Below are 55,537 nucleotides of genomic sequence, written 5' to 3' on the forward strand. Positions count from 1 at the left end.
CGCAGGCACCGGCGATCTTGTCCTGGAAGCGGAGGTTCGCGACGGTCAGATGCAGGGCTATATCAAGCCGCTGGTGCGCGGTGCGGACATCTTTGACGTGCAGCAAGATTTGCGCAACCCGGAAAAGAGCCTGGTTCGCGGGCTGTGGGAAGCCGTTGTCGGGGGCGGACAGCAACTGTTGCAGAACCAGCAGGCCGATCAATTTGCCACCCGTGTAGACCTGGAGGGCTCCGTCCGCTCCCCTGATGTCAGCGCCTGGCAGGCGTTTTTCAATATTTTGCGAAATGCCTTTGTTGAGGCGTTTACCAGCCGCTTCGAACGAGTCGACGCGGACCAGTAACAGCGCCTGAATCTATCTCGCAGTGACTGATAACCCGGCATCAGCCGGGCTTTGGTTCCCGTAGCCCGCGTTTACAGTGCAAACAGGCACAGGCTATAGTTTTCGATCTTTTTTCTGGTTTAACACGGCTCCGGCCCAAGGAATATCCGATGAAGTTCGAAGGTACTCAGTCCTACGTCGCTACCGACGACCTGAAACTGGCGGTTAACGCCGCTATCACACTGGAACGCCCGCTGCTGATCAAGGGTGAGCCGGGCACCGGTAAAACCATGCTGGCTGAACAACTGGCCGAGTCCATGGGCGCCAAACTGATTACCTGGCACATCAAGTCCACCACCAAGGCGCACCAGGGCCTGTACGAGTACGACGCCGTCAGCCGCCTGCGTGACTCGCAGCTCGGTGTCGACAAGGTTCACGACGTCGCCAACTACATCAAGAAAGGCAAGCTGTGGGAGGCTTTCGAGTCGGAAGAACGCGCCATTCTGCTGATTGACGAGATCGACAAGGCCGACATCGAGTTTCCGAACGACCTGCTGCAAGAGCTCGACAAGATGGAGTTCTATGTCTACGAGACCAATCAGACCATCAAGGCCAAGCAGCGTCCGATCATCATCATTACCTCCAACAACGAGAAAGAGCTGCCAGACGCCTTCCTGCGCCGCTGCTTCTTCCACTACATCGCTTTCCCCGATCGCGACACCATGAAGAAGATTGTGGAAGTGCACTTCCCTAAGATCGAGAGTGCGCTGCTGTCCGAAGCCATGGATATCTTTTTCGATGTACGCAAGGTGCCGGGTATCAAGAAGAAGCCGTCTACCTCCGAGCTGGTTGACTGGCTGAAGCTGCTGATGGCTGACCAGATTCCCGAAGCGGTGCTGCGTGATCGCGACCCGACCAAGGCGATTCCGCCACTCTACGGCGCGCTGGTCAAGAATGAGCAGGATGTCCAGCTGCTGGAACGTCTGGCCTTCATGACCCGTCGCCAGAACCGCTAGCAGGCGGTTGAAAATCGACCTGCGGAGCGAGCGCGACCATCCAATAGCAGCCTGGTAACTGAACCCGGCGCTGGCCGCATCGCCCGCGTTTTTCAACAACCTGCCAAGGGGGTGCCCGATGTTACTGGGCCTGTTCAATGAAATGCGTGCAGCCAAGGTACCGGTGTCGGTTCGCGAGCTGCTCGATCTGATCAATGCGCTGAAGCACCATGTGGTGTTCGCCGATATGAACGAGTTTTACTATCTGGCGCGCACGGTCATGGTCAAGGATGAACGCCATTTCGACAAGTTCGACCGTGCCTTTGGTGCCTATTTCAAGGGGCTGGAAAACCTCGATCAGCTGATTGAGGCGATGATTCCCGATGATTGGCTGCGCAAGGAGTTCGAGCGCATGCTGACTGAGGAAGAGAAGGCCAAGATCCAGACCCTTGGTGGTCTGGACAAGCTGATCGAAGAATTTAAGAAACGCCTCGAAGAGCAGAAAGAGCGCCACGAAGGCGGCAACAAATGGGTCGGCACCGGTGGTACCAGCCCGTTTGGTTCCGGTGGTTTCAACCCTGAGGGTATTCGAGTCGGAGACGCCGGCAAACGCCAGGGCAAGGCAGTCAAGGTCTGGGATCAGCGCGAATACAAGAACCTGGATGATCAGGTGGAGCTGGGTACGCGCAACATTAAGGTGGCGCTGCGGCGTCTGCGCAAATTCGCCCGTCAGGGCGCTGCAGACGAGCTGGATATCGATGGCACCATTGACCACACCGCCAAGGATGCGGGCCTGCTGAATATCCAGATGCGGCCGGAGCGGCGCAACGCGGTCAAGCTGCTGCTGCTATTTGATATCGGCGGGTCAATGGATGCACACATCAAGGTGTGCGAAGAACTGTTTTCCGCCTGCCGTACCGAGTTCAAGCATCTGGAGTACTACTACTTCCACAACTGCATTTACGAGTCAGTCTGGAAGAACAACATGCGCCGTACCAGCGAGCGTACCTCGACGCTGGACCTGCTGCACAAGTACGGGCCGGACTACAAGGTGGTGTTTGTCGGTGACGCGGCCATGGCGCCTTACGAGATTACCCAGCCGGGTGGCAGCGTGGAGCATTGGAACGAGGAGGCGGGCTACGTCTGGATTCAGCGCTTCATGGAAAAATACAAGAAGCTCATCTGGATCAATCCGTATCCCAAGGATGCCTGGGAGTACACCTCGTCGACCAAGCTGATTCGCGAGTTGATTGAAGACAAGATGTACCCGTTGACCTTGCAGGGTCTGGAAGACGGCATGAAGCACCTCAGCAAGTAGTTTGCCTGTGCTCTCGACCTCAGGCTTGCCTGAGGTCGAAGGCTACCGGCGCCCACGCTTTGCACAGCAGGCCCCACCTGCTGGACTGGCGCGCTGCCTTCTGGGCGCTGGTCTCTTCACGTGATGTTTCTACCTAATCGGTGTTGCCCGGTTGCTAACCACTACGGGTGATGGGCGCAGGCGTCAGCCTGTGGTCAAGTGGCGAGAAACAACCAAGGCAGGTTTCTTGTGCACCCCCACACCATTCCCCATAGCGTTGACGGTCGCTGGCTGCTGGCGCTGTATCTGATCATTCCTCTGTCACTGCTTGTGGTGCTGGCCGACCTGCTGCTTTTGGGTCGTCACTGGCAGCAGCAATGGCTTCCGGATGACCCCAACGATTGGGCTGTGTGGGCGCTACTGTTCGGGCTGCCGCACATTGTGGCCAGCGCGCTAACTGTTGCTAAACCGGCCTACATCGGCCACTTCTGGCGGCGCCTGTTACCTGCATTGCTGGTGTTCTGCGCTATCAGCCTGCTGGGGCTACTGGGGCCGCAGCCGCTGAGTTATCAGGTGCTTTTCGTCTTCTTCGCTGCTTTCACGGTGTATCACGTGCTGTCGCAGCAGTTAGGGATCGGGCTGGTACTGGCCGGGCTACGCCCGGATGCGCTGTTTTTGCGCTGGAAGTGGACGGCCATCGTCAGCGGTTTGGCCATTTACCTCAACGTGTACGGCCAGCAATTTCTTGGGCGGGTGCAGATTGCAGGGGTAGACCTCTACCAGCTGCTGGGTGTGGCTGGCGCTCTGCTATGCGCGGCGCTGATGTTGCTGACCTGGCAATTGGCGCGGCTGACTGAGGGGCGACTGGGGCGCGCCTACCTGTGGGCCAACGCGCTGCTGTTGCTCTCGGCACTGTTGATCGATCGGCTCGGCTACACGCTGTTCGTGATTTTGATGCCGCGCCTGATCCATGACCTGACCGCGTACAGCGTGTACATCACCCATGATCGCAACCGCAACCAGGGGGGTGAGCCTGGCTGGTTATACCGTTGGTTGCCGCGCGGGCGCTGGGTGCCGCTGCTCTGGTTGCCGTTGTGTTCGGTTGCCATCGCCTGGCCGCTGAACAATCTGCAGCACTACTGGCCGGTGGCGGCGGTCGTGCTTGTGGTGTCGTTCATGCATTACTACTACGAGGGCTTTGTCTGGCGCGGGGACAGTCCGCTGCGCAGACATGTGCGATTCAGTCGCTAGTGCTGTGCCGCGGCCTCAGGCCTTTTTGACAAACTCGGACTTGAGCTTCATCGGGCCGATGCCGTCGATGCGGCAGTCGATGTCGTGATCGCCGTCTACCAGGCGAATGTTCTTCACTTTGGTGCCCACCTTGACGACCAGAGAAGAACCTTTGACTTTCAGGTCCTTGATCACGGTGACGCTGTCCCCGTCGCTCAGCGGGTTGCCGTTGGCATCAGTGATGGTTTTGCTGTCATTGCTTTGCTCATCTTCCGACCACTCGTGCGCGCATTCCGGGCAGACATACAGCAGGCCATCCTGGTAGGTATAGGTTGATTGGCAGGCAGGGCAGTGGGGCAGATCGCTCATCATGAACACCTTTTACTGGCGATGACCCTGCGTGGTGCAGGGTCTTTGGCGCGGCATGATGCACCAAGCGTGCGGCGCTGTCCAATTGGCCAGGTCGCACGCCCGGACTTATTCCTGCGGTTTGGCGACGATACGCCGGTCATCGCTGCTGATCAGCAGCAGATTGCCTTGTTCGTCCAGATCAAAGCGGTGCAGGTGTTGCAGCAGGTCAAACATCTGCTGGTCCTGTTGCATCAGCGGGTCCATACAGGCCCGCAGGGTGGCCGCGACCGCTTTGGTACTGAGGCTTTCGCCATCAAGCTGATAGCTGCTGGTGAACTGGTTGCAGGCGCCCTGGCCACCAAACAGGCCGTCGGCGTTGAATTGCAGGGTAGCCGGATGTTCCGGATCAACCGCAGCGCCGTTGATGCTGACGACTTGCCAGGGTTGGGCCGTGAGCAGGCTCTGTGGTGAACCTCCGCAGCCTGTCAGCGGAGTCTCGCCGCTGTGCACCGTTACCTGATAGGGGTGTGGCATGCCGGTCATGCTGTCACGGCATAGCTGCGGGGTCACGTCGACTCGCAGCTGGTTGTTTTGATTGCTGGCATCAAACTGGTAGCTCTCACCGGCCATGGTGGCGGTAGGGGTGGGCGTCAGCTGTGTCGCAGTCTGTCCCTGGCGGTTGAGGGCGATGCGCTGGGCGTCCATCTCCAGCGTCCAGCCGGGCTCGTTGCCTCCGGCCCGCAGCGGCAGCAGTGCGCTGACGTCTACAATCTGCGCGTCGTCCGCAACGCGCCCATTCACCTGGATCATGGTCAGCAGCCCCATATTGTTGACCTGCTGAGTGACGTCAATAGGGTTGCTGGTATCGGTGGTCCACAGCAGTTGTCCTGCAGCATCGCGGATCTGCGCCGAGACGCTGTAGCGCAGGCGAGCATCGAACATTCGGGGCTCAACGTCCAGTTCGAAGGGCACTGGTACCTGCGTGCCGATCAGGGTGATGGTCTGCTCGGCCAGCACTGCGGCGGGCGCATCTGCGCGTGAAACATCAGACAGTTTTACCTGAGCGACGCTGCCCGGAGGCAGGGCGATGCGTTCACGGTAGCCGATTGAGCCGGTGACCAGGCTGGTACGAGGTGTCACCTGTTCTTCGAGGGTGTCGGGCTGTTCACCGGCGCCGTCTGCCTGGTTGCTGTTGTTGGCGCAGGCGCCGAGCGCTGCGCCAAGGGCAATCGGCAGCAGGTAGCGGATTGAGGGGTTGGGCATGGGATTCCCTCCAGCAGGGTCGCCGAGGCGACAAGGTCCATAGGTCAGCTTTGAGTGTAAACCAATTCGCCCGGCGTGCCGGGCGCTTTGGTTTTGCCGTGATTACAGGTTTTGGTAACGGTTGATATCGAATAGACCCGCTTGGGTCGGATCAGTTTCTTCTACGTACTGACGGAAGTCAGACAAGATCTCCCAAAACTGCGGGTGTGTGCGGCGCACGCCCCAGCGGTCAGCGATGCTGTGCAGTTGCTCAGCAGTCCGGGCTGCTTGCAGAGCAGCGACAAAGTCCGGTAGTGCTTCCAGCTCCACGTCAAAACTGAAGTTGGGGTAGCTGCCGAGGGTGCCCTCCATGATGGTCAGATCATCGCGCTCGGGTTGCAGGCGATCCTTCTCGCCGAACATGAACGCGACGTTGGTGTGCGCGCGGTTGTGCACCAGGCTGTACACCCAGCGTTGCTCTGCGCTGGTGATGCGCAGAAAGCTGACTTCCGGCAGCTGTTGGATCACCGGCAGGGTGGCACCGGTGCCTTGAGCCAGTGGCTGCAGCAAGCGCTGGATTTTCTGCTGCTCGGGCCCGAGGTCGGGGCGTTGGCAGTTATTCTGCGGGCAGCGGTTCAGGGTGTCCGGTGTGCCGGAAACGGCTCCGGCACGCTCGGCCAGCAGCACAGCAAAGCGCCGCATCACGGCTGCGTTGTTGCCCTGGGTGTCGCCGTAGTCCAGGGCGGTGGGTGTATTGCGATCCAGGTCGGTGTAGGCAATCGCGTCCTTGAGCTGCGCATGCCCCTGATACCACTGGTCATACAGAGCCCGACGTTGTGCGGCAGGGACGAAGCGTAGGAAATTCTGCTCCGAACCGTTGCGGATCAGGTCAAAGTAGAGGCGGGTCTGGGCCTGATGCGAGAGGCTGCCGAATACGTTGAAGTTGACCACCAGCTCGTAATAGGTGCGCTCGAGCAGCGGGTAATCCATGACCCAGATCGTATCGGGCACCTTGCCCCACAGCCCCTTGCGTACCGAGGCACTGTCGTGATGGCGGAAAATGGTTAGCAACGCGTCCTGGTTGTAGCCGTCACCATCCCACAGCTCATCCAGGGTCGCACCGCCGGTTTTGCGCTGTCCGTAGTGCTGGTGACGCAGTTGCAGATACTGGTTGCGCTTGCTGCTGTACTTCAGCCAGGCGCTGCCCAGGTCCAACAGGTCGCTGTCCTGGCCCGGCAGGCCCAGTAGCGGTGTGGTCTGACTGCGATACAGCGGATTGTTGACGTAGGCTTCCTGAGCCGGGTCCTCGAAAATGGCCCAGAAGTGATCACGAATCACGTCAGTCGCCACTTGTCCGCGGCACACCGGGCCGCGAATGAAGGTGCGAACAAAGTACTCTGCGGTATCCAGCATGAACTCGTAACGTGCCTTGGCCGGAATGGAGATGAAGGTAGCGAAGGGATTGGCGCGTTCGCTGTAACCGTAGCCGGGCAGCACCGCCAGGTCCCAGTCGTCGCCCAGAAATAGCTGTTGCCAGCGCTGCATGCGCTGATCGTCCAGGCCGTAGGTGATGTGGGTTTTCTCTACCAGAGTTTCGCGCAGGGGCCGTAGCCGATAGTAAAAAGCCTGCTCCGGAGCGTCATTGGGCCGCACAGTGCGCAGCGGCACCACCGGCTCGCCCGGCGGCGTGCTGGAGCGCACCAGCTCGTAGAAGCTGCTGCCATTGATGGTCGGGAAGTGGATGTGTGCCACAAACAGGTGCTCGAACAGATAGCGGGCGACCAGGTGCTCGCGTCGGCCTGTCTGGTTGAAGAAGTTTTCCCAGCGCTCAATGCTGGCGGTCTCGGCGGCTGAGGGCTGCCAGGGCATGGGTTCGGTGACGGCGCCTTCGGCAATCCACTGGCTCAGGCGGGCAAACTCGTCGGCGCTCAAACCGGTGGTGGCGTACGGCATCCCGCCGTGCGGGTTGGCTTGGGCGTAGTCAGCAAAGGTATCCAGGGTGGGGCAGCTGAAGCTATGGGCAGTGCCGATCTTGATCTCGTCCGGCAGGCGGCTGTTGGCGGGCAGCGGGTTACGTTGGCCGAGCTCAAGCATGCGGAACAGTAAAGAGCCGTTGAGCCCCGCGGCGGCCCCCTGATCGGCATCGTGCAGTACCGAGAAGAAACCCTGCTCACGCCACTGGGCCTCGCTTTGTGCGTCGGTACCCAGGCGGGTTGGCGGCATGTCCTCCAGGCGCATGGCATTGTAGACCTGCTGCTGTGAGGCGCCCCGCTTGACGCCGTCGGCGCTGGTCAGCTTGAGCTGACAGGGTGCGTCGTAGCAGCCGTGGCAAGCCATGCAGCGATTTTCCAGAAGGGGTTTGATGTCGCGCTGATAGGCAAAGCTCTGTTGCGGCGATACCGCAGGCTCGCTGTGGGGGTATTGGGGTATCTCGCTGCAGGCGATGATCAAGGCGGTGAGCGTTAACAAACCCAAGCCGATCAACCCGCGAAACGGGCGTGAGGATAACTTCATGGCGGTAATCCTTTGGGCGTAATCAGCGGTCCGGGTATGGTGCATGAAGCAGGCCCGCCAACGCCAGTGCCAACGGAGTTAGCGGCTGGCTGGTTTGGGACCCGCGATCACCAGTGCGATACCGCCCAGAATTGCTAGCGACGCCAGTGCCAGCGTCACGCTTGGTGTTTCACCAAGCAGCAGCAGGCCGCCAACGGCGGTGATCACCGGCACGCTGAGCTGGACGCTGGCTGCGGCACTGGCGCGCAAACCGGGGAGCGCGGCGTACCAGATGGCGTAGCCCAGCCCGGAGGTAAAGGCGCCTGATGCCAGCGCGAGGAGCACTCCGTTGGTGTCGAGCGTCAGCCTTGGCAGCGTGAGCAGCGTCAGCAGCAGAGTCACCGGGACCGCGCGGGCAAAGTTGCCGGCCGTGGCCGCCAGCGGGTCGGTGGCACCGCGTCCACGCAGTGAATACAGCCCCCAAGCGACACCCGCGCTCAGCATGCTCAACGCGGGCATTGCCGGCGGCGCGCTGGCGCCGGGCAGCAGCAGGACAGCCAAGCCAGCCAGCGCCAGCAAGAAACCGCCGGTCTGCAGTACACCGAGCCGTTCGCCGCGCAGTAGGCCAATGCCGAGCATGCTCACCTGTACCGCAGCAAACAGCAGCAAGGCGCCGCTGGCGGCATCGAGCTGGATGTAGGCCCAGGAAAAGGCGGCGGCGTAGACGAACAGTGCGATGGCCGAACCCCAGTTGCCGCTAGCCACCACGGGTTGACTGCGGCAGCGCAATAGCAGCCAGAGTACGGCTGCGCCGGAGACTAGACGCAGGCTGGTGAAGCTCGCCGGGTCGATCGCGGTATCGCGCAATGCCATGCGACAGAGTACCGAGTTGCCGGCAAACGCCAACATCGCGAGGGTTGTCAGTAGAGACAGGCGGGCAAGTGACATGGTGCGCTCCAACGAGACCAGCCCCCATCTGGCCTGTTTTGCCCGTGCATAGCAATGCTACTTTGGGGTGGCGGCGGTCACGCCCAGGCGCTGCATGCGATACAGCAGGGTGCGGCGCGGCAGACCCAAGGCCTGGGCGGTCAGGGTCTGGTTGCCGCCATACAGTTGCAACCCTTCGATCAGCAGGTTGCGCTCCACCACGTCAAGCTGCTCGCGCAGTCCAAGACGGTGCGCGTGCTGCGGGGTACCCGGCAGCTGCAGATGCTCAGGCAGCAGCAGATTGCCGTCGCACAGCAATAGCGCGCGGGCGATCAGCCCCTTGAGTTCGCGCACGTTGCCGGGGAAGCGGTGGCTGGCCAGGTAGGCGAGTGCACTGTCACTCCAGTGGCAGGGGCTGCGTTGCAGGAAGGTGCAGGTGTCTGCAGCAAAGTGCAGGGCCAGCTGACGGATATCGGCGCCGCGCTCGCGCAGCGGCGGCAGCTCGATCGGGAAGTGGCCCAGCCGGTAGTACAGGTCTTCGCGAAACAGGCCTCGTTGCACCTGCTCGTGCAGGCGCTGATGGGTGGCAGCGATGATGCGTACGTCCACCCGGTGGCTGCGGGTGCTTCCCAGTGGGCGGATCTCGCCTTCCTGCAGCACGCGCAGCAACTTCGCTTGCAGTGCCAGCGGCATGTCGCCTATTTCATCGAGAAACAGGGTGCCGCCGTCGGCGGCATCGAACAGGCCGGCGCGATCCTGCATTGCACCGGTGAAGGCGCCCTTGCGGTAGCCGAACAACTCGCTTTCAAGCAACTGCTCGGGTAGGGCGCTGCAGTTCTGGGCAATAAACGCCTGACTACGGCGAAAGCCGTAGTCGTGAATCGCCCGGGCAACGAGTTCCTTGCCGGTGCCGGTTTCGCCGCCGATCAATACTGTCACCGGGTTGTGCAGTACCTTGCTGATCAGGCGGTACACCTGCTGCATCGCCGGGCTTTGGCCAATCAGCCCGAAGCTACCGTGCGCTGGCTGGGTGCTGGGCAGAGCGGGGGAGTCGTCGCGAGCGTGCTGCAGGTCCCGTTGCTGCTGCAGCAGCCGCAGCCGACCCAACCCGATACTGCCCAGATGGCTCAGCGGCTCGCTCAGTGCGTCGGCGATGTCGCCCTGGTGCCGCGCCAGCACCAGTAAACCGGCCAGTTGCTGGTTGGCGTCATGCAGAGGCAGGCATAGCAGGCTACGCCAGGGTTGCACGGTTTCAGGCAGGAAGGGCGTTGCGTACAGGCTGCGGTCGAGCGCGCGCAGGTTCAGGCTGCGGTTCTGGGACAGGCAGTATTGCAGCAGTTGCTGATCAAACCAGTTGACTGGGTCTTCCTCCGGTTCGATCTGCAACGGCGCACCATCGAGCCACTGGCTGTTCAGGTGCAGCCCGGTGTGGGTCTTGTCCAGCAGGTAGAGTTGCGCCAGTGCGCACTGGCTGAAATTGCTGGCGCAGGCCAGCAATTGATGCTGCAGCTGTCGCGGGTCGCTGGCGAGCTCGGCCAGGCAGGCCAGTACAGGTGCGGCGCAGGTCAATGGGTGCAGGGTCTCCGGTAGCCCAAGTGATTCAAGCGAAGTCACAGCAAATGCCTCCCTGTTCGGCAACAGACAAGTGGAGGGTTCGGGGGCTGGGGGCGTCGGCCAGCAGCTGATTGGCAATGGGTGTCTGGATATGACGCTCTATCCAACGCTCGATCAGACGCGCGCCGCCTTCGGTATGGCATTGCTTGGCGATATGAGCCGCTAGCGGGGCCTCGTAGGTCACGCTCAGTTGGCGGGCGCTGAGGCGGTCAGCAAGTCGCTGCAGGCGTTGTCTTGCCACCGCCGCCAGCGCATCGGTACCCATGGGGTAGTAGGGCAGTACGCGCATGCGTGCCAGCAGCGCTGGTTTGAAGTGCGCACGCAGGCTGGGCTCAATGTGTTTCAGCAGGCTGGCAACTTGTGGTCGCTGGGCTTGGCAAAGGTGGTTGATCTGTTCGCTGGCCAAGTTAGAGGTGAGCAGGATCAGGGTATTGCGAAAGTCGATCTCGCGACCCTCGCCGTCGTTGGCAGTGCCCTTGTCGAAGACCTGGTAGAACAGATTCAGTAGTTGGGGGTGTGCCTTTTCGACTTCGTCCAGCAGTACCACCGAGTAGGGGCGCCGCCGCACTGCTTCGGTCAACTGGCCACCTTCGCCGTAGCCCACATATCCGGGAGGGGCGCCAATGAGTCGGGCCAGACTGTGTGGCTCCTGATACTCGCCCATGTTGACGATGGTGAGAAAGTCGGGCCCGCCGTACAGCAACTCGGCAATGGCCTCTGCCGTCGCGGTCTTGCCGACGCCACTGGGGCCGACCAGTAAAAACACACCGCTGGGGCGATCCGGACGGCTCAGGCCCAGAGCGGCGGCGCGCAAGCCCTGATCCAGCTCGACGATAGCCTCCTGCTGGCCATACAGTCGTTGGGCCAGCTGGTCGGCAAAGCGAGCAATCTGCTCACTGCGGCTACCCTGCAGGCGCGTCAGCGGAATGCCGGTCCAGCCGCTGACGACCTCGGCGACGGCGCGGCGGTCTACTTCAGCGCTGACCAGCGGCAGGTCTTGCTGCAGGGCGACCAGGTCGGCGCGCACGCTGCCCTGCTGCTGATCGTCCTGATGCAGTTGCTCAGCCAGGGCGCGTTGCCTGGCCCAATGCTCGTGCAATGCCTGAGCTTGTTCCAACGCGGCGGGCTGGGCGCTCTGCAGGTGGTCCAGCTCGGCGAGGTCAACGGTTAGGCCGCGTCGGTGATCGTGCTCCAAGGCGGCGCCATGCTGCTGCAGCTGTTGTGCCTGCGCCTGCAGGTGTTCCACCTCCAGCGGAGCGCAGGCCAGGTTGACGCGTGTCCGGGCGCAGGCGGTATCCAGCAGGTCTATGGCCTTGTCTGGCAGTTGCCGATCAGGCAGGTAGCGCGCAGCCAGCTCGACAGCGGCGACGATCGCTTCGTCTGTGATGTGCAAGCCGTGGTCTGCCGCGTAGCGGGGGGCCAGGCCACGCAGAACAGCTGTTGCCTGAGCTACATCGGGCGCATGCAGTATGACTGGCTGAAAGCGCCGGGCCAGCGCTGGGTCCTTGTCGATGTGCCTGCGGTACTCGCTCCAGGTGGTGGCTGCAATGGCCTTGAGGTTGCCTCTGGCCAGCGCTGGCTTGAGCAGGTTGGCTGTATCGGCAGTACCGGCGTCACCGCCATGGCCGATCAGGGTGTGCGCCTCATCAATGAACAGAATGATGCGTGCACCAGGCTGGCTTGCCGCGCGAAGGACGCCCTGCAGGCGGCGCTCCAGCTCGCCGCGCATGCCCGCGCCGGCCTGCAGCAGGCCTAGATCCAGTGCCAGCACCCGGTAGTCGCGCAGTACGCCCGGCACCGTGCCGGCGATGATGCGTTGTGCCAGGCCCTCGACCAGCGCACTCTTGCCCACGCCTGCCTCGCCGAGGATCGCCGGGTTGCTTTTGCGGCGCCGGCACAGGATATCTATCAACTGTCGCAGCTCGCTTTCGCGCCCCAGGACCGGGTCCAGCTCCCCCTCTTTGGCTTGCCGGGTAAGGTCCTGGGTAAATTCCTCCAATAGCTGGTCCGGTGGCTCAGACTCGGCGCCGTGCCCCTGGTTATCCTGCTCAAGCACCTGCTCGGCGTTGAGCGTCGCCAGTAGCTCGGGGTTGGCTGGCGGGCTGCGCAGCCAGGCAAGCAATAGGGCTCGCTGGTCGATAAGGCGCTGTTGCAGCTCGGTGCTGGCGAGCAGCAGTGCCTGTTGCAGCCAGGCAATCAATGCGCTCGACAGCACCGGATTGCGCTGCGCCTCGGCGGGTGAGCCTGCTAGCTGCAGGGCAGATGCAATAACGTCGGGCTCCTGGCCGCTGGCAAGTAGCGCGCGCTTCAGCAGGCTGTCTGGTCGTTGCAGCAGGCACAGCAGCAGGTCTTCCGGTTGCACGCTGTGGCCACCACGCTGCAGGCAGTGCGCTGCGGCAGCTTCAAGGTCGCGGCGCAGGTCCTGGCTGAGCAGGCGTATGAGTTGGTGCAGGTCGATATTCAGCATGGGGCGGTGTCTCTTCGGTTGGGTGCCAGCCTGATCAGCGCATCGCTGTCAGGCTCTCCGAGCCAGCTGGTCCAACCCAGGTGACATGGGTTGCGTTGGCCGATGCGCAGTTCACGCAGTTCGTCTCGGCGCAGATGCAGCTGCAGGTCGTACTGCAGGGGAGTGCGCAGTACGAATGCGAGCAGAGCGCAGAGGGGGGCGTGGTCCTGCCCGGGGGGTAAAAAGCGGTGAAAGTCGTTCCAGTCCAGGTGACGCAGGTGAACCCGAAAGCGGCCGCTGCCATCGACAACGGCGCGACCAATGACACAGTCGCGGGACAGCGTGCTGCTGCTTTGGCCGAGCTGGCATCGCTGCTCTGGCGGGATCTCGATGTGCTGGGCCAGGCACTGCTCCAGGTCGATATGCGGGTAGCGGAAGTAGTAGCGCAACACGGCGCAGACCAGCTCGGCCGACTGGCTGCGCATGCCGATGAGCCCCAGATAGGGCAACAGTCGGCGCGGCTCCAGGCCGGCATCGGTGTTGCCGCAGTCCAGCCCGGCTGTGGCCAGCAGGCGCAGCGATAGCTGATCGCTCGCGCCACCCTGAAATCGGCTGTAGTAACGGTACTTCTGCCATATAGGCAGCAGCAGGCGTTGCAGACGGTCGTGGAACAGGTCCAGCAGGTCGCGGATGCTGCGGCTGCCAGCATCTTCACCAAGGGCCTGCTCGACGTAGCTTGCCGGCAGCGGCGAGGCGGCACCGCTGAGGGCGATCAGGTTGAGCTGCAGATGGCAGTGAAGACCGTCGGCGCGCTGTTCGAATGTCAACTTCTCGATATCGCGTGTGGCGAAGCCCAGGCTCGGGTTGGCGCTGAAGCTGATGTGGCGGTACAGCGCTTGCGGGCTCAGTGTGGGGTGTTGCAGTTGCAACTGGTCCAGCAGTCGCAGCAGGGCCTGGTAAAGACTGTAGTGCTGAATGTCCCGCTGCAGACGGGTCAGAACAGGGGCTGGTGGCCCAAGCGCGGCACCCATTGATAGGCATCCCCCTGTAGTGTGCTGACAGACAGTTCGTGGTAGGTGTTCAGGCAGGCGTGATGGGCCAGAAACTCGTTTAGCACCGAGCAGAACAGGTACAGGTCGCCTGCGCCGTTATAGTGTTCCGCGTCGAGCTGCAGTTCGGTGCGAATGCCGCGCAACGGCAGGCCCTGTTGAAGCCGGGCAACCTGCCGGTGGCTGACCCGGGTCAGGCCATCCAGGCGCTGTTGACTGACGCGCGCGGCCTGCTGGTCGTAGTGACGCGGCAGGTCGTAGGAGCCGAGCACTCGGCGTAAGGCGCCAATGTCTTCCAGGCTCTGGTAGTTCAGGGCCATGTTGCTGATCAGCCGCCATAGGCCGTCTTCATGCAGTGGTGGCGCGTAACTGGGCGTTACCCGCCCGATATTGCGAAACTGGATGAACTCGGGCGTGCCCTCGCAGGGCAGACAAATGTCACCTTGCGCGAGACGGGTGGGCAGGTGGTGATTGGTACAGGTCAGCTCGACCGAGAGGGTTTCCTGCTGGTCCTGTGTCTGCGGAGCAAAACACAGGTAGCTGTCGGGGTTGTCGCCAAGCAGCGAGGGATATTGTCGCAGACTGTAGCAAGGCACGGGCTCGCTGCTGCCCAGTTGCCGGTCATGTTCGAAGGACTCGAACGGCGCGTAGCGCCGGTAGCCCATGCCGCCCGGTTTCCAGCCTGTGACGCGGTCAACCGAGAAAATGCCGCAGTGCTCGCCCGCCAGCTCCGATGGACGCAGCAGGTACCGGTCTTGTCGGCCATCCAGTCGAATGGGGGTGGCGTCGTGGGCGAACAGGTTGACGACCGGCGCGCAGTGCAATCGCAGGTGCTCGCGGCCCGGACTGATCTGCCGACAGCCTGGATGACGTAGCTCGAACTGCAGGGTCAGGGCACGCGCGGCCTTGAGGTTGTCGCCGGCCTGATGCTGCCACTGCTCCAGACCCTTGAGTTCGACGAACAGAAATTTTTCCGCAAAGGCGAAATATTCCTGCAGGTGTCGGTAACCGCTAAAGGTGTTGTCAGGGTAGGGCAGCAATGCCTGCTCAGCCTCGAAGCCGGCGGCCTGCAGGTGTTCCGATGGCAGCGTGAGAGCGCTGTGCGCTGTGTTCAACGGCAGACCATCGGCATCCAGTGCCTGTACCTTGATGCTTTGCAGGTGCTGGGTCAGAAACAGGTAGAGATTGCGGCTGACGTGTTCGTCACCGCTGAGGTGCAGGCGCAGGCTGTCGAGTTTGACGCTGTGCAGGCTGCCTTCGCTGGTCAGTTGCAGGCGCAGGTCCAGCCGCGCGCCCAGACTATGGCTTTGGTAGTCAATGTGCTGAATGTCCAGTGGCAGCAAACGCGTTGGGCCTGCGGTGCGAAACCGGCAGCGCACGCCATCTACCGGTTGGGACTCCACCGGTGTCTCTGCCGGGATCAACAGCTCCGGCTGCGGGCGCTTGAGAGGGTCAAACTGCAGCATGGCGAACGACGGCAGGGGACGCATGCAGTTGGGCCACAACAGGTGCATCAGCGAGTGAGTCAGCTCGGGCAGTTCGTCGTCCAGCTTCTGGCGCAGTCGTCCTGTCAGAAAGGCAACCCCTTCGAGCAGGCGTTCAACATCCGGGTCGCTGCTGCTGCTCGCCAGATAGGGTGCTAGCGCTGGATTGCGGCGGGCAAACTCACGGCCCTGCTCGCGCAGTGCGCTGAGTTCGCTTTGATAATAGTGATTGAACGACATTCTCAGTGCGACCCGCTATGCATGACCCGAGTCTGACCCTGGCCGTCCAGCTCGACGCAAAAGCTGACGGGTTGTTGCAGGTCGGCAAGATTCAACTTTGCTTGGATATCGAATGTCAGGTGCAGGGGATCAGTGCCGCTGCCTTTGCTGATCACGCGCACTTGTTGCAGACGGGGTTCGTAGCTGCTGATGAAGCGCTCTATAGCCAGGCGGGCCTGTTGGCGGGTGTCGTGCAGCGACAGGCGCATGTCGTTGAGCTCTGGCAGGCCATAGTCCGGTAGCATCTGGACGCTGCCGGCCCGCGCACTGAGCATGCGCGCCAGGTGGCTGGCGATAGAGGCGCTGACACTGAGCTCACGTGGCTGTTGTCCGCGCGCCTCGGCGCTTGCGCCCAGACGCTCGAACAGGGTGCCGTAGTACGGAGCCGCCATCAGTCTCGATCCAGTTTGCCGACCAGCGACAGGGTAAAGTCAGCGCCCATGTACTTGAAATGCGGGCGCACGCTGAGGCTGACTCGGTACCAGCCCGGTTGTCCGGCCACGTCCTGCACCTGCACTTCGGCGGCGCGCAAGGGGCGGCGTCCGCGCACCTCCGCGCTGGGGTTATCCTGGTCGGCCACGTACTGGCGAATCCACTTGTTCAGCTCCAGCTCCAGATCGGTGCGCTCCTTCCATGCGCCGATCTGTTCGCGTTGCAGCACTTTCAGGTAGTGGGCCAGGCGGTTGACGATAAACAGGTAGGGCAGTTGAGTACCCAGGCGAAAATTCAGTTCGGCGTTCTTGCCTTCTTCGCTGTTGCCGAAAAAACGAGCCTTCTGAGTGGAGTTGGCGGAGAAGAACGCCGCGTTGTCGCTGCCCTTGCGCATGGTCAGGGCGATAAATCCGGCGTCTGCCAGTTCGTATTCGCGCCGATCGGATACCAGCACCTCGGTGGGGATCTTGGTTTCGATTTCGCCCATGCTGGCAAAGTGGTGCAGCGGCAGGTCGTCGACTGCGCCGCCACTCTGCGGGCCGATGATATTGGGGCACCAGCGGTAGCGCGCAAAGCTGTCGGTCAGGCGGGTAGCGAAGGTAAAGGCGGTGTTGCCCCAGAGGTAGTGCTCATGGCTGTCGCTGACCGACTCGCGGTAGGCGAAACTGCGGACTGGGTTGTCTTCGGGGTCGTAGGGCGTGCGCAGTAGAAAGCGCGGCAGGGTCAGGCCGACATAGCGTGCATCCTCACTGTCGCGAAAGCCCTGCCACTTTGCGAATTGCGGACCGTCGAAGTGATCCTTGAGGTCCTTCAGGTCGGGCAGGCCGGTGTAGCTGTCCAGCCCAAAAAAGCTGGCGCCAGCGGCAGCGATAAAGGGAGCGTGGGCCATGCTGGCTACCCCGGCCACTTGCTGCAGCAGGCGGATGTCCTGGGTACCGGGGCCGAACTCGTAATTGGCGATCATGGCACCCACCGGCTGCCCGCCAAACTGGCCGTACTCGGCGGTATACACATGTTTGTACAGGCCGGATTGAACCAGCTCCGGGCTGTCTTCAAAGTCATCTAGCAGGTCTTGCTTGGAGGCGTTGATCAGCTCCAGGCGAATGTTCTCGCGGAAATCGGTGCGTTCGACCAGCAATTTCAGGCCCCGCCAGGCGGACTCCAGCTGCTGAAAATCGGGATGGTGCAGAATGCTGTCCATCTGCCGGCTGAGTTTGCTGTCGATTTCGGCGATCATGCGATCTGCCAGCGCTTTTTTTACCGGCTCGCGTTGGTTGTGAGGTTTCAGCAGCTCGCTGATGAAGGCCGAGACGCCCCGTCGAGCGATGGCATAGGACTCGTCCTCGGGGTGCAGGTGGGTTTCGGCGATGACGCGATCCAGCAGGCTGTCGCTGGTGTGGCTGGCGCTGCGTTGTGCGGCGGCGTGTGTACTCATGGCGGTCTCCGGTCAGGCGTTGTCGGCCAGCCCCAGCTCAGCCAACACCTGGCTGCGGGCTTGTTCATCGTTGAGCAGGGCTTCGATGGCGCGGCGAAAGGCGGGGGTGTTGCCCAGCGGCCCCTTGAGGGCGACCAGGGCTTCGCGCAACTCCATCAGTTGCCGCAGCTCGGGAACCTGCTGCACGAGACTGGCGGGGTTGAAGTCACGCAGGGAGCGAATGTCCAGCTGCACCGGCAAATCGTTTTCGCTGTCGGCCTCCTCCTGCAGGCGATTGGGGACGGTGAATGCCAGCGACAATTCCTGCTTGGCCAGCACGTCGTCAAAGTTGCTGGCGTCTACCGTGATCGGTTTGCGCTGCTCGATGCTGCGCTCGTCCTGGCGTTGGGTGAAGTCGCCGAGTACCACCAGCTTGAGCGGCAGCTCGACATCCTGCTGCACGTCGCCGGTATTGGGCGTGAAGGTGACGTTGACCCGTTCACGCGGGGCGACACTGTTGTCTTTGGCCATCAGGGCTCTCCTTGCAGGGCAGGCCGGGCGGCCTGATCGAGGGTGTGTTCGATATCCAGCCAGGCCAACTGCTGTTGCAGCGCCTGCTGGCTGGTTTTGTCACGGGGCTGGCTGGCACTGCTTTGCTGCAACAGGCGCAGGGTGTCGATCAGCAGCGTGGGCTCCCACAGCGTCAGAGCCTGGTTGGCTTGCAGCTGCTGGCGGAGGCATTCGAGCAGAGCGCGCGCCTGATCGGCCTGGCCGCTGTGCAGTTGCAGGCGCGCCAACTCAAGCCGAGCAATCACCCGTGAACGCTCGCCCGGTTGGCTTTTTATCTGGCGTTGCAGCTCGGCTGCGGCCGCCGCAAAGCCATCACGTTGCAGCACTTCAAGCGGGCCGGCACTGACGCTTGGTGCAGTGGCCTCGGGTACAGCTGAGGGCGTGTTGGCGATCCATTGGCGTGTGCTCTGACTAGCGAAGGGAGTGCCGTCGCTGAACCGCAGGTGCTCCAGCCCGGGCAGATCGCACAGCAGTTGCTGCAGGTGCAGTCGTATCTGCTCGGCGGCGACGCTGGCGCCGATGGCCTGGCAGCACTGCCAGGCCAGATGGTGTCCGTCCAGCCAGAAGGGCGCGCGGCGCAGGCTGTTTTCGATGTCCTGCAAGAGCTGGCGCGAGTCGCCGCTGTGCAGCGCCTCGGTATAGCGCTTTACTCGCTCCAACGGCGGGGGGCGCAGTTGGGTGATGAGCTCCGCATCATGGTTGGGCAGCGCGGACAGGCTGGCGCGTATCAAGGTGTGGGCCAGATTGATGGCGTGGTGCTCGCGGGCCCCGTCGCCCAGCCACCATTGTACTAGCGGTGCGGCGCTATCCTGCAGCTGCTTCAGGTGCTGTAGCGCCTCGCGCTCGCTGGTGACGGCGCTGCGGTCGACGGCTGATGCCGATTTAGCGGTCGGCGCTGTTTCACTGGTCGGCGCTGGCGCTGGCGCAGGCTCTTGCTGCGCTGTTGCGGCGCTTTCCAGCTGTTGGGCCAATTGCTGCCAGCCCGCATGCTGCTCGCTGTCGATTGCCTGCAGGGCGTTGGCCAATTGCTCAAAACTGCTGCGCAGCTGACTGCGACTGGGCTCTTCGCTGGATGCGAGCAGGGGGTGGCCGACAAGCCGGCCGTGCAGCCAGCTGAGGGCGGCCAGTCGCCCGCGCAGACGCGGTGGTTGGCTGGTTGCCCAGTGATGGGTGACTAGCCTCACAAGCGATTGCAGTGCCGCCGCCAACCCGGCGCAACCCTGCAGGTGCAGGCAGCTGAGGCTATGCCAGCAACTGACGTGCAGGTCGTGACCCAAGAGCAGCAACTGCTCAGTGAGCTGCTGCACCTGCTGCCAGTCGGGCGTCTGGTCAGCATGAACGGATGCCAGTTTGCCGATCTCGCTTTCCAGCAGCAGAAACTCCTCGCTGGCGCGCAGATCGCTGTTGGCTGGTTGCTCGAGGCTGGGTGATGGCAGCATGTTGACGTTCCTGTCTCCTGGTTGGCGATACGTCCTGTTCGCCCTTCATGCATGACGTTGTCTGTCGAGCGGCGCATGCTAGGTAGCCCGGCATGCCGCTGGCAAACGTCGGGCATGTGAGCTGGTTAGCGCTCTGGGAGTAAATTAATCGAGTCCTGCTGGTTGTTTTTCTGCTTTTTATTTATTTAAAACAAAGTGTTATGTTGGTTTTATGAAGCGCTTGATCGCGTTTGTAGCTGTCTGTAGAGGGCTGCGGATTCTGTGCACCAGTCATCATTTATTGGGTGTAGTACTCCGCTGTTACCCCTTTGGGAGGGTGCGGGCGCATGATTGGGTTCTATCCAAACGCATGGAGGATGCGACGTGTCGACCAAGAAAATTCTGCTGCTCGCTGGTGACTTTGCTGAAGACTACGAGACGATGGTGCCGTTTCAGGCGCTGACCATGCTCGGTTATCAGGTTGATGCGGTGTGCCCGGACAAGGCGGCGGGGGATACCGTGAAAACCGCCATTCACGATTTTGAGGGTGATCAGACCTACACTGAAAAGCCTGGCCACCTGTTCGCCCTGACCGCTGATTTCGCCAGCGTGAAGGTGGAGGACTATGTGGGGCTGGTGGTACCGGGTGGCCGCGCTCCGGAGTATCTGCGCCTCAATGAGCGCGTGCTTGAGATCGTGCAGGGCTTTGCCGCTGCGGACAAACCTATCGCCGCGGTGTGCCATGGTGCTCAACTGCTCGCTGCTGCTGGTATCCTGAAAGGCCGGGAATGCAGCGCTTATCCGGCATGTGGCCCGGATGTCCGTATGGCGGGCGGTACCTATATCGATATTCCCGCCGATCAGGTTCATGTACAGGGCAACCTGGTGACAGCGCCTGCCTGGCCGTCGCATCCGCGCTGGCTGGCGGCGTTCGTCAACGTGCTGGGCGCGCGCATCGAGCTGTAGGTGCACTGAGCCAACCGAATTTGCCGGGCTGTTAACCCCTGCAGGAGAGCAGTATGTGTGAACTCTACGTCAAGGCCGATCCGATTCTCTACGAGTCGCGCTCACGCTCGTTGCGTATCCGCGGTGTGGTCACAACGCTGCGCCTGGAGAATCAGTTCTGGGACATCCTGCAGGAGATCGCCGAGGTCGATGGCATGACTACCAATCAGCTGATCACCAAGTTGTACGATGAGGTGATGGAGCTGCGCGGGGAGGTGGTCAACTTTGCTTCGTTTCTGCGCGTCAGCTGTACCCGATACCTGGCCCAGCGTGAAGCGCGTGTGGTGCCCCTGGCACTGGTCGGGCGCAGTACAGCGCAAGGCTGAATTGCTGCCCAGCTGTACGGTTGGCCCAAGACGGCATCCTGTTAGGATGCCGTTTTCATTTCTGGCAGAACCTGTCATGTCACTTGATACTTGGCTGGCTTTTTTCGTCGCGTGCTGGATCATCAGCCTGTCTCCGGGCGCTGGCGCCATCGCCTCCATGTCCAGTGGGCTTAATTACGGTTTCGCCCGAGGCTACTGGACTGCGCTGGGCCTGCAGCTGGGGTTGGTATTGCAGGTGACGGTGGTGGCAGCAGGTGTTGGTGCACTGCTGGCTGCCTCGGCGCTGGCATTCACCCTGATCAAATGGTTTGGCGTGCTCTATCTGCTTTATCTTGCACTGCGCCAGTGGCGGGCGCCGGTGCAGGCGCCTGACAGCGCGGCGCTGAGCGGTGCAGCTGGCGTCAGCCCTTGGAGCCTGCTGCTGCGCGGCCTGCTGGTCAATGCCGGCAACCCCAAGGCAGTGGTATTCATGCTGGCAGTACTGCCGCAGTTTCTCGCTGTACAGCAGCCATTGCTGCCGCAGTACTTGGTGATGGGGGCGACCATGATCGCGGTAGATCTGATTGTCATGGCAGGTTACACCGGCCTGGCGGCGAAGCTGCTGCGACTATTGCGCTCACCGCGTCAGCAGCGGGTACTGAATCGCACCTTTGCCAGTCTGTTTGCCGGCGCCGCTGGCGCTCTGACGCTGGTACGTCGCGGCGTCAGCTGATGCTGCGGCGGTAGTCTGAAGGGCTGATGCCCATGGCCTGGCGGAAGCGGTTACTGAAGTGGCTGGCTGAACTGAAGCCACAGCGCAAGGCGACTTCCTGCAGACTGATGTGGCGGTTGCCGAGTAACTGCCGGGCCAGTGCCAGGCGGCGCTGGCTCACGTACTGGTGAGGCGCGAGGCCGATGCTGCGTTTGAACATGCGAGCAAAGTGGTAGTCGCTGAGCTGGCACTGGGTGGCCAGTTCACTCAGCGGCAGGGGCTGGTCCAGGTGCGCCTCGATGTAGTCACAAATGTGCTGGCGCTGTCGCGGCGCAAGGCCTCCGGTGATGCCGGGCAGTTGCCAGCTGACCTGGGTGTAGTGACGCAGCACGTGGCTGAGGAGCAGGGTGCTGGCGCTGCTGAGGGTGAGTTGGTCGCTGGTGTCGTGCCAGTTGGCCCGCAGCAGAAAGTGGCGGTAAAGCAGGGCGATCTGCGGGTCATCGGCGAACAGTCGCTCATCGACGCTGAGGTCGAAGGGGCTGCGATCCCAGGTTTGCTCGGCCAGTTGGCGCAGATGTTGATCGGTGAAGTACAGATGGACAAACGACAGTGGCCCGCGAATGTTCCAGGTGGAGGTGTACTGTCGAGGTAGCAGACACAGGCGATCTGGCCCGCCGCCGTTGTGCCAGCCATCGGCTGCCTTGAAGTAGGACTGGTAACCGTCAGCGGTGTACAGGCTGAGGGTGTGGTGGTCAGCATTCTCCAGGGCAATCAGGTCCCGCTCGTTATACCAGGCTGCCAGGCCGGTGCCGTTCGCCAGGTACGCGTTGTCGAGCAAGCGGGTGTTGTGTTGGCGCAGGCTATCGAAAACCGCAAACCTGTCGTCTGTCATTGCCTCACCCGCCATGCTGTTGCCCAGCATGCATGGTATGCCTGTCAGCCTCAGGCGCCAAGAGATCGCCCGTACGTCGAGCAAAAAAACGCAGCAATCTGCAAGTCGGCGCAAGCCCGTGCAAGCGTCCGCGATCAGCTCGGGGAATACTGCATCTTTGCATGTGCTGATCTGTTTGAGGATGGGAAATGAACGCTACGCTGTATGCGGCCACTGTACTGATTTGGGGGACTACCTGGATTGCCATCGCGATGCAGTCCGGTCCTGTGCCCTCGGCGGTGTCGGTCTTTTATCGATTTGCCCTGGCGAGCCTGCTATTGCTGGCGGTCCTGTTGCTCAGCCGCCGCCTGCGTCGCATCGGGCCGCGTGATCATCTGTTTTGCCTGCTGCAGGGCCTGTGCGTCTTCAGCTTCAATTTCTACTGCTTTTACAGTGCCAACGCCTATATCAACAGCGGTCTGGAGGCGGTGTTGTTTTCGATGGCAACGCTGTTCAATGCCATCAACGGGGTGATCTTCTTTGGCCAGCGTCTGGAGAGCCGGCTGATACGTGCCAACGTGCTCGGGCTGATCGGAATAGTCTGCCTGTTCTGGCATGACCTGAGCGCTGCCGACCTGAGCCGCGAAACGCTGATGGGGATCGGTTTGAGTCTGCTGGGGACCTATGGCTTCTCCCTTGGCAACATGATCACTGTCCGGCACCAGGCTCGGCAGCTGGATTTGCTGTCGACCAACGCTTACGCGATGGGCTACGGCGCCTTGGCCATGCTGCTGCTGGCAGGGTTGCGCGGCGATGCCTTCGCACTGCTGTGGACTCCCGCCTACCTGGGCTCGCTGGTGTATCTGGCGGTGGTCGGGTCGGTTGTCGGGTTTGCCGTTTACTTCGCCCTGGTAGGACGTATCGGCGCCGGGCCGGCGGCCTATGCGACGGTGCTGTTTCCGCTGATTGCGCTGGGCATGTCAACGCTGTTTGAGGGCTATCGCTGGAGCGGCATGGCCGTGGTCGGTCTGCTCTTGATCATCGGCGGCAACCTGCTGCTGTTCCATCGCCCGCGACCCTCTGCCACGCCGCCGGTGCAGGTTGAGCGGGTATAGTCTGCGGAGCAGAGGAGGGGCTATGGACTATTTCATCATCGCCGCGGTGAGCTTAAGCGGCTTGTATTTTCACTGGTGGTTGTATCGTCGCATTCGGCGCTGGACGGATCGCGACCTGGCATTGTCGATGGCCGGGGGAGACGCCGGCAAACGCGATTACATGCTCGCGTGCCTGCAACAGGCGCAGCAGCAAAAGGTGCCGCGCAAGGCACTGGAGGCGTGGCTGCAAGATGCCGCTGAGCGCTATGACCGCGAACCGCGATAAATAAATGTGGAACTCAGGCGGGGCGGTTGCACTCTGTTTTGATACGACACCTTTTTCAACTGTCGAGCAAGGAGAGTCACGATGGAGCTGCACAACAAAGACCTGAGCACCCTGTTTGAGCAACTGGGCCTGCCGGCAGACCAGGCCAGTATGGACGCCTTTTTCGCCAGCCATTCGCTGGCCCACGACACCAAATTGATCGATGCGCCGTTCTGGAATGAATCCCAGGCCGCCTTCTTGCGTGAAGAGATGCGCGAGGACGCTGAATGGGCCCCTCTGGTCGATGAGCTGAACGCGCGCCTGCACGAGCAGTAATAATGTCGAACCTGTGACAAGTAACCTCTTTTTTCAATAGAGCGAGGATCTGTCATGACCAGTACAACTGACAAGCTGAAAGGCAAGTACGACGAAACCGCCGGCAAGGCCAAGCGTGAAACCGGCCGTGCGCTTGATGACGAAGAGCTGCAGGGCGAAGGCGAGCTGCAGAACCTCAAGGGCAAGGCCGAATCGCTGAAAGGCAAGACCAAAGAAAAACTGAAGGATGTGATCGACCGCAGCTGATTTTTCTCCCTCGACCAGCGCCCGGGCTCGACCCGGGCGTTGTTGTTTGTGGCGGACCGGGACACAAGCGCCGGTTTCTGGCATCATGTTGGTATTTCGCCTGCTAAGCTTATTGTGCACCCGATCAGAACCCCTTTCTGTCGAGCGTGTATCGTCTTGCGTTGCGTCCGACTGGACCTTCGTGCAGCAACCGCGCCGCATGAGCCTCATACGCTCCGCTCGCCGCGGCTGCAGTTATTACGGAACTCTGCCTAATGCCCCTCTACATTCTGCTCATTCTGGGCGGTCTCAGCGCCTTTGGTCCTCTGTCCATCGACATGTATCTGCCTGCGTTTCCAGCCATCGGCTCGGCGCTGGGTGCCAGCAGCGAGCAGGTACAGCTCAGCCTGTCGGTTTACTTCATTGGCCTGGCCAGCGGGCAGCTGGTGTACGGCCCGCTGGCTGACCGGTTTGGCCGCCGCAAGCCGCTGTTGTTTGGCATCGGACTGTTTTGTCTGGCCTCGGTTGCCTGTGCCTTGGCGCCGTCGCTGGAGTGGCTGCTGGTCGCGCGTTTTGCTCAGGCGCTGGGCGGTTGCGCGGGCATGGTGGTCAACCGCGCGGTGGTGCGGGATCTGTGTGAGCCGATTGATGCGGCCAAGGCGTTTTCCCAGTTGATGCTGGTCATGGGCGTGGCCCCGATACTGGCGCCGCTGGCCGGTACGGCCTTGTTGGGCCTGGCTGGCTGGGCGAGCATCTTCTGGTTTCTGGCGGTATTTGCTGCCCTGTTTGCACTGGCGGTCTACTTCTTCCTGCCTGAGACGCTGCCGGTACACATGGCAGTGCCGCCTCTGCGCAGTGCCTTTGGCCGGTACACGCAGTTGCTGCGCGAGCCGCTGTTTATGTTTCATGCGCTGACGGGCGGGGTGGCGATGGCGGGCATGTTTGCCTATATCTCAGGCTCCCCCTACGTTTTCCTGGAGCTGTATCAGGTACCGGTAGAGCGTTATGCCTGGCTGTTCGGCGGTATTGCCGCCTGCTTTATCCTGTCCGCCCAGCTCAACTCCCGCCTGCTGCGGCGCTGGAGTCAGCTGGCACTGATTCGAGGGGCCACGCTGGTCTACATGCTCTCGACGGGCTCGTTGCTGCTGGTTGCCTGGCTGCAGGTGGAGAGTCTGTGGCTGTTCCTTCCTCCGCTCGTACTGAGCGTAGCGATCATTTCGCAGGTGTTGCCTAACGCCTCTGCCTGCGCGTTGGCTGGCCACGGTCACCAGGCGGGGATTGCATCTGCGCTGATGGGCACGATGCAGTTTGCCATTGCGGGGGTCACCTCAGCGGCGGTCGGCGTGTTACACGACGATACCGCAGTGCCTATGGCAGGGGTGATGGCCAGCTGTGGCCTGTTGACTGTCCTCATGGCGGCACTGGCTCGGCGAGCGGATGTCCGGCTAGCGGGGTAGGTGTTAGATAGGTGTTAGACAAGTCGGTTATCGACGCCACGAACGACAAGGCCGCAGCATATGCTGCGGCCTTGTCGGTATTGCGGGTTAGCTCAGATCAGGCTGCCCAGCGCTTGAGGATCAGGGTGGCGTTGGTACCACCGAAACCGAAGCTGTTGGACATGATCAGATCAACCGCCTGGTCGAGACGTTCACGCAGAATCGGCAGATCACCGGCGTTTTCGTCCAGCTCGTCGATATTGGCCGAGGCGGTCAGGAAGTTGTCACGCAGCATCAGCATGCAGTAGATGGCTTCCTGTACACCGGCCGCGCCCAGCGAGTGACCAGAGAGGCTCTTGGTGGAGCTGATCTTCGGTGCCTTGTCGCCAAATACCTCGCGGATCGCCTTCAGCTCGGCAACGTCGCCAACCGGCGTCGAGGTGCCATGGGTGTTCAGGTACTCGATGGTGCCCTCAACGGTCGCCAGCGCCTGCTGCATGCAGCGTACCGCGCCTTCACCGCTCGGCGCGACCATGTCGTAGCCGTCCGAGGTGGCACCGTAGCCAACTACTTCAGCGTAGATCTTGGCGCCGCGAGCCAACGCGTGTTCCAGCTCTTCGACAACGACCATGCCGCCACCACCCGCGATGACGAAACCGTCACGGTTCGCATCGTAGGCGCGGGAGGCTTTGGTCGGGTTCTCGTTGTTCTGAGTCGACAAGGCGCCCATCGCATCGAACAGCATGGTCTGGGACCAGTGCTCTTCCTCGCCACCGCCAGCAAAGACGATGTCCTGCTTGCCCAGCTGGATCAGTTCGGCAGCGTGGCCGATGCAGTGTGCGCTGGTGGCACAGGCAGAGGAGATGGAATAGTTGACGCCCTTGATCTTGAACGGCGTTGCCAGGCAGGCAGATACGGTGCTGCCCATGGTGCGCGGTACGCGGTACGGCCCGATCTTCTTGACGCCTTTCTCGCGCAGAATATCGATGGCTTCCATCTGGTTCAGCGTGGAAGCGCCACCGCTGCCAGCGACCAGACCGGTGCGCACGTTGCTGACCTGGTCTTCGCCCAGGCCTGCATCGGCGATGGCCTGCTGCATGGACAGATAGGCATAGGCCGCCGCATCACCCATGAAGCGCTTGACCTTGCGATCAATGGCGGCTTCGAGGTCGATGTCTACGGAGCCGGAAACGTGGCTACGCAGACCCATTTCGGCGTACGAGGGATTGAAACGGATGCCGGATTTGCCTTCTTTCAGGCTGGCAGAAACGGAGTCCAGGTCCTGGCCCAGGCAGGAAACAATGCCCATGCCGGTAATCACGACGCGACGCATAGTGAAGATCCTCAGAAGCTATCGGTAGAAGTGAACAGACCTACGCGCAGGCCTTCGGCGCTGTAGATCTCGCGACCATCGACGGCCACGCTGCCGTCGGCAATACCGAGGGTCAGTGCGCGATTCATGGTGCGTTTGATGTGGATGGTGTAGGTGACTTTCTTGGCGGTCGGCAGGACCTGGCCGAAGAACTTGACCTCACCGGAACCCAGCGCGCGGCCACGGCCTTGATAGCCGAGCCAGCCGAGGTGGAAACCAACCAGCTGCCACATGGCATCCAGACCCAGGCAGCCGGGCATGACCGGATCGCCTTCAAAGTGGCAGGCGAAGAACCAGAGGTCTGGATTGATGTCCAGCTCGGCGACGATTTCGCCCTTGCCGTACTTGCCACCGGTGTCGCTGATGTGGGTGATGCGGTCGATCATCAGCATGTTGGGGGCTGGAAGTTGTGCGTTTCCGGGGCCAAACATCTCGCCACGGCTGCATTTGAGCAGCTCTTCCCGGGTGTACGCATTCTGTTGTGTCATTAGTGGCTCCTGCTCATCCCCGTTTAGGGGGCTGTTGATTCGGCTTGTTCTGTGTCAGCAAGTATCCGAAAGGGCGCATGGCTGTCCATGATAGTCGAGCCTGCCCTGATTGACTGCTGCACCGGGCTGACCTGGGTCAAGTCAGATGCATGCGCCTCAGGTTGTACCGCACTTTCGGTTACCAACTGACGGTAACCAAATGGTCTGGCAACGTGGACCTATGCTCTGACTTCGCGTTTTTCGAGAAAGTCACAACATCGGATCCGAGGCGTTGAGGATACGCGCGAAGGCCGCCGAGGACAAAGGTTCTTCGCCTCGGCGCCGCGCGTGGGAGAGAAGGGGGGAGGCTGGTTATCAAGCCTGGTTTCAGGCGAGTACGCCGAACTCGGTCTGGAACTGATCACGCAGCTCGCGCTTGAGGACCTTGCCGATGGCGCTGCGTGGCAGCTCATCGGTAATGATCACGCGGTTCAGGCGCTGGATCTTGCCGACGCGCTCATTGAACCAGACCAGCACTTGCTCGGCATCCACACCGCGGCCTGCAAAGGGCACAACATAGGCCACCGGGGTTTCTCCCCAGCTGGTAGAGGCGACACCGACCACGGTGACGTCCTGCAAGTCCGGATGCTTGCGCAGTTCCGCTTCCAGGTCGCTTGGGTAGACGTTGAAGCCGCCGCTGATGATCATATCCTTGCGGCGATCCATCAGGGTCAGAAAGCCCTCTTCGTCGAAGCGGCCGACGTCGCCGGTGCGGATGAAACGCTTGCCTGTGCTGTCAAACCACTCGGCTTCAGCTGTTTTCTCCGGTTTGTTCAGATAGCCGGCCATCATCGCCGGTGAATGACCGACGACTTCGCCGATCTCGCCACGCGGCAGCTCCACGCCATTTTCATCGATCACCCGCATGTCATGGTTTTCCATCGGCAGACCAACGGTGTGCAGCTTGTCCGGGTAGGTGTGTGCTGCCAGCGCGCAGGAGCCGCCGCCCTCGGTCATGCCGTAGAACTCGACCAGCCCGCCCGGCCAGCGCTTGATGACGTCGGCTTTAAGCTCGGCGTGGAAGGGTGCGCTGGTGCTGAACTTCATCATGTAGCTACTCAGATCGTAGCTGTCGAAGTCAGGGCGAGCCATGATGCGCTGGTACTGCACGGGCACCAGCATGGTGTGGGTAATGCGGTGCTCTTCCGCCAGCTTCAGGTAACGCTCGGCGTCAAACTTGGCCATGATCACTACGGTTCCGCCCAGCCCGATGGTGGGCAGAAAGGACACCAGCGTGGTGTTGGAATAAAGCGGCGTCGACATGAGGGTGCGGCAGTCCGGACCATAACCCATGGTCAGGCCGCGCTGGATGTGCGACCAGCGCATGCCGTGGGACTGCACGATGCCCTTGGGCTCGCCAGTGGTGCCGGATGAGTAGATGACGTTGAACGTCATCTCCGGAGTGATCTCTACCGCAACAGGCTGCGCACCCTCTTCCGCCAGCCAGTCATTGAAGTGACGCTCGCTGCCGCTGTTGTCCAGTGTCAGCAGCGGCATGCTCAGGCGGTCACGGACACCGGCGATGGCCTTGTTGACGCTGGCGTCGACGAAGAACAGTTTGGAGGCGGAGTCGGCGAGCATGCCGAGCAGACTTTCCGGGCTGGAAGAGGGGGCCAGCGGAGCGACGGTCAGGCCGGCGCGCAGTGCACCGACGAAGAGCACGGCATAGTTGATCGAGTTGCTGCCACAGATGGCGATGGCGTCGCCGGCTTTCAGGCCGTCACGCTGCAGGGCGGCGGCAACACGGTTTGCTTCGGCATCCAGCTGTCGGTAGGTCATACGCTGATCGCCCTCGATCAGAGCCGGGTGCTCTGCGCGGTCAATCGCGTGCTGGGCGATCAGTACAGGAAGAGTAGAAAAGGGCGATTCTAGCGTGATGGTCGACATGGTCTGGATGCTCAAAATTATTGGGGTTGTGGGAGCAGGCTGTCTGCGCCGAGCTGATACAGCCTTTTTTAAGCGACCTAGTGTCTCGGTTTGAGGACACTGAATCCAGCGTCGCAGGGCCTTAATTTGTTGGGGAAATGTTAAGGAATTACTGATCGACTCCGCATGAGGTCTGCGAGCGCTCAAGTGTGCAGATGCTTTCTGCCATGACTCATGGTTTTGTTGGCGGGCAGCGCGACACAGCCAGCTGTCCGCCTGATCTGTACGGACGTTAGGCTGTGACGCCGGCGTGCTCTGACCGGTCAGCTGGGCTGTGCTACTGCGCGGCCGTCCAGGGGGTGAGCGCCTGCAGCAGCGCCTGGCGGTTGACCGGCTTGCTGAGAAAGTCCTGCATGCCTGCTGCTTCGCAATCGCGCCGATCGACGTCAAAGGCGCTGGCCGTCAGGGCGATGCAGGGGAGCGGTTTGAGCTGGTTCTCGGTGCAGTGCTCGTTGTAGCGGCGCCAGACCTCGAGGCCGTCAATGTCGGGCAGCTGGATGTCCATCAGCACGGCGGCATAGGCCGCCGACCGGTCGGCAAGATGGCGTAGCGCATCCTCGCCGCTGGCAACCGCGACCACGCGAATGTCCGCCGTATTGAGCATGCCTTCAATCACCATCTGATTGACCGGGTTATCCTCGACCAGCAGCACCGGGCGGTCACTGCCCTGATGCGCGTGAGCCGGTGTTTCGCTGGGCTTGCCCAACGGCTTCTCGCGCAACGCCAGCGGTATCTCGAAGGTAAATACTGAGCCCCGGCTTTCGTGGCTTTCCGCGACCAGCTTGCCGCCCATCTTCTCGGCAAAGGTACGGGCGATGGACAGGCCCAGCCCGGTACCGCCAAAGCGCCTGGATGTGCTGCTGTCGGCTTGCTGGAAGGCATCGAACATGCGTTCAAGGCGCTCCGGTGCGATGCCGATACCGGTATCGGCTACTGCGCAGCGTAACCACAGGGCGTCGGTGCCAGTCAGCTGCCAGCTCGCGTGCACGGCGATGGACCCCTGTTCGGTGAACTTCATCGCGTTGCCGACCAGGTTCACCAGTATTTGCCGGATCCGGGTCGGGTCGCCCACCACCTCGGCGTGGCTGTCGTTGCCTTCCAGTTTGGTGATCAGTTGCAGTTTCTTTTGGCGCGCGGTGTGTTCGAACACATTGACCGACGATTGGATCAGCTGCGGCAGGTTGAAAGGGATGTGCTCTAGCTCCAGCGCGCCGCGCTCAATACGCGAGAAGTCGAGGATGTCGTTGATGACCTTCAGCAGGTGGTCGGTAGACTCGCCCGCGATGTGCACGTATTCGCTCTGCTCGCTGTTGAGATCGGTGGTTTCGAGCAGCTGCAGCATGCCGAGCACGCCGTTCATGGGCGTGCGCAGTTCGTGGCTCATCATGGCCAGGAACTCCGATTTTGCACGGTTGGCGGACTCGGCTTCTTCACGGGCGCTGATCAGCTCCTGCATAGCGCGTTGCTGCTGCGTTTCTGCGCGCTCCAGGGTCTCGGCCAGGCTGTTGATGTTGTGCATCAAATGGCCGATTTCATGCTCGTCGTTGACCTCCAGGCGGGTATCCAGCTCCCCTTGCTGCAGGCGCGCAACGGCGTGTCCCATGCGTTCCATCGGATCAGCCAGGGCCTTGGCCAGACGGATGGCAAGAAATAACGTTGCCACCAGCACCAGTGCTGCCAGCGCGAGCGTCTTCAGCAGGATGCTCTGCTGGCGCTCGATGAAGGCGGTGCTGCTCAAGCCCACATGCACCTGACCCAGATAGCGTTGCTGGTCGCTGTCTCCGGCGCTGGGTGCGTCCAGGAGGAACAGATCGTTCTGCAGCGGAATACGTTCGCGCAGGATGTCGGCAACGAACACCTGCATGCCCTGGCGCTCAACCTGATCCGCTTGTCCCAGGTGCAGCAGCGCTCGCCCAGTGCGGTCGTAGACCTCGACATAGCGGACGTGCGGCACGTTGAGGGCGCCCTTGACCAGGCTTTCCAGGGTGCGCAGGTTGCCGCTGATGACGCCGTACTCGGCGGCTGGCGCAAGCTGGTCGGCAATCAGTTGACCGGTGACCTGCAGCTCTCGATTCACATCGTCCAGACGGGCGGTGGTGAAAAAGGTGAAACCCACGACGCCCATCAACAGGGCCGGCAGTGTGGCAATTAGAATCAGGCGGCTGTAAATGGTGCCGCGTTGCAGAAAATTCATGGCTCTTGCTCCAGCTCGGCCAGGCGGCGGGCGAGGGTGGCGTCGTCTGGCAGCGGGATACCCAGGGAGCGGGCGACCTGGGCGTTGCTCAGCACGGAAAAATAGCGGGGGTAGGATGTGGTTTGGGGAGGCAGCCCCTGTTCAAGCAGGTAGGCGACGCTGCGCGCCATGTCCTGGGGACTGCTGTAGGTGGTACTTAGGCTGCCAGCGTCGATAAAGGGTGCACTGGGGCCGATCAGTACCTTGTTGCGCGAATAACTGGTCAGCAGGATGGTTTTCAGGTTGTCGGCGTTGTAGATGCTGCTGTCGTCGGTGCCGAGCAGGATGTCGCTTCGACCAAGCAGGCCCAACAGCTGTCGAGACAGGTCATCCGGGCCGTCCACTTCGGCGATGGTGAGCGTGATGCCTTGCTGGTCGGCCGCCGCTTGCCAGCGCGCTCGTTGCCAGCGACTGTCCCGGCTGAGCAGTATGCCTGCGCGGTCGAGACGAGGCGCCAATAGGCGGCTGAGCTGTAGCTGTCGTGCGGGTTCTGGGTCAGCGTAGAGCGCAGATAGCCAGGGAGGAGCCGTCTGACTGCGGGGATGCCAGTATTCCGATGTAATATAGGTCGCCAGGGTGCGGCTTTGCGCACGCTGGCGAAGGCGCCAGTCCAATGCGTCCTGACCCATGGTGATGATGTACTGGTAGCGCGCCTCGGGTGGCAGAGTTGCGGTGGCAGTGGTTATCACCTCCACGGGGGTGCCCAGCGCGGCCTGCAGCTCGCTGACAAAGGCGGTTGTGAGGCTGCTTTGTGTCGGTAGCACGACCAGTGCCTGGTCGGCCCGAGCTGGCTGGATGGTCAGCACCAGGATCAGGCAGGCAAACAATAGACGCAGGGCTTTCATTAAAGCCAATGCCTACTTTGGGTCATGGGTAGGTCAGACATTCCTTGTCCATTCGCTGCTAGGTGGTAAGCGCATCGGGCTCAGAACGAGAGTTCTGCGCTCAGATAGTATTGGCTCTGGCTGTCATAGAGGTTCTCATCCCAGGTTAGGGCTTCATCATCCAGCCTTTGTTGCCAGGTCAGGGCAAGACTCAATGCCGAGTTGGCCGACAACTCGAAGCGTTTTTCCAGCCGCAGGTCGGCACGCTCAAACCGGCGTTCGTTCAGCTCATCAGCTCCGTAGTAGAAAAGGCTGCTGGTAAAGCCTGCTGGCCACTCGTGAATCCAGCCGGCACTTCCGGAGTGCCTGGGTGTCAGGCGCTGGTCCAGATTGTTGCTGGCATCAAAGACAATATGAGCATAGGTCAGTCTCAGTCGGTCGGCGTAACCGAGCCGCCAGTCTATTTCCGCTTCTGCGCCGCGAAACTCTACCCGAGAGTCATTGTTGGGGTAAAAGTCGGTGATCTTAAGCGGCTCGCTATTCATGTTGTCGATGCGCTCGTGGAACAGACGCAAGTCTAGCGCCAGGCCCTGGCGATGAAAGTTTCCGTGGTAGCCCAACTCAACTGCACGCATGCGCTCTTGTTCAAGATCGCCTGGGCCGATGCCTGTTGCGTAATAGACCGGATTCGGGGGTACCGGGCCGCTGGCGTTTTTTATGGGATAGGTCCAGTGGGCGTTGTTCTCGTACATGTCAGGGGAGCGCACTGCTTCGGAGTAAACTGCGCGCACGCTGTGCAGAGGATTGATGAAGAAGTGCCCGGCAATACGCGGAGAAAACGACGTACCTATGAGTTGGTCGTCCTCGAGCATGCCCCCGAACTGAAATAGCCAGCGGTCATGAGGGCGGTACTCGATATTGGCAAAGCCCTGCAGGATGTAATTGTCGACCGTGCCGGCGAACAGTGTCTCTGAGGTGGCTCGGTCATAGCGATAGCTGAGGCCGCTCATCAGGCGCAACTGGTCGTTTAGCCGCAAGGTGTCCTGGACCTCCAGATGAATCCGGCTCTCCTCAAGGTTGTGATCTATATCCCAGCATACCGGTGCGCTGTTTCGGTAGGTGCTGCGCGCCTGTTTGATTGCCTCGCCAAGGTCGCCAAGCTGATGGGTGTACTCGTCTGCCAGGCTGATTTGCATGGCAGTGCGCATATCATAGGCAGCGTCTGCATATTCCAGAAAACGGCTCACTCGGCGCGCGGCGGTGGGGTTGAGGGCATAGAGTTGTTTCAACTCGTCGATGAATACAACAGGGCTGTCGCATGCTCGCCATGCTTGCTCGCGGTTCATCTGCTGAGCATAGGCCAACACCTGCAGACTGTGGTTTGGGTTGATGTCGTTTTTCCATAACCCCTGGATGGAGTAATCGCTGATTTCACTGTCTGAGTCAGGCTGGTGGGCTGCGACGGCGTAATCATAAGCACCCAAGGTGTCCCGGCTGGGGCGCAATGGCTTTAAAAAAGGCTCGTAATCGTAATAGTACTGCTGGCGAGCCTGGCTGGCGGCAAGCTGCAGCTCCAGCGTTTGTTGGCTGTTGATTGTGAAGGCACCGCTCAGGTTGATGCGTTCCAAACGGCGGCTGTCGCGGTAATCCACCCCCGGCTCCAGCAAGTCGAAGCCATCATCGGCTGCGCCCGACAGACTTAAGCGCCAGTCACTGTCGACGAGACTGAAATGCTGACTGCCATACCAGTCTCTCACGCCGCGCTTGCCCGCCGTGTACTTGAGCGTTGTACCCGAATAGTCGCGAGGGTGGCGCGAGACGATGTTGATCACCCCCATCAGCGCGTTTGCTCCGTACGCAGCGGTGTTTGGGCCGCGAAACACTTCAATGTGTTCTATGTCCTCAATGGCTAGCGGAATGGCTGACCACTCGACAGTGGCAAAGCCTGGTCTGTAGACGGAGCGGCCATCTACCAGCACCTGCATGCGTCTGGCTTCGCTGATGTTGGTGCCATGCAGGTTCACGTTCATCTGGTTGCCGGAGCGATAGCCCACCATCATGCCGGGCACCAGGCGCATCAATTCCGGGATATCCCGGGCCCCTGAAGCACGAATCAGCTGCCGGTCTATCACCGTCATGCTGCCAGGCACTTCTGCCGGGCTTTGCTTCAAGCGGGTTGCGCTGAGTACGGTGGGCAGCTGCAAGTCGTCGAGTAATGGGTCGTTCAGGGACTGGGCGCTGAGAGGGGCGCTGCAGCAGAACAGGACGGCGGTAGCGGCGAGGCGCGGCTTGAGCATAGTGATGGCACTTGGATTCTTTTTTACGAATGCGCCCATATTAACCAGCCGAGCAGGTTTTTCCAGCGGCAAATCGCGCCGTCGGCGTGCTCGGCTTATACTGGCGCCAGATTCACTGTCTAAGGATGTTGCATGACCGATCGCAAAGCATCTGTCTGTGTGTTGGGTGGGGGCAGTTTTGGCACCACCCTGGCCAACCTAATGGCCTCTGAGGCTGTGCCGGTAACCCTCTGGTTGCGTGATCCCGAGATGGCCCGGCATATCCGCGAGCAGCACGAAAACCCGCGTTACCTGCCCGGCATAGCGCTGGATGAGCGGCTGCAGGTAACCACCGACCTGAATGCGGCGCTGGCGACGGCAGAGATTGTCTTTCTGGCGATCCCGTCCAGCTCTTTCCGTACCGTACTCCAACAGATCGGCCCGCAGCTGGCCGGCAAGCAGGTTGTCAGCACCACCAAGGGTATCGAGCAGCCGGGCTTTCTGATGATGAGCCAGATTGTCGAACAGGAAGCACCTGAGGCCCATGTAGGCGTGCTGTCAGGGCCTAACCTGGCCAAGGAAATTGCCGCAGGAGAGCTGACTGCGACTGTGGTCGCCAGCGAGGATGAGCAGCTGTGCCGTGATGTGCAGGCCGTGCTTGGCTGCGCCAACCTGCGGGTCTATGCCAGTCAGGACCGCTACGGGGTAGAACTGGGGGGCGCGTTGAAGAATGTCTACGCCATTATTTCCGGTATGGCCTCGGCGCTGGGTATGGGCGAGAACACCAAGGCCATGCTGATTACTCGAGCGCTGGCGGAAATGACCCGCTTTGCCGTGCACATGGGGGCCAATCCGCTGACGTTTCTTGGACTGGCCGGTGTCGGCGACCTGATTGTTACCTGCGTCTCGCCTCAGTCGCGCAACTTCCAGGTGGGGCATGCCTTGGGTAAGGGGGAAACCCTGGAGCAAGGCGTAGCCCGGCTGGGACAAGTCGCCGAGGGCGTCAATACGCTCAGGGTACTCAAGCAGAAGGCGGCTGAAGAGGGCGTTTACATGCCGCTGGTCGATGGCCTGCATGCGATTGTCTTTGAGCACAAGCCGCTGCCGGCGGTGATTGCCCGACTGATGTCGGCTGAACAGAAAAATGATGTTGAATTTGCCGCCTTCATGTCTGCGGCACCGGTCAAGTCTTGAGGAGTTTCTGTGAACACGTTTTTGAATAACCTGTGCTCCGCCGACTTTTGGCTGCGGTTGCTGTATGTCGTTTTCTTTGCCCTGGCCTGGCAAGTAGCTGAGGTCGCTCTGGCTGTTCTGACCCTGATCCAGATTGCCTACCGTTTGTTCCGTGGTGAACCGGATGCCGATTGCGCCCGCTGGGGCAGCAGTCTGTCGCAGTATGTCTGGCAGAGTGGTCGCTACCTGACTGGCGGCAGTGAGCAAAAGCCCTGGCCCTTCAGCGAGTGGCCGAATGGTGACGCGCGCTGGGTGCGCCAGTCCCGCGACCAGGAGTCGCCATGAGACTCTGGATTCTGCGCCATGGTCAGGCTGCGGCTCAGGCCGCGACCGATCCCGAGCGGCCGTTGTCCGGCGCCGGTGAACAAGAGGTGCGCAGCATGTGCCAGATACTTGCCGGGCAGCCTCTTGATGCGATTCTCGCCAGCCCTTATCTGCGAGCGCAACAGACCGCGTCATTGGTAGCTGATCAGCTGAATTTTGCCCGGGGCGTTGCCACCGCGCCCTGGCTGACCCCCGATGATGCGCCGGCTGATGTGCTGCGGTATCTGAGCGAACGCAGCGAGCAGCAATTGCTGCTGGTGAGTCACCAGCCGCTGGTCAGCCAATTGCTGAGTCTTTTGTGTGAGGGGCACCGGGGAGGGCATTTTCCGATGCCTACTGCCGGGCTGGCCTGTGTAGATATGGACGTGGTTGCCGCCGGCCTTGGCCAATTGCAGCTGCTGCAAAGCCCGGCGCAGCTGGCTGACTGAGCGCCGACTGTGAGCTTGGCCGCGTTAGCTCTGCGCCGGCCTTGTAGGCGCCTCCCCGCTGGGATAGTGTGAAGGCAATTCCTACCGGCGGGTCGCTCACAAGGGCGACCGTCGCAACAATAATAATGATTCGGCGGAGCAGGGCATGGGTGCATTGGCAACGCAGCCTGCGACGGCGCTTGAGGCCTTTTTACGTCAGGAGGCCCTGCGTCCGAGCACTACCTATCTGGTTCAACCGCTGCCTGACGGCAGTGTTCAACGTCTGACGTGGGCTGAGGTTGGCGAGCAGGCGCGCCGCGTCGCTGGTTATCTGGACAGCTTGCAGCTGCCGGCCGGCAGCTGTATTGGCCTGCTGGCGCGTAACTGCGCCCACTGGATCATTGCTGACCTGGCTATCTGGATGGCCGGTCATGTCTCTGTCCCGCTGCATCCCGGCCTCACTGTCGACTTTATTTCTCAGGTTGCGCGTCACGCTGATCTGCGGGCGGTGTTTCTTGGTCGCCTGGAAGGCTGGCCGGCTCAGCGTGCGGGTTTGCCTGATGAGGTGGTGCGCCTGGCCTTGCCGCAGGGGCCGGAGGAGAGAGGGGTTGTGCCCTGGTCCGCGCTGCAGCAACAGGCGCCGCTGGAGCCGCAACAGCCCGTCGCGGATCAGCCTGCTACCATCATTTACACCTCCGGCACGACCGGTGTGCCCAAAGGGGTGGTCTTGAGCTTTGCCAGCATGTACCTGGCGGCCAGCAATTTCCTGCGTCTGTTTACCATTTCTGCGTCAGATCGCATGTTGTCCTGTCAGTCATTCAGCCATATTGGCGAACGGCAGTTTGTCGAGATGACTTCGTTGCTTGGCGGTCAGCAGGTGTTCTTTGTCGAGCGTGCTGCCAGTTTCCTGGAGGATTGTCGTCGAGCAAGACCAACCCTGTTTATTGCTTCGCCCAGGGTTTGGCAGGATTGCATGGACGCCTGCGATCGGCGTTGGCCGGCGCGCTGGCTGCAAACTCTGCTGAGCCTGCCTGTACTGGGGCCGCTTCAGGGCAGGCGCGCGCTTGCCTATCTAGGCTTGGATCAGGTGCGCTATGCCGTGAGCGGTGCCGCACGCCTGAACCCGGCGTTGCAGCGTCGATTCGCCGCCCTTGGCCTGCAAGTGGTGGAAGCCTACGGCATGACCGAGAACTGCGGCTACTCTCATCTCGGGCGTCCGAGCCGCCAGCGGCCCGGGTATATCGGTTTGCCGAACCCAGGCGTTGAATGCCGTTTGGGACCGCAGGGGGAGCTGCTGGTGCGCAGCAAGACGCTGATGCTGGGTTACCACAAGGACCCGGTGCGCACTGCGGAGGTATTGGATGAGGATGGATTTCTGCACACCGGGGATGCCGCAGAGATTGACCAGGAAGGCTTCCTGCGTCTGACCGGACGCCTGCGCGACATCTTCAAGACCTCCCGGGGGCGCTATGTCATCCCGGCCCCCATAGAGCAGCGGCTGATGGACGACGTGTTGATAGAGGAGGCCTGCGTGGTCGGACAGGATCTACCTCAGCCGCTGGCTCTGGTTCGGCTGGCCCCCGGGCTGACAGCCGACAAGACCAACCGTGGTCGTCTGCAGGCGCTGTTCGATTCGGTCAATCAGACGTTGCCGGAGACCGAGCGCCTGGGTTGCCTGGTCATTGTGCAAAGCGCCTGGGATATCGCCGGCGGGTTCCGCACGCCAACGCTGAAGCTGCGCCGCAATGTGGTGGAGGCGACCTATCACGCCCATTTCCAGTATTGGCTGGTCAGCGGCAAGAGCATTGTTTTGGAGGAGAGTGAGGTATGAGTGTCATTTGGCATCGCCCCCTGGATATCGAGGCCATGAATGCGCCCGGCCCCCATATCAACACGCTACTGGATATTCGTATCGAGGAGGCGGGAGACGACTGGATTAGCGCGAGTATGCCGGTGGATCAGCGCACTCATCAGCCTTACGGCATCCTGCATGGCGGCGCCTCGGTGGTGCTGGCCGAAAGCGTGGGCAGCATGGCGTCCTACGCCTGCATTGATACCCGTACCCATTACTGCGTGGGGCTGGATGTGAACGCCAATCACCTGCGCGCGGTGCGCACGGGGCGAGTCACCGCCCGGGCAACGGCGGTGCACCTGGGGCGCACGACGCATGTCTGGGACATTCGCCTGCGTGATGAGCAGGGCAAGACCACCTGTATCGCCCGGCTGACCATGGCCATCGTGCCACTGAATACGGACTGACAGCCGGCGATCCGCTCGTGTATGTGGCTGTATTCACGGCCGCTCAGGTGCTTGTTCGCACGGTGCCAAGACAGTAGATTCCTGCAGCATCCGTTCTCTACTCAGCAACCGGAGGCTGCATGCCCCTTACAAGCCATGAAGTACGTTTTTCCCTGCCGCATATTGAAGTCGCCGGCAAGGCTTGGGGGGAGCCCGGCGGTTTGCCGGTTATTGCACTGCACGGCTGGCTCGACAATGCCGCCACCTTCGACCGGGTGGCGCCGGCGCTGGAGGGCGTTCACCTGGTAGCGCTGGACTTGCCTGGCCACGGCCTGTCGGGGCATATGCCGGCCACCGGTTACAGCCTCTGGCAGCAAGCGGCCAGCGTACTGCAGGTGGCGGAGGACCTGGGCTGGGAGCGTTTCGCGTTGCTCGGGCATTCCATGGGCGCGATTATCAGCGGCATTCTGGCCGGCAGTCTGCCGGATCGTATCATCGGGGCCGCGATGATTGACGGGCTGATGCCGTTCACCTCCGAAGCCGATGATGCGCCCCGGCAGATGGCGCGTTTCTTCAACTCCAGCCTGCAGTTGGGCAATAAACGTAAACCGATTTATGACAGCGCGGAGAAGGCCGTGTCGGCACGCGTGCTGGGCGGAACGACGCCGATCAGTCGCGAGGCGGCGGGTTTTCTGGTCGAGCGCGGATTGATGCCGCACGACGGCGGCTGGACCTGGCGCACCGACCCCCAACTGATGCTGCCCTCACCACTGCGCTTCACTCAGCGCCACGCCGTGTCTTTTATCGAAAATATCACGGCGCCGGCGTGCCTGGTGCTGGCCAATCAAGGTGTGATGCACAAGCATCCGGACGTACTGGATCGTATTGATGCCTTCAATAATCTGACGGTGCACCGCATCGACGGCGGCCACCATCTGCATCTGGAAGCCCAGGCGCCGGAGGTGGCGGCGATTCTGAAAGACTTCTACACAAGCCTGAGCTGACCCACAGGTCCAGTCGCGGTATCCTCGGAACTGAAGTGGCGCGTGAGCGCCCGCTTAATGACGCCCGCAGGTGGGGGCGCTGAGGAGATGCATGGGGTCCATAACACGAAGTGCGCCGCTGCTGTTCGCCGGCCTGTTGTCCGCTGGGGTACTGCAGGCCGAAGACGCCGTCTCGACACTGGTTGTCGAACCTTTCACCCATTCACAGCTCGTCGACCAGACGCTGCAGTCCCAGGCGGACCAGCCGGTGGTTATCGGCAGTATCCGCCGTATCAACAACCAGCTGCGTGCCGAGCGAGAGGTGCGTGCCAGTGGTGAATTGGCTTCGGTCAGCTGGGAAGTCCTTGACGGCTACGCCCCTGAAGCTGCCTTCAGTCATGTGCTGGGGCAACTGCTGGCGCAACCGCATACGCTGCTGTACGCCTGCGATGGTCGTGAATGCGGCAGCAGCAGCCTGTGGGCCAATCAGGTGTTGCATAACGCGCGTCTGTACGGGCCAGACGAAGACCAGCGCTACCTGGCGCTGCGCCTGGATAACGAACCGCAGCGCTTTATCACCCTGTACAGCATCACCCGGGGCAACCGTCGCAGCTACCTGAACATGACCCAGCTGACGCCGGATCAGGCAGTCCAGCAGGCGCTATACCCAACGCCGTCAACCTTGCTCAAGGTGCTGCGCAGCGAGAATAGCCTGGCGCTGCCGGCGCTGGACAGCGAGGTGCTTCAGGATGACTGGACGCGGTTGCTGGTGCGGATGATGCGTCTGGACTCATTGCTGCGCGTGCAGTTTGACGGGGCCGATGCACCGCAGCTGGTCAATGCCATGAAAGCGGCCGGCGTGTCCGCGTCGCGCCTGCAGCTGGGTGAGCCGGTGCCGGCCCAAGGTGTGGTGTTGCAGCGCATTCGCTAGGGTCTTAGCTCCAGCTGATCGGGCAGGGCGCGAATCGATAGCCAGTCGAACAACTGCGCACGGTAGCGCCCTTCGTTGAACATGTCCGCCTGATCCCAGGCGTGGACGTCCAGCGGGTTACCGGCCTGGCCCAGCGGGTTGATACCCAGGCTGGCGTTCAGGTCTGACAGGTCGATCAGGCGGCGGGTCGAGGGGCCGGCCTTGATCTGATATTGCTCAGTACCGCGGTCGAAGACCATGTTGTTCAGGGTTTCGTTGCCGCCATCTACCACCACCGGCTGGCTGCTCAGCAATGCTCCGAAGGGCAGGCGCTCACTGAGTGCATGCTTGTGTTGCAGGCTGGTCAGTCGTGACCATTGCCACTGTTGCGGGTCTGCACCCAAATCCTTCACCAGCCCCTGCAGCGCGTTCTTCCAGGCATGACCGATGGCTGCCTGACGACCGTCCAGGCTCGGATGCTCGCGATTGTCCCACCAGGGCGAAGTGGGCTTCCAATACAGGCTGGCCAGTGTTTTCTCGGCCATGAAGGTGTTGCGGAAGTAGCTGTAGCGTGGGCCTAGCTCATCGGCAAAAAGGGCCTCGGATAGCGCATCCTGCCAGCGCTGGAAAATGCTGGCAGCCTGACTGTCGCGTCGGTAGTGGCCATCCCAGCTGGCGAGCAGAGCGAGTGCCTGAGTACCTGTCTCGCGGAGCTCCTCCGGCAGCTGCTGTGGGTCCAGCAATGGCATGGCGTCGGCGAGCATGCTCAGGGCCAGTGGCCGCTGATCGTCAAGCTGGAAGGCCTTGAAGTCCGACAGGTCGAAGGGCGCTTCACGGTTGAGCAGGACTTCCAGGCGCTGCGCCCGATCCGTTGGTGCGTAGTAGCCTGGCAGCTTGCGGCGCGGGTTGCGCTCTGGGTAAGGGTTGTTGGTGGAGAAGATCACACCCTCGCGGGGGTTGATGATGCGCGGGTTGGTCTCGAAGGGTTGATAGCCCAGAAAGTCATCCCGGCCCGAACCGCCGTTGAGCAGGGAAAAACCATTGCTGCTCTGTGGCCAGCGTTTGAGCTTGCCAATTGCCCACATGGCGATGTTGTCATCAACGTCGGCATACACCAGGTTCAGGCCGGGCGCGCTGTGCAGCGCGGCTGCGGCCTGAAACTCGTCGAGGCTGGTGGCGCGGGTAAATCCGTAAAAGGCGCTGGCCGAATCGTTCTCCGGGTCGAGGAAGCTCCAGAACAGGCTGACAGGTTCGCGCTCCATGCTGCCGGGCAGATCGTTGACGATAGGGCCGTGGCGGCTGCTGCGGGTGCGGATCAGGCGATCTTCCTGGCCGCGAATCTTGATGACCTCTTCATGCACACGCAGCTTCTGCCAGCGATCGATTGCCCAGACCTGCTCCGGGTCGTCCGGGTTGACGCGTTCGCGGTAGAAGTCCACGTCATCGTTCATCAGCATGGTCAGGCCCCAGGCGTGATGGCGAGTCTGCCCCAGCAATGGAAACGGGATGCCAGCGAGGAAATGACCGTAGACTTCGCTGTCCGGGGTGCGGATGTGTGCTTCGTACCAGACTGCTGGCGCGGCAAAGCCGATATGCGGATCGTTGGCGAGTAGCGGGGCGCCGCTGGCACTGCGTTCGGCGTTCACGACCCAGGCGTTGGAGCCGAGGAACTGGCCTACCGGCAGGGTCTGTTCTACCTGGCTGATCTGCTCCAGCATGGGGGTCAGCAGCTCGATGTAGGGCTGCCCGGAGGAGCGCACTGGCGGCAACTGGTCCGGCCAGCTGGGCACCAGATCACGGTAATGACGCTCGCTCAGGGTACCGCGAATGGTGTCGACCAGGGCGTCGGTCTTGAATGCTTCGGCAAAGGAGTACGCCATGTAGCCCATGGTGTTGGCGATGTCCTGGGTGCTGAAGTAGTCCGGCGTGGTCATCAGCAGGCGGTATTCCAGTGGCCGGCCACCCTGGTCAATATATTGGTTGATGCCGTCCTGATAGGCGTGAATCAGCTGCACGTGGGGGCTGTCGGCCTGCTGCTGCAACCGCTCGGCGTATTGGCGAGCGTAGCGGCTGATACCCAGAGTGCGGAAGAACCGGTCGGTGGCGAAGGACTCGGCGCCAAACAGCTCCGACAGCCGTCCGCCGCCAATACGCCGCAGCAGGTCCATCTGAAACAACCGGTCCTGGGCGTGCACATAGCCCAGTGCCAGGTAAGCGTCGTGTTCGTTCTGGGCGTCGATATGGGGTACGCCCCAGGCGTCGTAGTAAACGGACACGGGGGCCATGAGCCCCTCCAGCCGGAGTTTGCCGCTGCGTTTGGCCTCTGCGGTGTGGACAAACCACGTCACCAGCAGGGCGCACAGAGCCAGTAGCAGGGCAACACAGAGGATAATCTTCAGCGGGCGATTCAGACGGGCGTTCACGATGGGCCTTGTGCAGCGGAAAAACGTCCGGGCATCATGCGCAGCGCGGTGGTATACGTCAATCGGGACACGCGAGTTTGTGAAGGAGTAATAGCACGATGGCACGAAGAGTCGCTCTGGTACTGGGCAGCGGAGGCGCAAGGGGATACGCGCACATAGGCGTGATCGAAGAAATCGAACGCCGAGGCTATGAAATCGCCTGCATCGCCGGCTGCTCCATGGGGGCGGTAGTAGGCGGCATTCACGCTGCCGGTCGACTGGCTGATTACCGCGAATGGGTCTCCGGGCTGGACTACCTGGATGTGATCCGTCTGCTGGATATCGGCTTTGGCACCTTGGGCGCGATTCGCGGCGAGCGGGTGTTCGGGCGCATCCGCGAGATACTCGGCGATATCGACATCGATGATCTGGCGATTCCTTTTACCGCCGTGGCGACAGACCTGACCAACCAGCAGGAAGTGTGGTTTCAGTCGGGTTGCCTGCATCAGGCCATGCGCGCCTCGGCGGCGATCCCCAGCCTGTTTTCCCCGGTACGCCAGGGCAGTCGTGTGCTGGTAGACGGCGGCCTGCTCAATCCGCTGCCGATTGTGCCGGTGGTGTCGGCGCATTGTGATCTGATCATGGCGGTCAACCTCAACTCGATCGAAAGCAATCACTATCAGATGCCTGTTATCGAGCGGCCCGCGCCGATCCGTCAGCAGTGGGAGCAGTGGATGGCAGCGCTCAAGCCCTCCTGGCTTGGCCGGCGGGCCGAAGAGGAAGAAGAACAGGCCGGGCAACACGCGTTGCCGCTGTCGCCGGAGGACGGTGAGGAGCCGCACTCGCGTGAGGAAGATCAGGATGCCCCGGTCGAGGTCGAACCACCGGTGGGGCCGGCCAGCATGCTGGAGCTGGTCAACCTGTCGTTTGAGGCGATGCAGGCGTCGCTTACCCAGTACAAGATTGCTGGCTATCCGCCAGACGTGGTGTTTAACGTACCCAAGCGTCTGTGCCGGTTCTTCGAATTCTATCGTGCGCCGGAGCTGATCGAGCTGGGCCGGATGGTGGCCAGTGATACGCTGGACCAGTTCGAACGTCGCCAGCACTGAACTGGGATGGGTGTCTGCTAGAATCCGCCTTTCCATGTAACTGTCGCGGAGCTGAGCATGACCCAGACCATACGTTTGACCGAATACAGCCACGGCGCCGGTTGTGGCTGCAAGATTGCGCCGCGGGTGCTCGACGAGATGCTGGCGGTCGGCCAGCCTGGCCCGGCCTTTGAGCGGCTCTGGGTGGGCAATGCGAGCCGCGACGACGCGGCGGTATTCGGTCTGGACGACGAACAGGGCATTGTCAGCACTACCGACTTTTTCATGCCGATTGTCGATGACCCGTTCGACTTTGGCCGCATCGCTGCGACCAATGCGATCAGCGATATCTACGCCATGGGCGGCACGCCGCTGATGGCCATTGCGATTCTCGGCTGGCCGGTCAACCTGCTGTCTGCCGCGGTGGCTGGCGAGGTGCTGGCCGGGGCGCGGCAGGTGTGCACCGAGGCAGGCATGCCGCTGGCCGGGGGGCATTCGATTGACGCCCCTGAGCCTATTTTCGGACTGGCAGTGACCGGCCATGTGTTGAAACGCCAGCTCAAGCGCAATGATCAAGCCTTGGCTGGCGCCCAGCTGTTTCTGACCAAGCCACTGGGCATCGGTATCCTTACCACCGCCGAAAAGCAGAAGAAGCTGCGCCCCGAGGACGCTGGCGTCGCGCGGGACCTGATGTGTCAGCTCAATCGTCCGGGTCAACGTTTTGCTGCCCTCGATGGTGTTCAGGCGATGACCGATGTGACCGGCTTTGGCCTGCTCGGGCATCTGACCGAAATGGCCGAAGGTGCTGGCCTGCAGGCGCGCCTGAACAGTGCGCAGGTACCGCGCTTGCCTGCAGTCGACTACTACCTGGAGCAGGGGTGTGTGCCGGGTGGCACGCTGCGCAATTTTGATAGCTACGGGCACAAGATCGGTGCACTGAGCGACGCGCAAAAGCACCTGCTGTGCGATCCGCAAACCAGTGGTGGGCTGCTGGTGGCAGTGGCGCCGGAGGCGGTAGAAGCGTTTTTGGCGCTGGCCGGTGAACTGGGTCTGACGCTGGGCTGTATCGGAGAACTGGTCGAACAGTGCGGTGGGCCCTGGGTCGAGGTGCTTTGATGCGCGACAACACCGAGGACTTTCGTCAGCTGTTTTTGCAGAATGTGCCGCTGATGGACGTGCGCGCGCCTGTCGAGTTTGCCAAGGGAGCCTTTCCCCAGGCAGTCAATCTGCCCCTGATGAATGACAGCGAACGGCAGAAGGTCGGTACCCGCTACAAGCAGCAAGGCCAGGCTGCGGCAATCGAGCTGGGTCATCAGCTGGTGCGCGGCAAGCTCAAGGCCGCGCGTATCGATGCCTGGCTGGCTCAGGTCCAGGCGGCGCCCGAGGGTTATCTGTACTGTTTTCGTGGTGGCCTGCGCTCGCAGTTGGTGCAGCAATGGCTGAGCGAGGCTGGTGTGCAGTATCCGCGGGTAATCGGTGGCTACAAGGCCATGCGGCGTTTTCTTATCGATACCCTGGATGCAGCAGCGCTGGAGTGCAATCCGATACTGGTGGCCGGCATGACTGGCACTGGCAAAACCGAGGTGATCAGCGCACTGGACAACAGCCTGGATCTGGAGGGCCATGCGCATCACCGTGGCTCCAGCTTTGGTCGTCACGCCACGCCCCAGCCGGGACAGATCGACTTTGAGAACCGGCTGGCCATTGCAGCGCTGAAGGTGCGGGATGCCGGTTATAACCGCCTGGTGCTCGAGGACGAGGGACGTATCGTCGGTAGCTGCTCGGTGCCGCTGACGCTCTACCGTGTCATGCAGGAGGCGCCGCTGGTCTGGCTGGAAGACAGCTTCGACAACCGTGTCACGCGCATTCTGGGCGACTACGTCATCAACATGCAGGCTGAGTACGCGGCGCTGCATCCAGACGACGCTGACGCCGGTTTCAGTGCCTTCGCCGACTATCTGCTCGGCAGTTTGCAACGCATTTACAAGCGGCTGGGTGGCGAGCGTCATCAGCAGCTGGATAGGCTGATGCGTGAGGCGCTGGAGATTCAGCAGCGCAGTGGTGATGTGCAGGCGCACCGCCGCTGGATTGAAGGCCTGCTGACCCATTACTACGATCCGATGTACGTGTACCAACGCGAGAGCAAGCACCCTCGAGTGGTGTTCAGTGGCGAACAGCAGGCCGTTATCGAGTGGCTGCGAGAACACTGTATCAACGAATGACATAACGCGTGAACAACACGGCTTAACTTGGTCGAGTCATGACTGCTGCCGCGCTAATATCCTGAAAAAGACACGCCCGCCAACGCGGTCAATGACAGGAGTACAGACGCATGAGTAGTGAGTTTTCCGGCAAGGTAGCACTGATCACCGGTGCGGCCGCAGGCATCGGCAAGGCAACGGCTGAAGCATTTGCCGCTGCGGGGGCGCAGGTTGTGCTCTCTGATATTGATGTGTCTGCTGGTGAAGCGGTGGCTGAAGCCATCCGCGCAGCGGGCGGGGATGCGGTATTCATTGCCTGCAACGTGGCGGATTCGGCTGAGGTCAAAGGCCTGATCGAGCGCATTGATGCGGAATTCGGTCGTCTGGATTGCGCCTTCAACAACGCCGGTATTGAGGTCGAGCTGGGTAAGCTGGCGGACGGCGACGAGGCCGTGTTTGACCGCATCATGGACGTGAATGTCAAAGGCGTCTGGCAGTGCATGCGCTTCGAGCTGCCGCTGATGCTCAAGAATGGCGGCGGCTCTATCGTCAACACCGCTTCGGTTGCTGCGCTGGGCGCTGCGCCGAAAATGAGCATTTATGCCGCCAGCAAACACGCGGTGTTGGGTCTGACCCGCTCGGCGGCAGTGGAGTACGCCAAGCAGGGTGTGCGAGTTAACGCGGTCTGTCCGGCGGTGATTGATACCGAGATGTTCCGTCGCGCCGTCGCCATTGAGCCGCGCAAGGCCGACGCGGCAGCAGCCATGCACCCGATTGGTCGTGTAGGCCGTGCTGAAGAAATTGCCGCCGCTGTACTTTATCTGTGCTCCGAGGGGGCGTCCTTCACCACCGGCATCGCCTTGCCCGTGGACGGCGGCAGCACCTGCATTTGAGTGAGTTAGGTGCCGCGACCGCGCGGCGCCTATCCTTTGCTCCCCCTCCTGGCCTCGCCGGGTCGCAACTGCGTTCCCTGTGCTCGGTGCTCTGACCACGCTCTACCATGCTGACGTTGGCAGCACGCATCCTTTGCCTTGGTTGCGTGACATGACCAGGCGTGACGCTGGTCGTTGGTGTGGCGCGAGCAACCAGCCAGAGCCTGGAATACACCCAGATCTTTTCGCCGCATCGGCACTGGCAGCTGATGTGGGGCAGCGGCTGCTGAGCGGTGACGAGTCTGATATCGACCAGCAGTGGCTGACAGCGCGCGAATTGCATTTCAGGGTACAACGGGAGAAAACCCTTTTGACTAGGTCAGTTGCCTGACCTGGCCTTAGTTGCGGTGTCTGTGCCGCCTGCCTCGGCCTTGCACGTGGCTGATCATGGGAGGCCGAACAGCGGTTGGAAGGAGATCAGACGTGAAAAAAGAACCCCATGACGAGTTGCCGCTGGATGATCCGGACCCGATTATTCGTGCCAGTCATTTTGCCATTCGCTTTGCTGTTAAATTGCTGGCCATCCTGATGGTGCTGGTGATCTTTTTCGGCATCGCCGACGTGGTCTATGTGCTGTATCAGCGCCTGACCTCCGAGCCCATGTATCTGCTGGATATCAGTGACATCTTTGAAACCTTTGCTGCCTTTCTGGCAGTGCTGGTGGCGATCGAGATTTTCGTCAATATCCGTATCTACCTGAGCAGTTACGAGTTGCCGGTCAAGCTGGTTGTAGCCACTGCCCTGATGGCGGTGGCGCGAAAGATCATCGTGCTGGACTTCGAGAAAATCGAAGCCCTGGAAGTGTTCTCCCTGGGCGCTGTGGTGCTTGCCTTGGGAGTAACCTATTGCTACATGCTGCATGCACAGCATCGAACCGGATAAGTTGAGCGATTGCAGCTGGATCAGCACCGCCTGGACAGCCTGCGTGCGGAGATGGCGGCGGCGCTGTTCGCCGGCAATACCGCCTTTGGGGTCGATAATGTGCTCGCGACCCGGTGCTCGGTTGGCTGGCGGGGTGGACCTGCACCGGACTGGGATGGCCAACCACTACGGGCGCACCAGTCGCTAGCGGCGGGGGTGACTACGCCTCAATGCAAACGCTGTTACGCCCGTTGTCCTTGGCGCGGTAGAGCTGTTCGTCTGCACGTTTGAGCATGTCGTGCTGGGAGTGTTGCAGGCCGGTGATGCCGAAGCTGGCGGTGACTCGCAGGCCTTCGGCAATCTGCTGCCAGGGATGCTGTTCTATTTGCAGGCGCATGCGCTCGGCAATCTCCTTAGCGGTTTGCACGCTGGCGTCGGGCATCAGCAGTATCAGCTCTTCTCCGCCGAAACGTGCCAGGATGTCTTGCGTGCGTACCGACTGGCGCATGAGGTGCGCAATCTGTTGCAGCACCAGATCGCCGACCTGGTGTGAGAAACCATCGTTGATGCGCTTGAAGTGATCCACGTCGACGATCACCAGCGCTAACGCGCGCTGGCGTTGAGTGCATATCTCAAACTAGTGGGCGAACTGTTCGTTGAAGTAGCGACGGTTATGCAGGCCGGTGAGTTCGTCGGTATAGCTGAGCCTTTCAAGTGATTTGGCCTGGCGGGCAATGGTTTCGTTGGACGCCTGCAGGGCCTGATATTTGTCTGTGAGTTCGCCACTCATACGGTTGAAGGCCTTGGCCAGGGTGGCGATTTCGTCGGTGCCGCTGACGACGACGGGTGTGAACGGCTGGCCAGGTTCCAGCTCATTTACCGCGCGGCTCAGTTGACGTAGCTGACGCAACATGGGGCGCGTCAGCAGGGCGGCAACCAGCAACGACAGCAGCAGGGCAATGGCCCCGGCGACCGCCAGGCTTTGGTAAAGCAGGGTGCGATAACTGTCGTCGAGCGGTGTCTGTGGCGCCTCGCCAGTTGCCAGGGCATAACCGACGAGTTCGCCATTGAATGTCAGGGGAGCGGCCCGCCAGCGCTCGAACAGGCTGAGTTGCTGACCGGCCTGATAGTCGTAGAAGGGGTGGATAACGTAGCCCTGGGTGTCGGCCAGCACAAACCGCATATCGGTAGACTCGAAAGGCGAGCTGCCGCCTGGGCGGAGTGGGTTGCCTGCCGGAGGCATGCCGCGTGGCGGCCTTCTGGGTGGGCGCTGCTCGAGCGCTCTTTGTTCATGGCGCCTGCGGTCAAGCGTCACAATACGCTGATAGAAATCCAGGGCCGCTGCGCGCGCGTGCCCCAGGGCAAGGCATCGGACAAGTTCTGATAGCGTTGGATCAGCCGCGTGAAGTGGCCAAAGTGGGTCGCACTGGCCTGGCCGACAAAGCGGTACTCCAGTAGCGGCGGCGTGATTAGCGCGATCACGAGGATGGCGCCGAGACTGCTGAGCAATAACGCTGATAATACCTTGGTCCTCAAGGTCATCATGGTGCGGCTATCTCGTTCAAACGGATTAGGAGGGGCCGCGAGCCATACTCCGGTCCGTCCTGCGGCAAGCCGTGGCCAGTATAGCCACAAATGCCATCGTCTTGGCATCCCGAGGAGGGCTTTGGCTATCGTGCTGGCAATAAAAAACGGGATCAGGTTGTTACCTGATCCCGTTCTGTTTTTTACGCTTGGCTTGCAGCTTGCAGCTTGCAGCCGCTTAGCGGTAGTTGCCGGCTCGCAGGGCGGCGATACGCTGGTCGAGCGGTGGGTGGCTCATCAGCAGGCCGGCCAGGCCGTTCTTCAGGCCGCCGTTGATACCGAAGGCGGTCATTTCGCCCGGCATTTCCACCGGAATACCTTGCTCTGCCTTCAAGTGTTCCAGCGCTGCAATCATCGCGCCGGCACCAGCCAGTTGGGCGCCGGCGGCGTCTGCGCGGAATTCGCGCTGGCGGGAGAACCACATGACGATAATGCTCGCCAGAATACCCAGTACCAGTTCGGCAAAGATAGTGGCGATGAAGTAGCCGATACCCGGGCCGTCGCCCTCGTTCTTGAACACGGCGCGATCGACAAAGTTGCCAATGATGCGGGCGAAGAACATGACGAAGGTGTTTACCACGCCCTGGATCAGCGACAGGGTGACCATGTCGCCGTTAGCCACGTGACCAATCTCATGGGCCATGACGGCCTTCACCTCGGCCGGGCTGAAACGCTGCAGCATGCCTTCGGACACGGCAACCAGCGAGGCGTTCTTGTTCCAGCCGGTGGCGAAGGCGTTGGGCGCGCGGGACGGGAAGATAGCCACTTCCGGCATGCCGATGCCGGCGGTTCTGGCCAGTTCTTCAACCGTGCTCAGCAGCCAGCGTTCCTGTTGGGTTTGCGGCTGCTCGATCACGCGGGCGCCAGTGCTGCGCTTGGCCATCCACTTGGACATGAACAGTGACACAAAGGAGCCGGCAAAGCCGAACACGGCGCAGAAGATCAGCAGCGACTGCAGGTTCATGCCGCCCTGACCGTCGTGCACGCTGCCGACGCCCAGCAGGCTCAGGGTGATGCTGGCAACCAGAATAACCGCGAGGTTGGTGGCCAGAAACAACAGAATTCGCATCATCTTCAGGGTATTCCTATCAAGTGTAATCACGCGGGTGCTAGCGGCTCTGGCCCGGCATCGGGCGGCCGCGTCTTGGAGCTTATATTGGGCGAAAGCCGGCGGCTTTCAACGGCGACTCTATGACAAAACGTGTCGTGCCCCGGTTCCGCGGTTCAGCGGCGGAAACACTGTTGCACGGCTTCAAAGATCTCGTTGCTGGCGCCGCTGCGCAGCGCATCGCGCAGACGCTGGGCCAGGGTGGCCTGCTGGCGGGCAACGCTGGCTGGCAGTGTGGCTTGCAGTCGTTCGGGGTCGGGGGCCGAGAGCAGGGTGAAGCTGCGTTCGGTCAGACAGGCCTGATCGATGGCGTCCTGGCGAATGGTGTCGGTGTATCGCAAAAAGCCTTCCTGGGCGAGCCAGAGCATGGCCGAAAAGCAGGCCGTGTGGCGGGGCGCCGGCACACCAAAGGGGTCTGGCTCGTGCTCGCCGATCAGGTCGATGACGAACAGGCAGGCGGGTTGCGGGAAGCGGTTGTACAGCGCCACCAGGATGCGTGCTACATCCTGGTGGAAGTCTTCGATATGCAGATCAGCCATGTGACATTGATCAGCGCTACCTTTACTGCCGGTAGGTCTTGAGGAAGTTGGCGATACGACCGATGGCCATTTCCAGGTCGTCCTTGCGCGGCAGGGAGACAATACGGAAATGGTCAGGCCAGGGCCAGTTGAACGCAGTGCCCTGGACGATCAGGATCTTTTCCTGCAGCAACAGGTCGAGCACCATCTTCTCGTCGTTGTGGATCGGGTAGACCTTGGGATCGAGTCGCGGGAACAGGTACAGCGCCCCTTTGGGCTTGGTGCAGCTGACGCCGGGAATATCGTTGAGCATCTCCCAGGCGGTATCACGCTGTTCCAGCAGACGGCCGCCGGGCAGGATCAGATCGTTGATGCTCTGGTAGCCGCCCAGCGCGGTCTGGATCGCGTGCTGCGAGGGCACATTGGCACACAGGCGCATGGAGGCGAGGATTTCCAAGCCTTCAAGATAACTGGTGGCGTGGTGCTTGGGCCCGCTGATGACCATCCAGCCAGAACGGAAGCCGGCGACCCGGTAGGACTTGGACAGCCCATTGAAGGTCAGGCAGAGTACGTCTGGAGCAACCGCGGCCAGCGACTCGTGCACGGCACCGTCGTACAGGATCTTGTCGTAGATCTCGTCGGCAAACAGGATCAGGTTGTGCTCACGGGCGACCTGGGCCAGCTGCTCCAGCACTGCGCGCGGATACACGGCGCCGGTCGGGTTGTTCGGGTTGATGACCACCATGGCCCGGGTGTTGGGGGTGATCTTGCTGCGGATGTCTTCGATATCCGGATACCAGTCTGACTGCTCGTCGCACAGGTAGTGCACGGGCTTGCCGCCAGACAGGCTCACCGAGGCGGTCCACAACGGATAGTCGGGTGCCGGGATCAGCACCTCGTCGCCGTTGTTGAGCAGACCCTGCATGGACATCACGATCAGCTCGGAGACGCCGTTGCCCAGGTAGATGTCGTCAATGCCCACACCCGGAATGTTCTTGGTCTGGGTGTAGTGCATGACCGCCTTGCGGGCAGAGAAGAGGCCGCGTGAATCGCTGTAGCCCTGGGCGGTCGGCAGGTTGAGGATGACGTCCTGGAGAATTTCTTCCGGCGCCTCGAATCCAAAGGGTGCAGGGTTGCCGATGTTCAACTTGAGAATGCGGTGGCCTTCTTCCTCAAGGCGCTTGGCGTGCCGCAGAACGGGTCCGCGGATGTCGTAACAGACATTGGCCAGTTTGTTGGACTTGCTAACCTGCATGGTGCTTACCTTGTCGATCCGAGCTGAGTAGGGTGTCGGGAAGCAGGCGAAGGCTTCCCAGAGCGGGTAGTAAACGCCCATCATACGTTGAGCGCGGGCGACTGTGAACGTCCTAATGGGCTTATCCGGAGTTAAATCATGAACAAGATCAACAAGAGCGAAGCCGAGTGGCGAGAGCAACTCGACGACACCCAGTTTCAGGTCTGCCGTCTGCGGGGCACCGAGCGCCCCTTTACCGGCGCCTACTATCGCAACACTACCCCCGGTGTGTACCACTGCGTGTGTTGTGACGCGCCGTTGTTCGATACCGAGACCCAGTTTGATGCTGGCTGCGGCTGGCCCAGCTATTACCAACCGATCCGCCCGGAACTGGTAGAGGAGCATGAGGATTTCAGTCACGGAATGCATCGTACCGAGGTGACCTGTGCGCGCTGCGATGCGCATCTGGGGCATGTGTTTCCCGACGGCCCGCCGCCGACGGGGCTGCGCTACTGCATCAATTCGGTTTGCTTGCGTCTGGAGCCGCGGGAGGTTGTATAGGTGGTACGCAATTTTATTGACATAAATATTTGCGCTGCTAGCCTTGCGTCATTACCCGTTCGCCTGAAGGAGGCGTTATGAGCACCTTGCTGGATATCCCCTGTACTACCATCGACAACCGTGATTCCTCGCTCAGCGCGTTGGAGGGCAAGGCCTATCTGGTGGTCAACACCGCCAGCAAATGTGGCTTTACGCCACAGTACAAGGGACTGGAGGCGCTGTGGCAGGAGTACGGCGAGCGCGGCCTGCGGGTGGCGGGGTTTCCATGCAACCAGTTTGGTGCCCAGGAGCCGGGCGACAGCGGCGAGATCAGCGAGTTTTGCGAGCTGAACTATGGCGTCAGCTTCCCGTTGTTCAAAAAGGTCGATGTCAACGGCGCTAATGCGCATCCGCTGTTTGTCGAGCTCAAGCAGCAGGCGCCGGGTGTGTTGGGCAGCAAGGGGATCAAATGGAACTTCACCAAGTTCCTGGTTGACGGACAGGGGCGCGTTATCAAGCGCTACGCGCCTACTACCAAGCCCGAAGAGCTGCGTGCCGATATCGAGGCGTTGTTGCCGTGAGCTCAGCGACACCCAGCGAGGTCGATCAGCTGCTCGCCCTGGACAATCAGCTGTGTTTTGCCCTGTATGCCGGCTCACGCGCCCTGATGCGCACCTATCGTCCGCTGCTGGAGCCGTTGGGGCTGACGTATCCGCAGTATCTGGTGATGCTGGTGCTGTGGGAGTGGCAGCGTGAGCCGCCGGAGCATCCGGGCGTCAAGGCGCTGGGTGAGCGGCTGCAGCTCGACTCGGGCACGCTGACCCCGCTGCTCAAACGCCTGGAGAGTCAGGGGCTCATCCGCCGCGAGCGCGTGCGTGGCGGCGACGAGCGTCAGCTGCAAGTGAGCCTGACCGAGGCGGGCAGTGACTTGCGTGAGGCCGCTGCCAGCGTGCCGCACCAGCTGATGTGCCAGACAGGCATGAGCGCAACGCAGATGCGCGAACTGCGCGACGGTCTCAATCAATTGCTTGGCGCCATGCGGGAGTAGGGTTGCCTGCACTCAGGATGTCGTGTCCTGCTGACCGCTGCCGGGTAACCAGCGCAGCAGGATCGCCTGCAGGTCTTCGCGTTTGAACGGCTTGGCCAGATAGTCATCCATACCGGCATCCTTGCAGCGCTGGCGGTCTTCCTGCAGGGCGTTGGCGGTGAGCGCGATGATGGGCAGGTTCTCCCAGCGCGGATCGGCGCGCATGCGCCGGCTGGTTTCATAGCCGTCCATGATCGGCATGTTGCAGTCCATCAACACCAGGGCGTAGTCCTGATCGGCGAGCTTGCTCAGGGCCGCCTCACCGTGCTCGGCGAGATCCACCTCAAATCCCAGGCGGCTGAGCATGCCCCGGGCGACCATCTGATTGACCGCATTGTCTTCGACCAGCAGCAGGCGTTGACCGCGTCCCAAAGGCTGCGCGCCCTGGTTGCTGTCGTATTGCTGTGTCTGCTCGAACAGGGCGTCGATTGCCCGTGCCAACCGGTTGCGAGGTGGCGGTGTAGCGACTTGCTGGCGGATATGCAGGGCACTGGCGCGCTGATTGTCCAGCTGCTGGCCGTAACTGCACAACAACAGGCGCGGCGTGCTGGGCTGCACCTGCTCAAGCTGCTGCGCCAGTTGCGGGCTGTCCAGCAGCCAGAAGTCGTGGCCGGGTGGTGCATCGGGCAAAGGGGTGGTCGGGTCATAGTCTAGCGGTGTGCAGCGCATATTCCAGCTGCGCAACAGGCGCTCCAGCACCGGGCCCTGCATTTGGCCGTAGCGATTCCATAGCAAGACCTTGCGCGGGGTTGGTGGTTGGTAGCGGGGGCTGTCGTCATGACAATGGAGCGGCAGGAACACGCTGAAGGTGCTGCCACGACCGGGTTCGGAATTGACATGCAGCTCGCCATGCATGGCGTCGGTCAGGCTTTTGCACAGGGCCAGCCCAAGACCGGTGCCACCGAAGCGCCGCGAAATCT

General features: G+C 61.5%; 55 protein-coding genes (2 of these 55 only partly in view). 28 read left to right on the forward strand and 27 right to left on the reverse strand.

The window, feature by feature from the left end:
- The 4 genes from CNQ84_RS10145 to CNQ84_RS10160 form a co-directional block, all read left to right on the forward strand.
- Positions 1–340, forward strand: the final stretch of a protein-coding gene (locus CNQ84_RS10145; RefSeq protein ID WP_096004751.1) for a DUF748 domain-containing protein. It extends 731 nt beyond the left edge of the window; only the last 340 of its 1,071 coding nucleotides appear in the window; its start codon lies off the left edge, out of view; its stop codon occupies positions 338–340.
- Between the two features lie 149 nt (positions 341–489).
- Positions 490–1,335 (forward strand): AAA family ATPase, encoded by an 846-nt coding sequence (locus CNQ84_RS10150; protein WP_096004752.1) that lies wholly within the window; start codon positions 490–492, stop codon positions 1,333–1,335.
- Positions 1,336–1,453: 118 nt separating this feature from the next.
- Positions 1,454–2,632, forward strand: coding sequence for a vWA domain-containing protein (locus tag CNQ84_RS10155; protein WP_096004753.1), 1,179 nt, complete (start codon positions 1,454–1,456; stop codon positions 2,630–2,632).
- Between the two features lie 228 nt (positions 2,633–2,860).
- Positions 2,861–3,862, forward strand: coding sequence for a hypothetical protein (locus CNQ84_RS10160; RefSeq protein WP_096004754.1), 1,002 nt, complete (start codon positions 2,861–2,863; stop codon positions 3,860–3,862).
- 15 nt (positions 3,863–3,877) lie between these two features.
- On the opposite strand, the gene CNQ84_RS10165 is transcribed toward CNQ84_RS10160, so the two are convergent.
- The 12 genes from CNQ84_RS10165 to tssA all read right to left on the reverse strand — a co-directional run bounded on the left by CNQ84_RS10165 (position 3,878) and on the right by tssA (position 19,581).
- On the reverse strand, positions 3,878–4,210 hold the full coding sequence (locus tag CNQ84_RS10165; protein ID WP_096004755.1) for a zinc ribbon domain-containing protein YjdM: 333 nt from the start codon (positions 4,208–4,210) through the stop codon (positions 3,878–3,880).
- A 108-nt stretch (positions 4,211–4,318) separates the two neighbouring features.
- The gene (locus CNQ84_RS10170; protein ID WP_096004756.1) at positions 4,319–5,455 is read right to left on the reverse strand and encodes a YbaY family lipoprotein; all 1,137 of its coding nucleotides are present in this window, start codon (positions 5,453–5,455) and stop codon (positions 4,319–4,321) included.
- A 102-nt stretch (positions 5,456–5,557) separates the two neighbouring features.
- On the reverse strand, positions 5,558–7,948 hold the full coding sequence (locus CNQ84_RS10175) for a fatty acid cis/trans isomerase (protein ID WP_096004757.1): 2,391 nt from the start codon (positions 7,946–7,948) through the stop codon (positions 5,558–5,560).
- 78 nt (positions 7,949–8,026) lie between these two features.
- On the reverse strand, positions 8,027–8,875 hold the full coding sequence (locus tag CNQ84_RS10180; protein WP_096004758.1) for a DMT family transporter: 849 nt from the start codon (positions 8,873–8,875) through the stop codon (positions 8,027–8,029).
- Positions 8,876–8,932: 57 nt separating this feature from the next.
- Entirely contained in the window at positions 8,933–10,468 is a 1,536-nt protein-coding gene (locus tag CNQ84_RS10185) for a sigma-54 interaction domain-containing protein (protein WP_425439959.1), read from the reverse strand.
- On the reverse strand, positions 10,455–12,935 hold the full coding sequence (gene tssH, locus CNQ84_RS10190; RefSeq protein WP_096004759.1) for a type VI secretion system ATPase TssH: 2,481 nt from the start codon (positions 12,933–12,935) through the stop codon (positions 10,455–10,457). Before tssH ends, CNQ84_RS10185 begins: the two co-directional genes overlap by 14 nt.
- Positions 12,929–13,945 (reverse strand): type VI secretion system baseplate subunit TssG, encoded by a 1,017-nt coding sequence (tssG, locus tag CNQ84_RS10195; RefSeq protein ID WP_096004760.1) that lies wholly within the window; start codon positions 13,943–13,945, stop codon positions 12,929–12,931. The genes tssH and tssG overlap by 7 nt, the downstream gene beginning before the upstream one ends.
- Positions 13,909–15,687, reverse strand: a complete 1,779-nt coding sequence (tssF, locus tag CNQ84_RS10200; RefSeq protein ID WP_096004761.1) for a type VI secretion system baseplate subunit TssF — start codon at positions 15,685–15,687, stop codon at positions 13,909–13,911. Before tssF ends, tssG begins: the two co-directional genes overlap by 37 nt.
- Before the next feature lie 2 nt (positions 15,688–15,689).
- The gene (gene tssE, locus CNQ84_RS10205; RefSeq protein WP_096004762.1) at positions 15,690–16,118 is read right to left on the reverse strand and encodes a type VI secretion system baseplate subunit TssE; all 429 of its coding nucleotides are present in this window, start codon (positions 16,116–16,118) and stop codon (positions 15,690–15,692) included.
- Positions 16,118–17,593, reverse strand: a complete 1,476-nt coding sequence (gene tssC, locus CNQ84_RS10210) for a type VI secretion system contractile sheath large subunit (protein WP_096004763.1) — start codon at positions 17,591–17,593, stop codon at positions 16,118–16,120. The genes tssE and tssC overlap by 1 nt, the downstream gene beginning before the upstream one ends.
- Positions 17,594–17,605: 12 nt before the next feature.
- The gene (gene tssB / locus CNQ84_RS10215) at positions 17,606–18,103 is read right to left on the reverse strand and encodes a type VI secretion system contractile sheath small subunit (RefSeq protein ID WP_096004764.1); all 498 of its coding nucleotides are present in this window, start codon (positions 18,101–18,103) and stop codon (positions 17,606–17,608) included.
- Positions 18,103–19,581: a type VI secretion system protein TssA gene (tssA, locus tag CNQ84_RS10220; RefSeq protein ID WP_096004765.1), complete on the reverse strand. Its 1,479-nt coding sequence runs from the start codon at positions 19,579–19,581 to the stop codon at positions 18,103–18,105. The genes tssB and tssA overlap by 1 nt, the downstream gene beginning before the upstream one ends.
- A gap of 363 nt (positions 19,582–19,944) precedes the next feature.
- Between tssA and CNQ84_RS10225 the strand changes: the two genes are divergently transcribed.
- From CNQ84_RS10225 to CNQ84_RS10235, 3 genes are all read left to right on the forward strand, one after another.
- A complete protein-coding gene (locus CNQ84_RS10225; protein ID WP_096004766.1) occupies positions 19,945–20,526 on the forward strand; it encodes a DJ-1/PfpI family protein in 582 nt (193 codons plus the stop codon).
- Positions 20,527–20,579: 53 nt separating this feature from the next.
- Positions 20,580–20,891: a ribbon-helix-helix domain-containing protein gene (locus CNQ84_RS10230; RefSeq protein WP_096004767.1), complete on the forward strand. Its 312-nt coding sequence runs from the start codon at positions 20,580–20,582 to the stop codon at positions 20,889–20,891.
- A gap of 76 nt (positions 20,892–20,967) precedes the next feature.
- Positions 20,968–21,603 carry a LysE family transporter gene (locus CNQ84_RS10235; RefSeq protein ID WP_096004768.1) on the forward strand — a complete coding sequence of 212 codons (636 nt, stop codon included), beginning with the start codon at positions 20,968–20,970 and terminating at the stop codon, positions 21,601–21,603.
- Here the strand turns inward: CNQ84_RS10235 and CNQ84_RS10240 are convergent.
- Positions 21,596–22,474, reverse strand: coding sequence for an AraC family transcriptional regulator (locus tag CNQ84_RS10240; protein WP_096004819.1), 879 nt, complete (start codon positions 22,472–22,474; stop codon positions 21,596–21,598). The genes CNQ84_RS10235 and CNQ84_RS10240 overlap by 8 nt on opposite strands.
- 188 nt (positions 22,475–22,662) lie before the next feature.
- Here CNQ84_RS10240 and CNQ84_RS10245 point away from each other — a divergent pair, with 188 nt between their 5' ends.
- The 5 genes from CNQ84_RS10245 to CNQ84_RS10265 all read left to right on the forward strand — a co-directional run bounded on the left by CNQ84_RS10245 (position 22,663) and on the right by CNQ84_RS10265 (position 25,830).
- Positions 22,663–23,568, forward strand: a complete 906-nt coding sequence (locus CNQ84_RS10245) for a DMT family transporter (protein ID WP_096004769.1) — start codon at positions 22,663–22,665, stop codon at positions 23,566–23,568.
- A 22-nt stretch (positions 23,569–23,590) separates the two neighbouring features.
- Entirely contained in the window at positions 23,591–23,833 is a 243-nt protein-coding gene (locus tag CNQ84_RS10250; RefSeq protein WP_096004770.1) for a hypothetical protein, read from the forward strand.
- Between the two features lie 81 nt (positions 23,834–23,914).
- Positions 23,915–24,148, forward strand: coding sequence for a DUF2789 domain-containing protein (locus CNQ84_RS10255; protein WP_096004771.1), 234 nt, complete (start codon positions 23,915–23,917; stop codon positions 24,146–24,148).
- A 54-nt stretch (positions 24,149–24,202) separates the two neighbouring features.
- Positions 24,203–24,394 carry a CsbD family protein gene (locus CNQ84_RS10260; RefSeq protein ID WP_096004772.1) on the forward strand — a complete coding sequence of 64 codons (192 nt, stop codon included), beginning with the start codon at positions 24,203–24,205 and terminating at the stop codon, positions 24,392–24,394.
- A gap of 254 nt (positions 24,395–24,648) precedes the next feature.
- Positions 24,649–25,830 carry a multidrug effflux MFS transporter gene (locus tag CNQ84_RS10265; RefSeq protein ID WP_096004773.1) on the forward strand — a complete coding sequence of 394 codons (1,182 nt, stop codon included), beginning with the start codon at positions 24,649–24,651 and terminating at the stop codon, positions 25,828–25,830.
- 97 nt (positions 25,831–25,927) lie between these two features.
- Here the strand turns inward: CNQ84_RS10265 and fabB are convergent, their stop codons facing one another.
- From fabB to CNQ84_RS10295, 6 genes are all read right to left on the reverse strand, one after another.
- A complete protein-coding gene (gene fabB / locus CNQ84_RS10270) occupies positions 25,928–27,142 on the reverse strand; it encodes a beta-ketoacyl-ACP synthase I (RefSeq protein ID WP_096004774.1) in 1,215 nt (404 codons plus the stop codon).
- Between the two features lie 11 nt (positions 27,143–27,153).
- Positions 27,154–27,669 (reverse strand): 3-hydroxyacyl-[acyl-carrier-protein] dehydratase FabA, encoded by a 516-nt coding sequence (fabA, locus tag CNQ84_RS10275; RefSeq protein ID WP_096004775.1) that lies wholly within the window; start codon positions 27,667–27,669, stop codon positions 27,154–27,156.
- A 366-nt stretch (positions 27,670–28,035) separates the two neighbouring features.
- Positions 28,036–29,595: a class I adenylate-forming enzyme family protein gene (locus tag CNQ84_RS10280; RefSeq protein ID WP_096004776.1), complete on the reverse strand. Its 1,560-nt coding sequence runs from the start codon at positions 29,593–29,595 to the stop codon at positions 28,036–28,038.
- Between the two features lie 316 nt (positions 29,596–29,911).
- Positions 29,912–31,828, reverse strand: coding sequence for an ATP-binding protein (locus tag CNQ84_RS10285; RefSeq protein WP_096004777.1), 1,917 nt, complete (start codon positions 31,826–31,828; stop codon positions 29,912–29,914).
- Positions 31,825–32,712, reverse strand: coding sequence for an ABC transporter substrate-binding protein (locus tag CNQ84_RS10290; RefSeq protein ID WP_096004778.1), 888 nt, complete (start codon positions 32,710–32,712; stop codon positions 31,825–31,827). Before CNQ84_RS10290 ends, CNQ84_RS10285 begins: the two co-directional genes overlap by 4 nt.
- Positions 32,713–32,792: 80 nt before the next feature.
- Complete coding sequence (locus tag CNQ84_RS10295; protein WP_245841312.1) at positions 32,793–35,027, reverse strand: TonB-dependent receptor plug domain-containing protein; 2,235 nt, start codon at positions 35,025–35,027, stop codon at positions 32,793–32,795.
- Positions 35,028–35,120: 93 nt separating this feature from the next.
- On the opposite strand from CNQ84_RS10295, the gene CNQ84_RS10300 reads away from it, so the two are divergent.
- The 7 genes from CNQ84_RS10300 to CNQ84_RS10330 all read left to right on the forward strand — a co-directional run bounded on the left by CNQ84_RS10300 (position 35,121) and on the right by CNQ84_RS10330 (position 41,083).
- The gene (locus CNQ84_RS10300) at positions 35,121–36,161 is read left to right on the forward strand and encodes an NAD(P)H-dependent glycerol-3-phosphate dehydrogenase (RefSeq protein WP_096004780.1); all 1,041 of its coding nucleotides are present in this window, start codon (positions 35,121–35,123) and stop codon (positions 36,159–36,161) included.
- 9 nt (positions 36,162–36,170) lie between these two features.
- Positions 36,171–36,485, forward strand: coding sequence for a DUF4389 domain-containing protein (locus CNQ84_RS10305; RefSeq protein ID WP_096004781.1), 315 nt, complete (start codon positions 36,171–36,173; stop codon positions 36,483–36,485).
- Positions 36,482–36,952, forward strand: coding sequence for a phosphohistidine phosphatase SixA (gene sixA / locus CNQ84_RS10310; RefSeq protein ID WP_096004782.1), 471 nt, complete (start codon positions 36,482–36,484; stop codon positions 36,950–36,952). Before CNQ84_RS10305 ends, sixA begins: the two co-directional genes overlap by 4 nt.
- 145 nt (positions 36,953–37,097) lie before the next feature.
- A complete protein-coding gene (locus CNQ84_RS10315; protein ID WP_096004783.1) occupies positions 37,098–38,762 on the forward strand; it encodes an AMP-binding protein in 1,665 nt (554 codons plus the stop codon).
- Positions 38,759–39,190, forward strand: a complete 432-nt coding sequence (locus CNQ84_RS10320; RefSeq protein WP_096004784.1) for a hotdog fold thioesterase — start codon at positions 38,759–38,761, stop codon at positions 39,188–39,190. The genes CNQ84_RS10315 and CNQ84_RS10320 overlap by 4 nt, the downstream gene beginning before the upstream one ends.
- 119 nt (positions 39,191–39,309) lie before the next feature.
- Complete coding sequence (locus CNQ84_RS10325; RefSeq protein WP_096004785.1) at positions 39,310–40,173, forward strand: alpha/beta hydrolase; 864 nt, start codon at positions 39,310–39,312, stop codon at positions 40,171–40,173.
- Positions 40,174–40,264: 91 nt separating this feature from the next.
- The gene (locus tag CNQ84_RS10330) at positions 40,265–41,083 is read left to right on the forward strand and encodes a DUF4892 domain-containing protein (protein WP_096004786.1); all 819 of its coding nucleotides are present in this window, start codon (positions 40,265–40,267) and stop codon (positions 41,081–41,083) included.
- Here CNQ84_RS10330 and CNQ84_RS10335 read toward each other — a convergent pair.
- On the reverse strand, positions 41,080–43,485 hold the full coding sequence (locus CNQ84_RS10335; RefSeq protein ID WP_096004787.1) for a penicillin acylase family protein: 2,406 nt from the start codon (positions 43,483–43,485) through the stop codon (positions 41,080–41,082). The two genes, CNQ84_RS10330 and CNQ84_RS10335, sit on opposite strands and share 4 nt — an antisense overlap.
- Before the next feature lie 98 nt (positions 43,486–43,583).
- Between CNQ84_RS10335 and CNQ84_RS10340 the strand changes: the two genes are divergently transcribed.
- The 6 genes from CNQ84_RS10340 to CNQ84_RS21095 all read left to right on the forward strand — a co-directional run bounded on the left by CNQ84_RS10340 (position 43,584) and on the right by CNQ84_RS21095 (position 48,837).
- Positions 43,584–44,573 carry a patatin-like phospholipase family protein gene (locus CNQ84_RS10340; protein ID WP_096004788.1) on the forward strand — a complete coding sequence of 330 codons (990 nt, stop codon included), beginning with the start codon at positions 43,584–43,586 and terminating at the stop codon, positions 44,571–44,573.
- Between the two features lie 57 nt (positions 44,574–44,630).
- Complete coding sequence (gene selD / locus CNQ84_RS10345; protein ID WP_096004789.1) at positions 44,631–45,668, forward strand: selenide, water dikinase SelD; 1,038 nt, start codon at positions 44,631–44,633, stop codon at positions 45,666–45,668.
- The gene (mnmH, locus tag CNQ84_RS10350) at positions 45,668–46,774 is read left to right on the forward strand and encodes a tRNA 2-selenouridine(34) synthase MnmH (RefSeq protein WP_096004790.1); all 1,107 of its coding nucleotides are present in this window, start codon (positions 45,668–45,670) and stop codon (positions 46,772–46,774) included. Before selD ends, mnmH begins: the two co-directional genes overlap by 1 nt.
- A 110-nt stretch (positions 46,775–46,884) precedes the next feature.
- Complete coding sequence (locus tag CNQ84_RS10355; RefSeq protein WP_096004791.1) at positions 46,885–47,646, forward strand: SDR family oxidoreductase; 762 nt, start codon at positions 46,885–46,887, stop codon at positions 47,644–47,646.
- A gap of 462 nt (positions 47,647–48,108) precedes the next feature.
- Entirely contained in the window at positions 48,109–48,567 is a 459-nt protein-coding gene (locus tag CNQ84_RS10360; protein WP_202974590.1) for a phosphate-starvation-inducible PsiE family protein, read from the forward strand.
- A 9-nt stretch (positions 48,568–48,576) separates the two neighbouring features.
- The gene (locus CNQ84_RS21095) at positions 48,577–48,837 is read left to right on the forward strand and encodes a hypothetical protein (protein ID WP_425439960.1); all 261 of its coding nucleotides are present in this window, start codon (positions 48,577–48,579) and stop codon (positions 48,835–48,837) included.
- Here the strand turns inward: CNQ84_RS21095 and CNQ84_RS10365 are convergent.
- The 6 genes from CNQ84_RS10365 to CNQ84_RS10390 all read right to left on the reverse strand — a co-directional run bounded on the left by CNQ84_RS10365 (position 48,767) and on the right by CNQ84_RS10390 (position 53,011).
- Positions 48,767–49,177 carry a GGDEF domain-containing protein gene (locus tag CNQ84_RS10365; RefSeq protein ID WP_096004793.1) on the reverse strand — a complete coding sequence of 137 codons (411 nt, stop codon included), beginning with the start codon at positions 49,175–49,177 and terminating at the stop codon, positions 48,767–48,769. The two genes, CNQ84_RS21095 and CNQ84_RS10365, sit on opposite strands and share 71 nt — an antisense overlap.
- Positions 49,178–49,183: 6 nt before the next feature.
- On the reverse strand, positions 49,184–49,729 hold the full coding sequence (locus CNQ84_RS10370; protein ID WP_165771269.1) for a HAMP domain-containing protein: 546 nt from the start codon (positions 49,727–49,729) through the stop codon (positions 49,184–49,186).
- A 128-nt stretch (positions 49,730–49,857) separates the two neighbouring features.
- Positions 49,858–50,091 carry a hypothetical protein gene (locus CNQ84_RS10375; protein WP_133065890.1) on the reverse strand — a complete coding sequence of 78 codons (234 nt, stop codon included), beginning with the start codon at positions 50,089–50,091 and terminating at the stop codon, positions 49,858–49,860.
- Between the two features lie 217 nt (positions 50,092–50,308).
- A complete protein-coding gene (htpX, locus tag CNQ84_RS10380) occupies positions 50,309–51,202 on the reverse strand; it encodes a protease HtpX (protein WP_096004796.1) in 894 nt (297 codons plus the stop codon).
- Positions 51,203–51,354: 152 nt separating this feature from the next.
- On the reverse strand, positions 51,355–51,777 hold the full coding sequence (locus CNQ84_RS10385) for a hypothetical protein (RefSeq protein WP_096004797.1): 423 nt from the start codon (positions 51,775–51,777) through the stop codon (positions 51,355–51,357).
- 22 nt (positions 51,778–51,799) lie between these two features.
- Positions 51,800–53,011 (reverse strand): pyridoxal phosphate-dependent aminotransferase, encoded by a 1,212-nt coding sequence (locus CNQ84_RS10390; RefSeq protein WP_083727479.1) that lies wholly within the window; start codon positions 53,009–53,011, stop codon positions 51,800–51,802.
- A 138-nt stretch (positions 53,012–53,149) separates the two neighbouring features.
- On the opposite strand from CNQ84_RS10390, the gene msrB reads away from it, so the two are divergent.
- The 3 genes from msrB to CNQ84_RS10405 all read left to right on the forward strand — a co-directional run bounded on the left by msrB (position 53,150) and on the right by CNQ84_RS10405 (position 54,578).
- Positions 53,150–53,551, forward strand: coding sequence for a peptide-methionine (R)-S-oxide reductase MsrB (gene msrB, locus CNQ84_RS10395; RefSeq protein WP_096004798.1), 402 nt, complete (start codon positions 53,150–53,152; stop codon positions 53,549–53,551).
- Between the two features lie 77 nt (positions 53,552–53,628).
- Positions 53,629–54,111, forward strand: coding sequence for a glutathione peroxidase (locus CNQ84_RS10400; protein ID WP_096004799.1), 483 nt, complete (start codon positions 53,629–53,631; stop codon positions 54,109–54,111).
- Positions 54,108–54,578: a MarR family winged helix-turn-helix transcriptional regulator gene (locus tag CNQ84_RS10405; RefSeq protein WP_235827224.1), complete on the forward strand. Its 471-nt coding sequence runs from the start codon at positions 54,108–54,110 to the stop codon at positions 54,576–54,578. Before CNQ84_RS10400 ends, CNQ84_RS10405 begins: the two co-directional genes overlap by 4 nt.
- A 12-nt stretch (positions 54,579–54,590) precedes the next feature.
- Here the strand turns inward: CNQ84_RS10405 and CNQ84_RS10410 are convergent, their stop codons facing one another.
- Positions 54,591–55,537 carry the final stretch of a hybrid sensor histidine kinase/response regulator gene (locus CNQ84_RS10410; RefSeq protein WP_096004800.1) on the reverse strand. It continues 1,414 nt past the right edge of the window, so the window shows 947 of its 2,361 coding nt (coding positions 1,415–2,361); its start codon lies beyond the right edge, outside the window; it ends in the stop codon at positions 54,591–54,593.

It is taken from the genome of Pseudomonas abyssi (genome assembly GCF_002307495.1).
Lineage (GTDB): Bacteria > Pseudomonadota > Gammaproteobacteria > Pseudomonadales > Pseudomonadaceae > Halopseudomonas > Halopseudomonas abyssi.

Bases quoted from the DNA above. Each gene is read 5' to 3' on its own strand.
- CNQ84_RS10150 (WP_096004752.1), top strand. From the start codon at position 490: ATGAAGTTCGAAGGTACTCAGTCCTACGTCGCTACCGACGACCTGAAA.
- CNQ84_RS10155 (WP_096004753.1), top strand. From the start codon at position 1,454: ATGTTACTGGGCCTGTTCAATGAAATGCGTGCAGCCAAGGTACCGGTG.
- CNQ84_RS10165 (WP_096004755.1), bottom strand. From the start codon at position 4,210: ATGAGCGATCTGCCCCACTGCCCTGCCTGCCAATCAACCTATACCTAC.
- CNQ84_RS10170 (WP_096004756.1), bottom strand. From the start codon at position 5,455: ATGCCCAACCCCTCAATCCGCTACCTGCTGCCGATTGCCCTTGGCGCA.
- CNQ84_RS10175 (WP_096004757.1), bottom strand. From the start codon at position 7,948: ATGAAGTTATCCTCACGCCCGTTTCGCGGGTTGATCGGCTTGGGTTTG.
- CNQ84_RS10180 (WP_096004758.1), bottom strand. From the start codon at position 8,875: ATGTCACTTGCCCGCCTGTCTCTACTGACAACCCTCGCGATGTTGGCG.
- tssH (WP_096004759.1), bottom strand. From the start codon at position 12,935: ATGCTGAATATCGACCTGCACCAACTCATACGCCTGCTCAGCCAGGAC.
- tssG (WP_096004760.1), bottom strand. From the start codon at position 13,945: ATGGGTGCCGCGCTTGGGCCACCAGCCCCTGTTCTGACCCGTCTGCAG.
- tssF (WP_096004761.1), bottom strand. From the start codon at position 15,687: ATGTCGTTCAATCACTATTATCAAAGCGAACTCAGCGCACTGCGCGAG.
- tssE (WP_096004762.1), bottom strand. From the start codon at position 16,118: ATGGCGGCTCCGTACTACGGCACCCTGTTCGAGCGTCTGGGCGCAAGC.
- tssC (WP_096004763.1), bottom strand. From the start codon at position 17,593: ATGAGTACACACGCCGCCGCACAACGCAGCGCCAGCCACACCAGCGAC.
- tssB (WP_096004764.1), bottom strand. From the start codon at position 18,103: ATGGCCAAAGACAACAGTGTCGCCCCGCGTGAACGGGTCAACGTCACC.
- tssA (WP_096004765.1), bottom strand. From the start codon at position 19,581: ATGCTGCCATCACCCAGCCTCGAGCAACCAGCCAACAGCGATCTGCGC.
- CNQ84_RS10230 (WP_096004767.1), top strand. From the start codon at position 20,580: ATGTGTGAACTCTACGTCAAGGCCGATCCGATTCTCTACGAGTCGCGC.
- CNQ84_RS10235 (WP_096004768.1), top strand. From the start codon at position 20,968: ATGTCACTTGATACTTGGCTGGCTTTTTTCGTCGCGTGCTGGATCATC.
- CNQ84_RS10240 (WP_096004819.1), bottom strand. From the start codon at position 22,474: ATGACAGACGACAGGTTTGCGGTTTTCGATAGCCTGCGCCAACACAAC.
- CNQ84_RS10245 (WP_096004769.1), top strand. From the start codon at position 22,663: ATGAACGCTACGCTGTATGCGGCCACTGTACTGATTTGGGGGACTACC.
- CNQ84_RS10250 (WP_096004770.1), top strand. From the start codon at position 23,591: ATGGACTATTTCATCATCGCCGCGGTGAGCTTAAGCGGCTTGTATTTT.
- CNQ84_RS10255 (WP_096004771.1), top strand. From the start codon at position 23,915: ATGGAGCTGCACAACAAAGACCTGAGCACCCTGTTTGAGCAACTGGGC.
- CNQ84_RS10260 (WP_096004772.1), top strand. From the start codon at position 24,203: ATGACCAGTACAACTGACAAGCTGAAAGGCAAGTACGACGAAACCGCC.
- CNQ84_RS10265 (WP_096004773.1), top strand. From the start codon at position 24,649: ATGCCCCTCTACATTCTGCTCATTCTGGGCGGTCTCAGCGCCTTTGGT.
- fabB (WP_096004774.1), bottom strand. From the start codon at position 27,142: ATGCGTCGCGTCGTGATTACCGGCATGGGCATTGTTTCCTGCCTGGGC.
- fabA (WP_096004775.1), bottom strand. From the start codon at position 27,669: ATGACACAACAGAATGCGTACACCCGGGAAGAGCTGCTCAAATGCAGC.
- CNQ84_RS10280 (WP_096004776.1), bottom strand. From the start codon at position 29,595: ATGTCGACCATCACGCTAGAATCGCCCTTTTCTACTCTTCCTGTACTG.
- CNQ84_RS10285 (WP_096004777.1), bottom strand. From the start codon at position 31,828: ATGAATTTTCTGCAACGCGGCACCATTTACAGCCGCCTGATTCTAATT.
- CNQ84_RS10290 (WP_096004778.1), bottom strand. From the start codon at position 32,712: ATGAAAGCCCTGCGTCTATTGTTTGCCTGCCTGATCCTGGTGCTGACC.
- CNQ84_RS10295 (WP_245841312.1), bottom strand. From the start codon at position 35,027: ATGGGCGCATTCGTAAAAAAGAATCCAAGTGCCATCACTATGCTCAAG.
- CNQ84_RS10300 (WP_096004780.1), top strand. From the start codon at position 35,121: ATGACCGATCGCAAAGCATCTGTCTGTGTGTTGGGTGGGGGCAGTTTT.
- sixA (WP_096004782.1), top strand. From the start codon at position 36,482: ATGAGACTCTGGATTCTGCGCCATGGTCAGGCTGCGGCTCAGGCCGCG.
- CNQ84_RS10315 (WP_096004783.1), top strand. From the start codon at position 37,098: ATGGGTGCATTGGCAACGCAGCCTGCGACGGCGCTTGAGGCCTTTTTA.
- CNQ84_RS10320 (WP_096004784.1), top strand. From the start codon at position 38,759: ATGAGTGTCATTTGGCATCGCCCCCTGGATATCGAGGCCATGAATGCG.
- CNQ84_RS10325 (WP_096004785.1), top strand. From the start codon at position 39,310: ATGCCCCTTACAAGCCATGAAGTACGTTTTTCCCTGCCGCATATTGAA.
- CNQ84_RS10330 (WP_096004786.1), top strand. From the start codon at position 40,265: ATGGGGTCCATAACACGAAGTGCGCCGCTGCTGTTCGCCGGCCTGTTG.
- CNQ84_RS10340 (WP_096004788.1), top strand. From the start codon at position 43,584: ATGGCACGAAGAGTCGCTCTGGTACTGGGCAGCGGAGGCGCAAGGGGA.
- selD (WP_096004789.1), top strand. From the start codon at position 44,631: ATGACCCAGACCATACGTTTGACCGAATACAGCCACGGCGCCGGTTGT.
- mnmH (WP_096004790.1), top strand. From the start codon at position 45,668: ATGCGCGACAACACCGAGGACTTTCGTCAGCTGTTTTTGCAGAATGTG.
- CNQ84_RS10355 (WP_096004791.1), top strand. From the start codon at position 46,885: ATGAGTAGTGAGTTTTCCGGCAAGGTAGCACTGATCACCGGTGCGGCC.
- CNQ84_RS10370 (WP_165771269.1), bottom strand. From the start codon at position 49,729: ATGCGGTTTGTGCTGGCCGACACCCAGGGCTACGTTATCCACCCCTTC.
- CNQ84_RS10375 (WP_133065890.1), bottom strand. From the start codon at position 50,091: ATGATGACCTTGAGGACCAAGGTATTATCAGCGTTATTGCTCAGCAGT.
- htpX (WP_096004796.1), bottom strand. From the start codon at position 51,202: ATGATGCGAATTCTGTTGTTTCTGGCCACCAACCTCGCGGTTATTCTG.
- CNQ84_RS10385 (WP_096004797.1), bottom strand. From the start codon at position 51,777: ATGGCTGATCTGCATATCGAAGACTTCCACCAGGATGTAGCACGCATC.
- CNQ84_RS10390 (WP_083727479.1), bottom strand. From the start codon at position 53,011: ATGCAGGTTAGCAAGTCCAACAAACTGGCCAATGTCTGTTACGACATC.
- msrB (WP_096004798.1), top strand. From the start codon at position 53,150: ATGAACAAGATCAACAAGAGCGAAGCCGAGTGGCGAGAGCAACTCGAC.
- CNQ84_RS10400 (WP_096004799.1), top strand. From the start codon at position 53,629: ATGAGCACCTTGCTGGATATCCCCTGTACTACCATCGACAACCGTGAT.